At 70.3% G+C, this 55,215-nt stretch carries 58 protein-coding genes, 1 tRNA gene and 1 pseudogene (1 of these 60 running past the window's edge); 30 read left to right on the top strand and 30 right to left on the bottom strand.

All coding sequences use genetic code 11. The features are described from left to right. Positions 1-61: 61 nt before the first annotated feature. Together OG598_RS18220 and OG598_RS18215 are read right to left on the bottom strand one after the other, a co-directional pair. Positions 62-937, bottom strand: coding sequence for an alpha/beta fold hydrolase (locus OG598_RS18220; protein ID WP_328650297.1), 876 nt, complete (start codon positions 935-937; stop codon positions 62-64). Next, positions 934-1,896 carry a TIGR03557 family F420-dependent LLM class oxidoreductase gene (locus tag OG598_RS18215; RefSeq protein ID WP_328650296.1) on the bottom strand — a complete coding sequence of 321 codons (963 nt, stop codon included), beginning with the start codon at positions 1,894-1,896 and terminating at the stop codon, positions 934-936. Before OG598_RS18215 ends, OG598_RS18220 begins: the two co-directional genes overlap by 4 nt. Before the next feature lie 381 nt (positions 1,897-2,277). On the opposite strand from OG598_RS18215, the gene OG598_RS18210 reads away from it, so the two are divergent. Then, positions 2,278-3,639, top strand: a complete 1,362-nt coding sequence (locus OG598_RS18210) for a cellulase family glycosylhydrolase (RefSeq protein ID WP_328650295.1) — start codon at positions 2,278-2,280, stop codon at positions 3,637-3,639. A 55-nt stretch (positions 3,640-3,694) separates the two neighbouring features. Here OG598_RS18210 and OG598_RS18205 read toward each other — a convergent pair whose 3' ends face one another. From OG598_RS18205 to OG598_RS18175, 7 genes are all read right to left on the bottom strand, one after another. Then, positions 3,695-4,015 carry a DMT family transporter gene (locus OG598_RS18205; protein ID WP_328650294.1) on the bottom strand — a complete coding sequence of 107 codons (321 nt, stop codon included), beginning with the start codon at positions 4,013-4,015 and terminating at the stop codon, positions 3,695-3,697. Positions 4,016-4,803: 788 nt separating this feature from the next. Then, the gene (locus OG598_RS18200; RefSeq protein ID WP_328655363.1) at positions 4,804-6,066 is read right to left on the bottom strand and encodes an RNA polymerase sigma factor; all 1,263 of its coding nucleotides are present in this window, start codon (positions 6,064-6,066) and stop codon (positions 4,804-4,806) included. A gap of 3 nt (positions 6,067-6,069) precedes the next feature. Continuing rightward, positions 6,070-6,471 (bottom strand): YciI family protein, encoded by a 402-nt coding sequence (locus OG598_RS18195; RefSeq protein ID WP_328650293.1) that lies wholly within the window; start codon positions 6,469-6,471, stop codon positions 6,070-6,072. Positions 6,472-6,575: 104 nt separating this feature from the next. After that, the gene (locus tag OG598_RS18190; protein WP_328650292.1) at positions 6,576-8,711 is read right to left on the bottom strand and encodes an alpha-galactosidase; all 2,136 of its coding nucleotides are present in this window, start codon (positions 8,709-8,711) and stop codon (positions 6,576-6,578) included. Beyond that, positions 8,708-9,622: a carbohydrate ABC transporter permease gene (locus OG598_RS18185; RefSeq protein ID WP_328650291.1), complete on the bottom strand. Its 915-nt coding sequence runs from the start codon at positions 9,620-9,622 to the stop codon at positions 8,708-8,710. Before OG598_RS18185 ends, OG598_RS18190 begins: the two co-directional genes overlap by 4 nt. Then, on the bottom strand, positions 9,619-10,575 hold the full coding sequence (locus OG598_RS18180; protein WP_328650290.1) for a carbohydrate ABC transporter permease: 957 nt from the start codon (positions 10,573-10,575) through the stop codon (positions 9,619-9,621). The genes OG598_RS18185 and OG598_RS18180 overlap by 4 nt, the downstream gene beginning before the upstream one ends. A gap of 21 nt (positions 10,576-10,596) precedes the next feature. Then, entirely contained in the window at positions 10,597-11,925 is a 1,329-nt protein-coding gene (locus OG598_RS18175) for an ABC transporter substrate-binding protein (RefSeq protein ID WP_328650289.1), read from the bottom strand. Between the two features lie 283 nt (positions 11,926-12,208). Here OG598_RS18175 and OG598_RS18170 point away from each other — a divergent pair, with 283 nt between their 5' ends. From OG598_RS18170 to OG598_RS18160, 3 genes are read left to right on the top strand one after another with little or no spacing between them, the layout of a single operon-like run. Continuing rightward, positions 12,209-14,200 carry a beta-galactosidase gene (locus OG598_RS18170; protein WP_328650288.1) on the top strand — a complete coding sequence of 664 codons (1,992 nt, stop codon included), beginning with the start codon at positions 12,209-12,211 and terminating at the stop codon, positions 14,198-14,200. 37 nt (positions 14,201-14,237) lie between these two features. Beyond that, positions 14,238-15,014 carry a DeoR/GlpR family DNA-binding transcription regulator gene (locus OG598_RS18165; protein ID WP_328650287.1) on the top strand — a complete coding sequence of 259 codons (777 nt, stop codon included), beginning with the start codon at positions 14,238-14,240 and terminating at the stop codon, positions 15,012-15,014. 38 nt (positions 15,015-15,052) lie between these two features. Further along, the gene (locus OG598_RS18160; RefSeq protein ID WP_328650286.1) at positions 15,053-15,541 is read left to right on the top strand and encodes a hypothetical protein; all 489 of its coding nucleotides are present in this window, start codon (positions 15,053-15,055) and stop codon (positions 15,539-15,541) included. Between the two features lie 93 nt (positions 15,542-15,634). On the opposite strand, the gene OG598_RS18155 is transcribed toward OG598_RS18160, so the two are convergent. After that, positions 15,635-15,883: a hypothetical protein gene (locus tag OG598_RS18155; RefSeq protein ID WP_328650285.1), complete on the bottom strand. Its 249-nt coding sequence runs from the start codon at positions 15,881-15,883 to the stop codon at positions 15,635-15,637. Between the two features lie 74 nt (positions 15,884-15,957). Then, positions 15,958-16,230, bottom strand: a complete 273-nt coding sequence (locus OG598_RS18150; protein WP_328650284.1) for a DivIVA domain-containing protein — start codon at positions 16,228-16,230, stop codon at positions 15,958-15,960. Between the two features lie 329 nt (positions 16,231-16,559). Between OG598_RS18150 and OG598_RS18145 the strand changes: the two genes are divergently transcribed. The 3 genes from OG598_RS18145 (at position 16,560) to OG598_RS18135 (ending at position 19,143) form a co-directional block, all read left to right on the top strand. Then, positions 16,560-17,423, top strand: a complete 864-nt coding sequence (locus OG598_RS18145) for a helix-turn-helix domain-containing protein (protein WP_328650283.1) — start codon at positions 16,560-16,562, stop codon at positions 17,421-17,423. Next, positions 17,420-17,632 (top strand): DUF397 domain-containing protein, encoded by a 213-nt coding sequence (locus OG598_RS18140; protein ID WP_328650282.1) that lies wholly within the window; start codon positions 17,420-17,422, stop codon positions 17,630-17,632. The genes OG598_RS18145 and OG598_RS18140 overlap by 4 nt, the downstream gene beginning before the upstream one ends. Before the next feature lie 563 nt (positions 17,633-18,195). Further along, positions 18,196-19,143, top strand: coding sequence for a sporulation protein (locus OG598_RS18135; RefSeq protein ID WP_328650281.1), 948 nt, complete (start codon positions 18,196-18,198; stop codon positions 19,141-19,143). Between the two features lie 67 nt (positions 19,144-19,210). Here the strand turns inward: OG598_RS18135 and OG598_RS18130 are convergent, their stop codons facing one another. Both OG598_RS18130 and OG598_RS18125 read right to left on the bottom strand, forming a co-directional pair. Beyond that, a complete protein-coding gene (locus OG598_RS18130) occupies positions 19,211-19,588 on the bottom strand; it encodes a hypothetical protein (RefSeq protein ID WP_112603907.1) in 378 nt (125 codons plus the stop codon). Positions 19,589-19,767: 179 nt separating this feature from the next. After that, positions 19,768-21,810 carry a glycerophosphodiester phosphodiesterase family protein gene (locus OG598_RS18125; protein WP_328650280.1) on the bottom strand — a complete coding sequence of 681 codons (2,043 nt, stop codon included), beginning with the start codon at positions 21,808-21,810 and terminating at the stop codon, positions 19,768-19,770. A gap of 191 nt (positions 21,811-22,001) precedes the next feature. Between OG598_RS18125 and OG598_RS18120 the strand changes: the two genes are divergently transcribed. Further along, positions 22,002-22,421, top strand: a complete 420-nt coding sequence (locus OG598_RS18120; RefSeq protein ID WP_328650279.1) for a hypothetical protein — start codon at positions 22,002-22,004, stop codon at positions 22,419-22,421. Positions 22,422-22,525: 104 nt separating this feature from the next. Here OG598_RS18120 and OG598_RS18115 read toward each other — a convergent pair whose 3' ends face one another. Continuing rightward, on the bottom strand, positions 22,526-24,826 hold the full coding sequence (locus OG598_RS18115; protein ID WP_328650278.1) for a HelD family protein: 2,301 nt from the start codon (positions 24,824-24,826) through the stop codon (positions 22,526-22,528). Between the two features lie 146 nt (positions 24,827-24,972). On the opposite strand from OG598_RS18115, the gene OG598_RS18110 reads away from it, so the two are divergent. After that, entirely contained in the window at positions 24,973-25,599 is a 627-nt protein-coding gene (locus OG598_RS18110; protein WP_328650277.1) for an SGNH/GDSL hydrolase family protein, read from the top strand. A 68-nt stretch (positions 25,600-25,667) separates the two neighbouring features. On the opposite strand, the gene OG598_RS18105 is transcribed toward OG598_RS18110, so the two are convergent. Further along, positions 25,668-26,798 (bottom strand): LolA family protein, encoded by a 1,131-nt coding sequence (locus OG598_RS18105; RefSeq protein WP_328650276.1) that lies wholly within the window; start codon positions 26,796-26,798, stop codon positions 25,668-25,670. A gap of 95 nt (positions 26,799-26,893) precedes the next feature. Here OG598_RS18105 and OG598_RS18100 point away from each other — a divergent pair, with 95 nt between their 5' ends. Both OG598_RS18100 and OG598_RS18095 read left to right on the top strand, forming a co-directional pair. Further along, positions 26,894-27,550 carry a response regulator transcription factor gene (locus OG598_RS18100; RefSeq protein WP_328650275.1) on the top strand — a complete coding sequence of 219 codons (657 nt, stop codon included), beginning with the start codon at positions 26,894-26,896 and terminating at the stop codon, positions 27,548-27,550. A 74-nt stretch (positions 27,551-27,624) separates the two neighbouring features. Then, positions 27,625-28,995 (top strand): ATP-binding protein, encoded by a 1,371-nt coding sequence (locus tag OG598_RS18095; RefSeq protein ID WP_328655362.1) that lies wholly within the window; start codon positions 27,625-27,627, stop codon positions 28,993-28,995. A gap of 29 nt (positions 28,996-29,024) precedes the next feature. On the opposite strand, the gene OG598_RS18090 is transcribed toward OG598_RS18095, so the two are convergent. Then, positions 29,025-30,653 (bottom strand): tetratricopeptide repeat protein, encoded by a 1,629-nt coding sequence (locus OG598_RS18090; protein WP_328650274.1) that lies wholly within the window; start codon positions 30,651-30,653, stop codon positions 29,025-29,027. Positions 30,654-30,710: 57 nt separating this feature from the next. Next, the gene (locus OG598_RS18085; protein WP_030333595.1) at positions 30,711-31,172 is read right to left on the bottom strand and encodes a MarR family winged helix-turn-helix transcriptional regulator; all 462 of its coding nucleotides are present in this window, start codon (positions 31,170-31,172) and stop codon (positions 30,711-30,713) included. A 49-nt stretch (positions 31,173-31,221) separates the two neighbouring features. Here OG598_RS18085 and OG598_RS18080 point away from each other — a divergent pair, with 49 nt between their 5' ends. Next, complete coding sequence (locus OG598_RS18080; protein ID WP_112601582.1) at positions 31,222-31,743, top strand: VOC family protein; 522 nt, start codon at positions 31,222-31,224, stop codon at positions 31,741-31,743. Between the two features lie 24 nt (positions 31,744-31,767). Continuing rightward, positions 31,768-32,652, top strand: a complete 885-nt coding sequence (locus OG598_RS18075) for a hypothetical protein (RefSeq protein ID WP_328650273.1) — start codon at positions 31,768-31,770, stop codon at positions 32,650-32,652. 70 nt (positions 32,653-32,722) lie between these two features. Here OG598_RS18075 and OG598_RS18070 read toward each other — a convergent pair whose 3' ends face one another. After that, positions 32,723-32,902: a DUF4236 domain-containing protein gene (locus OG598_RS18070; RefSeq protein ID WP_030333600.1), complete on the bottom strand. Its 180-nt coding sequence runs from the start codon at positions 32,900-32,902 to the stop codon at positions 32,723-32,725. A 248-nt stretch (positions 32,903-33,150) separates the two neighbouring features. On the opposite strand from OG598_RS18070, the gene OG598_RS33560 reads away from it, so the two are divergent. The 7 genes from OG598_RS33560 to OG598_RS18040 all read left to right on the top strand — a co-directional run bounded on the left by OG598_RS33560 (position 33,151) and on the right by OG598_RS18040 (position 38,603). Continuing rightward, complete coding sequence (locus OG598_RS33560; protein ID WP_349881247.1) at positions 33,151-33,228, top strand: putative leader peptide; 78 nt, start codon at positions 33,151-33,153, stop codon at positions 33,226-33,228. A gap of 131 nt (positions 33,229-33,359) precedes the next feature. Next, positions 33,360-34,391 (top strand): ABC transporter substrate-binding protein, encoded by a 1,032-nt coding sequence (locus OG598_RS18065; protein ID WP_328650272.1) that lies wholly within the window; start codon positions 33,360-33,362, stop codon positions 34,389-34,391. Beyond that, positions 34,388-35,233, top strand: coding sequence for an ABC transporter ATP-binding protein (locus OG598_RS18060; RefSeq protein ID WP_328650271.1), 846 nt, complete (start codon positions 34,388-34,390; stop codon positions 35,231-35,233). Before OG598_RS18065 ends, OG598_RS18060 begins: the two co-directional genes overlap by 4 nt. After that, entirely contained in the window at positions 35,226-36,092 is an 867-nt protein-coding gene (locus OG598_RS18055) for an ABC transporter permease (protein WP_328650270.1), read from the top strand. The genes OG598_RS18060 and OG598_RS18055 overlap by 8 nt, the downstream gene beginning before the upstream one ends. A gap of 11 nt (positions 36,093-36,103) precedes the next feature. Then, a complete protein-coding gene (locus OG598_RS18050) occupies positions 36,104-37,438 on the top strand; it encodes an LLM class flavin-dependent oxidoreductase (protein ID WP_328650269.1) in 1,335 nt (444 codons plus the stop codon). After that, entirely contained in the window at positions 37,435-37,995 is a 561-nt protein-coding gene (locus OG598_RS18045; protein ID WP_328650268.1) for a flavin reductase family protein, read from the top strand. Before OG598_RS18050 ends, OG598_RS18045 begins: the two co-directional genes overlap by 4 nt. Beyond that, positions 37,992-38,603: a malonic semialdehyde reductase gene (locus OG598_RS18040; protein ID WP_328650267.1), complete on the top strand. Its 612-nt coding sequence runs from the start codon at positions 37,992-37,994 to the stop codon at positions 38,601-38,603. Before OG598_RS18045 ends, OG598_RS18040 begins: the two co-directional genes overlap by 4 nt. Before the next feature lie 12 nt (positions 38,604-38,615). Here the strand turns inward: OG598_RS18040 and OG598_RS18035 are convergent, their stop codons facing one another. Next, a complete protein-coding gene (locus OG598_RS18035) occupies positions 38,616-39,071 on the bottom strand; it encodes an RrF2 family transcriptional regulator (RefSeq protein ID WP_030333674.1) in 456 nt (151 codons plus the stop codon). 7 nt (positions 39,072-39,078) lie between these two features. Beyond that, positions 39,079-40,071, bottom strand: coding sequence for a helix-turn-helix transcriptional regulator (locus OG598_RS18030; RefSeq protein ID WP_328650266.1), 993 nt, complete (start codon positions 40,069-40,071; stop codon positions 39,079-39,081). Between the two features lie 203 nt (positions 40,072-40,274). Here OG598_RS18030 and OG598_RS18025 point away from each other — a divergent pair, with 203 nt between their 5' ends. Further along, positions 40,275-41,051: a glucose 1-dehydrogenase gene (locus tag OG598_RS18025; RefSeq protein WP_091402122.1), complete on the top strand. Its 777-nt coding sequence runs from the start codon at positions 40,275-40,277 to the stop codon at positions 41,049-41,051. Between the two features lie 115 nt (positions 41,052-41,166). On the opposite strand, the gene OG598_RS18020 is transcribed toward OG598_RS18025, so the two are convergent. Then, a complete protein-coding gene (locus OG598_RS18020; RefSeq protein WP_007457244.1) occupies positions 41,167-41,598 on the bottom strand; it encodes an SsgA family sporulation/cell division regulator in 432 nt (143 codons plus the stop codon). A gap of 294 nt (positions 41,599-41,892) precedes the next feature. On the opposite strand from OG598_RS18020, the gene OG598_RS18015 reads away from it, so the two are divergent. Both OG598_RS18015 and OG598_RS18010 read left to right on the top strand, forming a co-directional pair. Next, complete coding sequence (locus OG598_RS18015) at positions 41,893-42,543, top strand: PGPGW domain-containing protein (protein ID WP_442931512.1); 651 nt, start codon at positions 41,893-41,895, stop codon at positions 42,541-42,543. A 50-nt stretch (positions 42,544-42,593) separates the two neighbouring features. Then, positions 42,594-42,665 (top strand) — tRNA-Val (locus OG598_RS18010). A gap of 88 nt (positions 42,666-42,753) precedes the next feature. Here OG598_RS18010 and OG598_RS18005 read toward each other — a convergent pair. The 6 genes and pseudogenes from OG598_RS18005 to OG598_RS17980 form a co-directional block, all read right to left on the bottom strand. Then, positions 42,754-42,906, bottom strand: a pseudogene (locus OG598_RS18005) (site-specific integrase); the annotation flags it as partial. Between the two features lie 285 nt (positions 42,907-43,191). Further along, a complete protein-coding gene (locus OG598_RS18000) occupies positions 43,192-43,449 on the bottom strand; it encodes a hypothetical protein (protein ID WP_328650264.1) in 258 nt (85 codons plus the stop codon). 22 nt (positions 43,450-43,471) lie between these two features. Beyond that, entirely contained in the window at positions 43,472-44,098 is a 627-nt protein-coding gene (locus OG598_RS17995; protein WP_328650263.1) for a hypothetical protein, read from the bottom strand. Positions 44,099-44,108: 10 nt separating this feature from the next. After that, positions 44,109-44,834, bottom strand: coding sequence for a WXG100 family type VII secretion target (locus OG598_RS17990; protein WP_030488528.1), 726 nt, complete (start codon positions 44,832-44,834; stop codon positions 44,109-44,111). 19 nt (positions 44,835-44,853) lie between these two features. Then, positions 44,854-45,168: a type VII secretion target gene (locus OG598_RS17985; RefSeq protein WP_091400878.1), complete on the bottom strand. Its 315-nt coding sequence runs from the start codon at positions 45,166-45,168 to the stop codon at positions 44,854-44,856. After that, positions 45,168-45,560 (bottom strand): YbaB/EbfC family nucleoid-associated protein, encoded by a 393-nt coding sequence (locus tag OG598_RS17980; RefSeq protein WP_328650262.1) that lies wholly within the window; start codon positions 45,558-45,560, stop codon positions 45,168-45,170. Before OG598_RS17980 ends, OG598_RS17985 begins: the two co-directional genes overlap by 1 nt. A 560-nt stretch (positions 45,561-46,120) precedes the next feature. On the opposite strand from OG598_RS17980, the gene OG598_RS17975 reads away from it, so the two are divergent. From OG598_RS17975 to OG598_RS17965, 3 genes are all read left to right on the top strand, one after another. Further along, positions 46,121-46,252, top strand: a complete 132-nt coding sequence (locus OG598_RS17975; RefSeq protein WP_328650261.1) for a hypothetical protein — start codon at positions 46,121-46,123, stop codon at positions 46,250-46,252. A 947-nt stretch (positions 46,253-47,199) separates the two neighbouring features. Then, complete coding sequence (locus OG598_RS17970; RefSeq protein ID WP_328650260.1) at positions 47,200-48,411, top strand: transcriptional regulator; 1,212 nt, start codon at positions 47,200-47,202, stop codon at positions 48,409-48,411. Between the two features lie 386 nt (positions 48,412-48,797). Beyond that, positions 48,798-49,085 carry a hypothetical protein gene (locus OG598_RS17965; protein ID WP_328655361.1) on the top strand — a complete coding sequence of 96 codons (288 nt, stop codon included), beginning with the start codon at positions 48,798-48,800 and terminating at the stop codon, positions 49,083-49,085. An 84-nt stretch (positions 49,086-49,169) separates the two neighbouring features. Here the strand turns inward: OG598_RS17965 and OG598_RS17960 are convergent, their stop codons facing one another. Beyond that, positions 49,170-49,598 carry a DUF4279 domain-containing protein gene (locus OG598_RS17960; RefSeq protein WP_328650259.1) on the bottom strand — a complete coding sequence of 143 codons (429 nt, stop codon included), beginning with the start codon at positions 49,596-49,598 and terminating at the stop codon, positions 49,170-49,172. A gap of 129 nt (positions 49,599-49,727) precedes the next feature. On the opposite strand from OG598_RS17960, the gene OG598_RS17955 reads away from it, so the two are divergent. Together OG598_RS17955 and OG598_RS17950 are read left to right on the top strand one after the other, a co-directional pair. Beyond that, positions 49,728-50,021 (top strand): hypothetical protein, encoded by a 294-nt coding sequence (locus tag OG598_RS17955; protein WP_328650258.1) that lies wholly within the window; start codon positions 49,728-49,730, stop codon positions 50,019-50,021. 138 nt (positions 50,022-50,159) lie between these two features. Next, positions 50,160-50,567: a nitroreductase family deazaflavin-dependent oxidoreductase gene (locus OG598_RS17950; protein WP_328650257.1), complete on the top strand. Its 408-nt coding sequence runs from the start codon at positions 50,160-50,162 to the stop codon at positions 50,565-50,567. 80 nt (positions 50,568-50,647) lie between these two features. On the opposite strand, the gene OG598_RS17945 is transcribed toward OG598_RS17950, so the two are convergent. Together OG598_RS17945 and OG598_RS17940 are read right to left on the bottom strand one after the other, a co-directional pair. Continuing rightward, positions 50,648-51,475, bottom strand: a complete 828-nt coding sequence (locus tag OG598_RS17945) for an SAM-dependent methyltransferase (RefSeq protein ID WP_328650256.1) — start codon at positions 51,473-51,475, stop codon at positions 50,648-50,650. 203 nt (positions 51,476-51,678) lie between these two features. Continuing rightward, on the bottom strand, positions 51,679-53,448 hold the full coding sequence (locus OG598_RS17940; protein ID WP_328650255.1) for a DUF1996 domain-containing protein: 1,770 nt from the start codon (positions 53,446-53,448) through the stop codon (positions 51,679-51,681). A gap of 194 nt (positions 53,449-53,642) precedes the next feature. On the opposite strand from OG598_RS17940, the gene OG598_RS17935 reads away from it, so the two are divergent. Next, on the top strand, positions 53,643-54,827 hold the full coding sequence (locus tag OG598_RS17935) for a cellulose binding domain-containing protein (protein WP_328650254.1): 1,185 nt from the start codon (positions 53,643-53,645) through the stop codon (positions 54,825-54,827). Between the two features lies 1 nt (position 54,828). Further along, positions 54,829-55,215: the 5' portion of a glycoside hydrolase family 53 protein gene (locus OG598_RS17930; protein WP_328650253.1), read on the top strand. It continues 756 nt past the right edge of the window; only the first 387 of its 1,143 coding nucleotides appear in the window; it begins with the start codon at positions 54,829-54,831; its stop codon lies off the right edge, out of view.

Raw genomic sequence — 55,215 nt, 5'->3', positions numbered from 1 at the left:
AGGAGGCAGCCGAGGCCCCCGCCGAGCGGGCGGATCTCCGTGTTGCCGAAGCGCATGACGTTCACCTGTCCGTGAGTGCGGGTTGAGGGGCGAGCAGGTGCCGGATCGCGTCCGCGACGGCAGTCGGGGCTGTCGTGACCACGTTGTGAGCGGCGCCGGGAACGACCACCAGCGCCGCATCCGGCACCAGTCGCGTCGCCTCGTCCCGCCACCGTTGCGGCACGACCGGATCGCGGTCGCCGGTGAGGACGACGGTCGGCGCGCCGACCCGGACGAGGTCCGCCTCGATGGCGTTGCGCACCGAGTGCGACAGGGTGGCGAGGACCCGCCAGGGCCGGGCGTTCCACACGTCCCGCGCCAGGATCGGGGCCTGTAGCGGCGCCTCGCGCAGGCTGTCCACCAGCCAACGACCGAACTGGTCCCGTCGGGACCGGGCCGCCGGGTCGCTGGTAGGCCCGGCCAACACCAGCGCGCGTACCGCGTCGGGGTGGGTCGCGGCGACCGCGGCGGCCACCTCAGCGCCGAACGAGTGCCCCAGCAGGCAGACCGGCGGCACCTGGTACGCGGCCAGCCAGGCGGCCAGGTGGTCGGCGTGCCGGCGAACGTCGTACGCGCCCCGGGGGTGTTCGGTGAGCCCGAAGCCGGGCAGGTCCGGCACGTACACCTGATGGGTGGCGGCGAGCGCGACGGCCAGCGGGGTGAGATACCGGTGCGAGACCGCCAGGCCGTGCACGAGCACCACTGGCGGCGCGCCGGTCCCCGGGTCGGCGCTGCGGCGGGTGTGGGTGCGCAGTCCGTCGACGACCCGCCACTCGCTGGTCAGCCCGCCGGCCGCCCGGGGCGCGGCCATGGCGAGCCGTAGCTCGGCCGGCCCGAACCGGCCGACGGCGTCGCGGCGGGTCGACCCGGGCGGCCGGGGTGCCGCACCTCGGTTCACAGCTCGCGCAGCCGGGGCAGCAGTTGCTCCTGCGCCCAGTCCAGGAACATCGGCTGGCTCTCCCCGCCCACCTGGATGATCGCCACGTGGGTGAAGCCGGCGTCGACGAACTTGCGGAACGCCTCGACGTGCGCGTCCACGTCCGGGCCGCAGGAGATGCCCTCGGCGACATCCTCCTCCCGGACGAACTGGGTGGCGGCAGCGAAGGACTCCGGGCCGGGCAGGTCGGCGTTGACCTTCCAACCCATTCCGAACCAGCGGAACTGGTCGTGCACGATCTTGCGGCACTCCGCCTCGTCGGGGCCGTAGCAGATGGCCACCTGGCCGTAGCGGGGTTGGCCGGCGCCGCCGGCGTCGTCGTACATCTCGATGATGTGCCGGTCGGGTTCGGTGGAGATGAGGCCGTTGCCGTACTCGGCGGCCAGCGTCGCGGACTGTCGACCGGACGCGGCGATGGCCATCGGGACCGGCCGTTCCGGGCGGTCCCAGACGTAGGCGTCGGGCACGTCGAAGTGGTTGCCGGAGAAGGTCAGCGTCTCCCCGTTGAGCAACGGCCGGATGATCTGCAACGCCTCCTCGAACATCTCGTGCCGCTGCTGGACGTGCGGCCAGCCGCCGACCACGTGCTCGTTCAGGTTCTCCCCGGCGCCCAGGCCGAGGGTGAAACGGCCGTCCGAGAGCGCCCCGATGGTGCTGGCCTTCTGCGCGACCACGGCCGGGTGGTAGCGGCGGATCGGGCAGGTCACGAAGGACATCAGCTCCGCGCGGGAGGTGGCGTGGGCGACCGCGCCGAGCACGGACCAGGCGTACGGGGAGTGGCCCTGGGAGTCCAGCCAGGGGTAGTAGTGGTCGGACGTCACCAGTTGGTCGAAACCAGCCGCCTCGGCGCGTACCGCATGGTCCACCAGCTGCTTGGGCCCGGCCTGCTCGCTCATCAGGGTGTAGCCGACGCTGACCATCCTGGTATCCCCTCTCGCTGACGGATCGTTCCCGGGATACCCCGGTGCACGGCGGTCAACCCTCCCGTCCGGTTCGGCTGCCGCAGTGCTTGTGCTTGACGGATCCCGGCCGCCTGCCTACCGTCGCTCTTAACCGGTTAAGAGCCGGGTGTGGCGCACATCCTGTGGTGGGGATGACCGCCCCGTGACGGCCTGCGTTCGCGTGGGCCGTTGCGGCTGTCCGGGCTGCGGGCCCGTCAACTGAACCGGTTGCGAGGACCAGTCCATCGTCCTACGCTGATGCCTGCGCCGGGAGCCGGGCGCGGCTGCCGGGCTGCAGCCGCCTTCCCCTGTCACGTCCCCACCCCTGTCGGGCATCGGGGGTCCTCCCTGAGGAAGGCCATGAAGACTCGACTCTCCGCCGCCGGCGCGACACTGCTCGCGTTGCTCGTCACAGTGCTGGCGTTCGGCCAGCCGGCACACGCCGCGGCTGGTTTCTCCGTCGCTGACGGCAAGTTGTACGACGCCAACGGCACCGAATTCGTCATGCGCGGCGTCAACCACGCGCACACCTGGTACCCGCAGCAGACCAGCTCCTTCGCCGACGTCAAGGCGCTCGGCGCGAACACCGTGCGGGTGGTGCTCTCCAGCGGCGACCGGTGGACCCGCAACACCAACGCCGACGTCGCCAACGTCATCTCGCTCTGCAAGGCCAACCGCCTGATCTGCGTGCTGGAGGTGCACGACACCACCGGGTACGGCGAGCAGAGCGGCGCGATCACCCTCGACCGCGCCGTCGACTACTGGCTCAGCCTCGCCGACGTCCTCGCCGGCCAGGAGAGGTACGTCATCGTCAACATCGGCAACGAGCCGTACGGCAACCAGAACTACGCCTCGTGGGCCACCGACAACGCCAATGCGATCAAGCGCCTGCGGGCCGGCGGGTTGACCCACACGATCATGGTGGACGCGCCGAACTGGGGGCAGGACTGGTCGTTCACCATGCGCGACAACGCCGCGTCGGTCTTCGCCGCCGACCCGGCCCGCAACACCGTGTTCTCCATCCACATGTACGGGGTGTTCGACACCGCCGCGGAGATCAGCGACTACCTGGGCCGGTTCCGCACCGCCGGGCTGCCCATCGTGGTCGGTGAGTTCGGCTTCAACCACTCCGACGGCAACCCGGACGAGGACGCCATCCTCGCGTACAGCCAGGCCAACGGGATCGGCTGGCTGGGCTGGTCGTGGAGCGGCAACGGCGGCGGCGTCGAGTATCTCGACCTGGCCACCAACTTCAATCCGGCGAGCCTGACCGACTGGGGTCAGCGCCTCTTCAACGGAGTCAACGGCATCCGGCAGACCGCCCGCGAGGCCAGCGTCTTCGGCGGCACCCCACCCCCGACGACGCCTCCGCCGACCACCCCACCCCCGACGACGCCCCCGCCGACGACGCCCCCGCCGAACGGTGCCTGCACGGCGACGTACACGGTGACCAACCAGTGGCAGGGCGGCTTCCAGGGTGAGGTACGGGTGACCGCCGGCGCGAGGGCGATCACCGGTTGGACCGCCGGATGGGCCTTCGCCAACGGCCAGCGCGTCACCCAGTCCTGGAATGTGGCCCTCACCAGCAGCGGAACCACTGTGACAGCCCGCAACACGGACTACAACGGACGGCTGGCCGCCGGGGCCAGCGCCAGCTTCGGCTTCCTCGGCAGTTGGACCGGCACCAACAGCCCGCCGGTGGTGAGCTGCACGGCGAGCTGACCGTCGGACCGGTGGCCGGGTCCGCGCCGGACCCGGCCACCGGAAACCGTACTGGTCAGTGCTCCCCGGCCAGGTTCACGATGACCACCCCGGCGACGATCAGTGCGATGCCGGTGAGCTTGGCGAGCCCCACCGACTCACCCAGGAACACCGCCCCGATCGCCACGATGGCCGCGGTGCCCAGACCCGACCAGAGGGCGTACGCCACCCCCACCGGTATCTCCTTGACGGCTTGGGCCAGCAGGAGGAACGCCAGCGCGTATCCGCCGAGGCACGCCACCGTAGGCCAGAGCCGACTGAACCCGGCGGTGCTCTTGATCAGGCTGGTCGCCACCACCTCGGCGATGATGGCGATCCCCAGCAGCACGTACGCCATGCGTCCCCTCAGCCCTTCGTGGTCGATGAGCCCGTCGCCAGCCAGGCTAGTGCCAGCAATGTCACCGCCCGCCCGACCTGTCGACGTCCGGCCGACCCGCGGACGTCCGGCCGATCCGTGGGCAGCCGGCGACTCCTTCGCGTGGCGTCCGTGCGGCCCGTGGAGTGGCGTCCGTGCGGCCTCGACATCTGTCACAGAACACCTTTGGAGCTGATGTCACAAACGAATCGGTTGTGGCGACGGAGCAGGCTTCGGCACCGAATTAGACCCATTGACGAAACAGACCTCGCCAACGGATTGACCCGGTGCCCGGTGCCCGGTGCCGCGCAGCGCGGTGCAGGCGCGGTTGAGTCCGCTGCCCTGCGCCCTGCGCCCGGCGCCCTGCGCCCTGCGCCCGGCGCCCGGCGCCCTGCGCCCGGCGCCCTGCGCCCTGCGCCCTGCGCCCAGCCCGGTGGATGAATCGTTTACGGCATCAGCTCCAAAGCCAGCCCGGCACACCCCACCAACCCAGCACCCGCCCGCGCCGCTGTTGCGGGCCGCGCCGCTGTTGCGGGCCGCGCCGCTGTTGCGGGCCGCGCCGCTGTTGCGGGCCGCGCCGCTGTTGCGGGCCGCGCCGCCGCTGCCGGGCCGCGCCGCTGTTCCTCGCGCTGTCGCCCCCGGGCGAGAGGCTCGCAGGGTAGATCTTGGACACTTTCCGTTCCGCGCTGACGGAAAGTGTCCAAGATTGCCCGCTGCGGCGGGTGAAGCTGCCGGGGGTCGCGCCGCGGGGAACCAGTTGATCTCTGTCGTCACGGGAGATCTACGGACTGGGCGGCCAGCCGGGCAGCTCGCATGGTCAGGTAGAGCTGTTCGGGTCGGCTGCTCGTGCGGGCGGCGGCGATCCGATAGTCGACGATCGCCTGGGCCTCGTCACCGGCCATCTCGTGCAGGTGGGCGCGGGCGGCGGCCAGCCGGTGGTGTCCGGCCAACTGCGGGTCGTGGGTCAACGCGTCGAGGGCGGCCAGGCCGGCGGCCGGTCCGTGGACCATGGCCGTCGCCACGGCCCGGTTGAGGGCCACCACCGGGCTGCCGGCCAAGCGTTCCAGCACCTCGTACAGCGCCAGGATCTGCGGCCAGTCGGTCTGCTCGGTGCTCGACGCCTCGTCGTGCAGGGCGGCGATGGCGGCCTGCACCTGGTACGGACCGACCGGCCCGCGCGGCAGGGCCCGGGTGACCAGTGCGACGCCCTCGGCGATCGCCGTCGCGTCCCAGCGGCTGCGGTCCTGATCGGCCAGTGAGATCAGCTCGCCGGAGGGTCCGGTCCGCGCCGGGCCGCGTGCCTCGGTGAGGAGCATCAACGCCAGCAGCCCGGCCGATTCGCTGTCGTTCGGCAGCAGCGTGTGCAGCGCGCGGGTCAGCCGGATCGCCTCCGCCGCGAGGTCGACGCGGCGCAGGTCCGGGCCGGTGGTGCTGGTGTGCCCCTCGGTGAAGACCAGGTAGAGCACCTGTCGTACGGCGACCAACCGGTCCGCCCGCTCCGCCGGCTCGGGCATCCGGAACGGCAGCCCGGATGCCCGGATGCGCTGCTTTGCCCGGCTGATCCGTTGCGCCATCGTCGCCTCGGGCACCAGGAACGCGCGGGCGATCTCGGCGGTGCTCAACCCACCGACGGCCCGCAGTGTCAGCGCCACCGCCGACGTCGGCGCGAGCGCCGGATGGCAGCAGAGGAAGAGCAGGACCAGCGTGTCGTCCCGCTCGGCGGTCAACTCCTCGTCCGGGGCCGGCGTGTACCGCTGGTCGTCCGGATCCCGGCGGGCGACCAGGTCCTCCCGGCGGCGTCGGGCCTGCTCACCGCGGACCAGCTCGATCATCCGCCGGTAGCCGACCTGGATCAGCCAGCCACGGGGGTTCGCCGGTAGCCCCTCGGTCGGCCACTGGGTGGCGGCGGCCAGCAGCGCCTCCTGCACCGCGTCCTCCGCAGTGGCGAAGTCACCGAAGCGGCGGCTCAGCACGCCGAGGACCTGCGGCGCCAACTCGCGCAGCAGGTCCTCGATGCGGGGATCGGTGTTCAGCCCTCACAGCTCCTGTGACGGGGCGGACATCACCGGGTGCACCTCGATCGGCATGTTCAGCGGCCGGCCGCCGGGGCCGGGCGCCGTGGAGATGTGCGCGGCCAGCTCCACGGCCCGCTGCGGGCTCTCGCAGTCGACGATCCAGAAGCCCGCCAGGAACTCCTTCGTCTCGGCGAACGGTCCCTCGGTGACTACCGGCGCCCCACTCTCACCGGCGCGGACGATCCGGGCCTGCTGCGGGCCGCCGAGACCCTGCGCGTCGACCCACTCGCCGGCGGCGGTGAGCTTGGCGTTGACCTCGCCCATGAAGGCGATGTGCGCCCGGACCTCGTCCTGGGTCCACGTGTCGATGCTCGGGAAGTCGGTCCCGGTGGCGCTGAACTGCATCAGCAGCATGTACTTCATGGTTGGCTCCTCATGCCTGCGCACCGTCGTCGGTGCTCTCACAGTGAGGTAGAAGCAGGCCCCGCCGTTCTCGACACCCCGGCCGAAGATTCTCCAAAATCTTTTCAGTCGACGGCGTCGACCTCCAGCACCAGGCTCTGCTCCGGGTGCAGGGCGGGCAGTTGCACACCCACCCGGGCCAGCGCCGCCCCGCTGAGGGTGAGACCACCCGCCAGCCAGGTGGGCGGGGACAGGTCGATGCTCGCCGGGGCCGGCACGCCCGACACCTGTCGTACCCGGTACCGCCGGCCCGGGTCGAGGCCGGGCAGTCGCACCGCGCCGGGCACCTGCGTCACCGAGGTGGTCAGCCGGGCCACCGCGTACACCGCTCGGTTGTTGTCGTGATCGATCACGCCGTGCGCCCAGACGGCCGGGTCCGGGTGATCGACCCGGACCACCCGACCAGCGTGCAGCAGCGGGCGCAGCCGCTTGTGCAGCGCCACCCAGGCGGCCAGCTCGGTCTGCTCGGCGGCGCTGATCGACGCGATGTCCCACTCGATGCCGTGGTGGCCGAAGAGCGCTGTCGCCGCCCGGAAACCCAGGTCGTGTACGCGGTTGGTGGTGTGCGAGCGTTCCGGGCCGACGTGGGTGCCGATCAGCTCCGGTGGTAGCAGCAGCCCCGTCCAGCGCTGGATGCTGAGCCGCTCCAGGGCGTCGTTGCAGTCGCTGGCCCAGACCCGGTCGGTGCGCGCCAGGATGGCCAGGTCCACCCGGGCCCCGCCGGACGAGCAGCTCTCGATCTCCACGCCCGGGTGCCGATCGCGCAACTCGTCGAAGAGCCGGTAGACCGCCATTGTCTGCCCGTGCACCCCGGGGCGGCCATGGTGCCCGGCCTCGGTGAGGTCGCGGTTCTGGTCCCACTTGAGGTACCGGATGCCGGGGTGGTCGGTGAGCAGCGTGTCGAGACGTTCCAGCACGTGGTCGTACGCCTCGGGGCGGCCCAGGTCGAGCACCTGCTGGTGACGCCAGGCCGGCGGTAGCCGCCCCGGTACGGCGAGCACCCAGTCGGGGTGCGCGCGGAACAGGTCCGAGTCGGGGTTCACCATCTCCGGCTCGACCCAGAGGCCGAACTGGAGGCCCCGGCCGGTGACGTGCTCGATCAGCGGTTGCAGGCCGTCCGGCCAGACACCCTCGTCGACGTACCAGTCGCCGAGCCCGGCGGTGTCGTCGCGCCGGCCGCGGAACCAGCCGTCGTCGAGCACGAACCGCTCCACGCCGATCTGCGCGGCCCGGTCGGCGAGCGCCCGCAGCCGGTCCAGGTCGTGGTCGAAGTAGACCGCCTCCCAGACGTTGAGGGTCACCGGGCGGGGGGAGCGCGGGTGCCCGGGGCGGGCCCGGAGGTGGGTGTGCAGCACGTCGCTGAGCCCGTCCAGCCCGGCGTCGGACCAGACCGCGTAGAGCAGGGGAGTCTCGTACGACTCGCCGGGGCCGAGCCGGACCTCGCCGGGGGCCAGCAGCTCGCCGCCACCGAGGGTGGATTCGCCGGTGGGTCGACGTTCGGCGAACGTGACGTGATCGCCGCTCCAGGCGGTGTGCACCGCCCAGACCTCGCCGTGGCCGAAACCGAACCCGGTGGTGCCGGCCACCAGCAGCAGCGTGGCGTCGTGCCCGGTACGGCCGTGCCGGCCCTCGCGGACCCAGGCGCCGTGCTGCCACGGGTGCCGCTGCGGGGATCGTTCCCGACACCATCGGCCGGTCAGGTCGAGCAGCTCGGTGGCGACCGCCGGCACCGGCAGCACCGGCGTCAGCTCCCGCAGCTCGTACGCGCTGTCGCCGTCGTTGCGCAGCCGGTGCCGAACGGTCAGCAGGCCGTACGGGTCGAGCGTGATCTCGATGGTCACCGTCAGCCCGGCGGCCAGGTCCGACGCCCGCACTGTCACCCGCGCCGGTCCGTCGGCGGGCTGGTCGACGTCGAGACCGTCCAGCCGGAAGGAGGTGGACCAGTCGGCCCCGTCGCGGTGCCCGGCCAGGCCCGGCCGTCCACTCCAGCCGGCGCTCGCCTCCGGCAGCACTGACAACACTGTCGGCTCGTCGAAGCTGCTCGGCACCACCGGCGGCACTGTCGCGTCGGTGAGCTGGCGCAGGCCGTCGTCGTCGAGGTCGCCGACGTCGCCGCCCCAGTGCACGACCCGGGGCAGCCCCGGGCCGCGCGCGTCGAGCACCAGGCTGGTCCGCGCGCGGCGCAGGTGCAGGATCGTCATCCTTTGGAGGCTCCCAAGGTCAGGCCCCGAACGAAGTGCCGCTGGAGCATAAAGAAGATCACCAGGGTGGGGATCGCGACGAGCACGCTGCCCGCCGAGACCAGGTTGTTGTCGGTGAAGAACTCACCGCGCAGGTTGTTGAGCGAGCTGGTCACCGGGAACTTGTCGCCGGTACGCATGAGGACGGTGGCCCAGAAGAACTCGTTGTAGATCCAGGTCACCTCCAGCGTCGCCAGCGCGGCCAGGGCCGGCCGGCACAGCGGCATGGTGACCTGCCAGTACTGCCGCCAGATGCTCGCCCCGTCGACCATCGCCGCCTCGTACAGGTCACGGGGCAGCGCCTTCATGTAGTTGCTGAGCACGAAGACACAGAAACCGCACTGGAAGGCCACGTTGATCAGGATCAGGCCCCAGTAGCTGTCGTAGAGCAGCTCCGAGTCACTCATGAACTCCGGCAGCGGCACCTCGGTGAAGAGCCGGAACAGCGGGATGAGCAGCGCCTGCTGGGGCAGCAGGTTGGCCGCTGTGAAGATCCCGAGCAGGACGAGGTTGAGCTTCCAACTGAACCGGGCGATGACGAACGCCACGCAGGAGGCGAGGAAGAGGGTCAGCAGCACCGCCGGCACTGTGATGTACACCGAGTTGAGGAAGTGTTGCCCGAACTCCGCCGTCTTCCACGCCGTGACGTAGTTGTCGAAGGTCCAGCCGCCGAACGAGACGTAGCCGTTCGCGGCGGTGTAGTCGTACGAGCGCAGCGAGGTCAGCACCGCCCAGGCGATCGGGAAGAGCCAGGCCAGTGAGACGACGATGAGAAAGCCGTGCAGCAGGATCCGTAACGGGGTCAGCTTGCGGCGGCGCTGCGGCGCGTCGGCCCCGCCCTCGGTACGCCGGGTGACGGTCGCGGTGCTCATTCCCGGTTCTCCCTCATCACGGTCGCCAGGTAGATGGTGATGAAGACCAGCGAGACGACCAGCATGATCGTTGCCAGTGCCGAGCCGAAGCCGATCCGGCTCGCCTCACCCACCACGTTCTGGGTGACCAGCGCGGAGATCAGCTCCAACCCGTTGCGGCCCTTGTTGACCACCCAGACCAGGTCGAACGCGCGCAGCGACTCGATCACGGTCACCACCAGCACGATGATGTTGATGGGCCGCATGACCGGGAACACGACCCGGAAGAACGTCCGGCTCTCCGAGGCGCCGTCGACCGCCGCGGCCTCGCGCAGCGACGGATCGACGCCCTTCAGACCGGCCAGGTAGAGCAGCATGATGTACCCGACGTGTCGCCACCCGGAGGCGACCATCACCGCCCAGATGTTGACGTTCGAGTCGCCGTACCAGTCGATGCTGCTGCCGAAGACGGCGTTGATCAGCCCCTGGTCCCGCGAGTAGAGCAGCTGCCAGACGAAGCCGATCAGCGCCAGCGAGAGCACCACTGGCAGGTAGAGCGCGGTCTGGTAGAAGCGGCTGCCGCGCAACTCCTTGTCCAACAGGACGGCCAGGAACATGCCGAACGGGGTGGCGACCACGAACAGCGCCGCCAGCCAGAGCAGGTTGTGCTGGATCGCCGGCACGAACGGCGGGTAGATGTTCACCACGTCGCTGTAGTTGCGGGCGCCGACGAACTCGATCTCGTTGAAGGGGCCGATGCCGTCCCAGTTGGTGCCGGAGAGCAGCACTGTGGCCGCCGCCGGCAACCAGACGAACCCGGTGACGAGCAGCAGCGGGACGAGCACCATCAGCGTGATGACCACGCGGTCGGTGCGGGACAGGAGCCGTAGCCGCCGGCGACGACCACCAGTGGAGGTGGTCGTGGCCGGCGGCGGCACGGCGCGATCCGCTTGGATCAGGGGCAGGTCGGACACGATGTCCTCCCCCTTCCGCCGTCAGTCAGTGAAGATCGACTTTTTCTGGTTCTCGATGGACGAGGTCAGGCCGCCGATGTCCTTGGGGTTCTTGATGAACTGCTGGAGCGCCGGGATGATCACCGTCGAGGCGAAGTCCGGCCGGGTGTCCCGGTCGAGGAACTGGGCGATCTCGGTGGCCGACCCGACCAGCTCGGCGGCCTTCTTCTGCAGCGCGGTGTAGCCGCCGACGTCCGCGCCACTGTTGGCGACGAGGACGGCCGGGTCGTTCTTGAGGTTGATGTCCGCGGCGGCCTTGCCACCGAAGTACTCCAGCAGCTTGCGCGCGTTGTCCTCGTTCTTGGGCTTGCGGGCCATCATGTAGCCGTCGATCGGGGCGTCGAGCGCCTTCGCGCCGATGGCCGGGTCGATCTCGGGGAAGGTGAAGAAGTCGAGGTCGCTCTGCTCCTCGTTGCTGAACTGCTGACCGACGAAGAGGCCGAGCAGGTACATGCCGCTCTTCTTCTGCTGCAACGACTGCGCGGCCTCCTGCCAGGTGCGGCCGAGGCTGTCCGGCTGGTGCAGGGGGAGCAGGCCGGCCCAGGTGTCGAAGACCTTCTTGACCTTGTCGGAGGTCCAGGCCTCCTTGCCGGCCATCAGGTCGACGTGGAACTGGTAGCCGTTGATGCGCAGGTTGAGGATGTCGAAGGTGCCCATCGCCGGCCAGCCGTCCTTGTCGGCGAAGGCGATGGGGATGAGGCCGTCCCTCTTCATCTGCGCGCCGAGCGCGGTGAACTGGTCCATGGTGGTGGGCACCTGGTAGCCGTGCTGCTGCCACACCGACTTGCGGTAGAACACCGCCCACGGGTAGTACGTCGCCGGTACGAAGTACTGTTTGCCGTCGTCGCCGGTGGATGCCTTCTTGAAGGCGTCGGAGTAGCCGGAGAGCTTGCTCCACACGTCACTGATGTCGCTGGCCAGGCCCTTCTGCGCGAAGAAGCGCATCCGGTAGCCGGCGAACCAGGTGAACACGTCGTCCGGCTTGCCCTGTAGGTAATTGTTGATGTTCTCCTGGAACGTGTTGTGGTCGACCGTATTGACCGCTACCTGCACGCCGGATGAGGTCTTGAAGCCGTCGGTGACCTTGACCAGGACGTCCTTCGGCTTCGGGTCGGACTGGTTCGAGCCGAGTGACACGTCCTTGCTGGACCCCCCGGAGCCGGAGTCGTCGCCGCAGCCAGCGAGCAGGCCGGTGCCGAGCAGCGCGCCAGTACCGGCCGCGCCGGCCAGCAACGATCGTCGGTTGATGCCGGCGACTGAGGGCGGTACGAGCCGAGCCAGGTACTCGGCTTGGGTTTGGGGACGGGACATCTGTGCCTCCTGCGGATGAGAAGGAGCTACGCCCAAGGGCCTCAGGGGTGGTGAAGGCAGGTCCAGCGCCGTGATCACACATTGAGATCCACCGAGAATCCACATTGGCGAACACGAACGGCCATTGGGGCCTCAAGCTACCCTGCGGTCGGGCGCTGTCAAGAGGGCAGTTCGCCTCTGATAACCCAGTCGTGACACGGCCGTTACCTGGTAAACGTTGGAAAGAAGCTCGATGTTGGAACCTGTTGACTTCGGTGGACCGGCGGGTGCACCCTCAGCTGTCATGCGGCGATGGCAGGGTGACAGCATCTATTTCGGCGGCGACTACAACCCCGAGCAGTGGCCCGAGGAAACCTGGTCCGAGGACGTCGACCTGATGCGCCAGGCCGGGGTCAACCTGGTCTCCGTCGGCATCTTCTCCTGGGCGTTGCTGGAGCCCACCCCGGGGCGGTTCGAGTTCGGCTGGCTGGACCGGGTGCTGGACCTGCTGCACGACGGTGGCATCCAGGTCGACCTGGCCACCGCCACGGCCAGCCCACCGCCGTGGTTGGCCCGTGCGCACCCGGAGACGCTGCCCCGCCGGGCCGACGGCGCGATCCTCTGGCCGGGGGGACGGCAGGCGTACTGCCCCAGCTCACCGGTGTTCCGCGAGCGGTCGCTGGAGCTGGTACGCGCGGTCGCCGGCCGGTACGCCGAGCACCCCGCCGTGGTCATGTGGCACGTCTCCAACGAGCTGGGCTGCCACAACGTGCACTGCTACTGCGATGTCAGCGCCGAGGCGTTCCGCGGTTGGCTGCGCGAGCGCTACGGCGACCTGGACCGGCTCAACGACGCCTGGGGCACCGCGTTCTGGAGTCAGCGCTACGGCGACTGGGCCGAGATCAACCCGCCGCGTACGGTGACGGCCTTCGCCAACCCCACGCAGCAGTTGGACTTCCTGCGGTTCTCCTCCGACGAGCAGCGCGCCCAACTACGGGCGGAGCGCGAGGTGCTGCAGACGCTGGTCCGGCAGCCGATCACCACCAACTTCATGATCGGCTTCGGCGTCAAGCACATGGACTACCACTCCTGGGCGTCCGACGTGGACCTCGTCTCCAACGACCACTACCTGACCGCCGCCGACCCGCAGGCGCACCTCGGGCTGGCGTTCGCAGCCGACCACACCCGGGGCGTCGCCGGCGGCGACCCGTGGTTGCTGATGGAGCACTCCACCAGCGCTGTCAACTGGCAGCCGCGCAACGTGGCGAAGCTTCCCGGGCAACTGCGCCGCAACAGCCTCGCGCACGTCGCCCGCGGCGCCGACGGGGTGCTCTTCTTCCAGTGGCGCGCCTCCCGGGCCGGCGCCGAGAAGTTCCACTCCGCGCTGGTCCCGCACGCCGGGCCGGACACCAAGGTGTTCCGCGAGGTCTGCCAGCTCGGCGCGGACCTCAAGGCACTGGCCGAGGTGCGCGGCAGTCGGGTGGACGCCGACGTGGCGATCCTGTTCGACTGGGAGGCGTGGTGGGGTGTCGAGTTGGATTCGCACCCCAGCGTCGACGTCACCTACACCGACCGGCTGAACGCCCTGTACGGCTCGCTCTGGCGGGCCGGCGTGACCGCCGACATCGTCCACCCGTCGACCGACCTCAGCGGCTACCGGCTGGTCCTGGTGCCGACCCTCTACCTGGTCCGGGACGGCGACGTCGCCGCGCTGCACCGCTACGTGGAGGCCGGTGGCACGGCGGCGGTCACCTACTTCAGTGGCATCGTCGACGCCAACGACCACATCCGACTGGGCGGCTACCCGGGCGCGTTCCGGGAGTTGCTCGGCGTCCGGACCGAGGAGTTCTTCCCGCTGCGCGAGGGCGAGCAGGTCCAATTGGACGACGGCAGCACCGCCGACGTGTGGACCGAGTGGGTGCACCCCGACGGCGCCGAGGTGCTCGCCTCGTACACCGATGGGCCCTTGCCGGGCGTGCCGGCGCTGACCCGCCACCGGGTGGGCGACGGCGCCGCCTGGTATGTCGGCACCCGGCTGGACGAGCCGGCCACCGACCGACTGGTGGCCCGGCTACTCGCCGAGGCCGACGTCCGCCCGGCGGTGTCGGCGCCGTCCGGGGTGGAGGTGGTCCGCCGCCGCGACGGCGACCGGACCTGGCTGTTCGCGATCAACCACACCGACACCGAGGTACGCCTGCCGGCGCACGGCGTCGAGCTGTTGACCGGAGGACAATGCGCCGGTGAGCTGGCACTGCCGGCCGGTGAGGTGGCGGTGGTCCGTGAGGATCGGACCTGATTCTGACGACGGTCACGGCGCGAAGGAGGTTCCCCACATGCTCGCCCAGCAGCGGCAGACCGCCATCCTCGATCTGATCCGCCAACGCGGCGGGGTGCGGGTGAGTCACCTGGTCAGTCGGTTCGGCGTGTCCGACATGACGATCCGACGCGACCTGGAGGTGTTGGCCGAGCGCGGCCTGGTCGACAAGGTGCACGGCGGCGCGACCCTCGCCGGGCCCGGCTCGGCCGAGGAACCCGGCTTCGCCGCGAAGTCGATCCGCCAGCAGGCGGAGAAACGGGCCATCGCCGAGCGGGCCGCGACGATGGTGGAGCCGGGGATGGCCATCGCGCTCTCCGCCGGCACCACCACCGCCGCGCTGGCCACGCTGCTCTCCGACGTACGCGGGCTGACAGTGGTGACCAACTCGATCCCGGTGGCCGACGCGCTCTACCAGAACCCGCGCGCCGACCAGACCGTCGTGTTGACCGGTGGCATCCGTACCCCGTCGGACGCGTTGACCGGGCCGGTGGCCGAGGCGGCGATCAGCGCGCTCAACGTCGACCTGCTGTTCCTCGGTGTGCACGGCCTCAGCCCACGCACCGGGTTCACCACGCCCAACCTGCTGGAGGCCGGCGTCAACCGCTGCCTCATCGGCGCGGCCCGCAGGCTCGTGGTGCTCGCCGACCACACCAAGTGGGAGACGATCGGCATCGCCACCATCGCCCCGTTGGAGGCCGCCGATGTGCTGATCAGCGACCGTGGGCTGCCGACCGAGGCGCGCACGACGATCGGCGAGCAGGTCGGCGAGCTGGTGATCGTGGAACCCGATTGAGGGCGCGGACCATGCGCCTCGAGTGAGAGGAGCACGGTATGCACGCGGTCAAGGTGCGATGGGCGGCGATCGTCGTCGTGGGCCTGACCCTCGTCGGGGTGCTGAGTTGGGTGGCCGGTTCCTGGCCCACCGACCAGACCCGGGCGACCGTCGATCACTGCTACGTGACCCACGATCGGCTGGAGGCCATGCACAGCCGCTGTGTCGGCAACTGGACCCGCGGCGGACGCGGGCGGCAGGGGCCGATCCACGGCGTCGACGTCCAGGAGTCCTGGAAGGTCATCGACGACGAGCCCAACAGCGCGTACGAGTGGGAGGTGGCCGTCCCGGCCTCGGCTCGACAGCCACGCGTACTCGCCGACACCCGGCAGGCATGGACGTTGTCGCCGCGTGCCCTGCCCTGGGGTCTGGTCCCCGCCGGGCTCGTGGCGCTGCTGGCCGCGCTCGCCTGGTTGATCACCGCGACGGTCAGGGCGCCGAGGTCGGCGCATGGCGTGCCGGCCGAGTCGAGCGCCACGCCCGCCTGACAGCACGCATGCCGCACGGGCTGCCTGACCTGGGCCCTAGTGGTCGTTCAGCATGAACAGGAGCGTGTGATGCTCCAGGTCCAGGAACACGATCTATGGATCGTCGTCGGGCAGGCAGGCGCCGACGTGGTCGGCCTCCCGCGCGCATCGACGGCGATCGGGCATGATCCGGTCGCAGAAAACCCAATGTCGTACGTGCTGCGCGTCCTCGGCCGACACGGTGGTGCCGCCGACGTCGACCTGCGGCGTGGAGGCCAGGGAACGGGCGAGTGCCCGCGCCAGGTCCAGTGCCTCGGCCAGGTCGGTGATCGCCACCGGCAGGTGGATCACATAGCGAGGCATCTCCGTGTACGCCTCGACGGCGAAGCGCGGCAACGGCGTGAAAAGCCCCCTGTACTGGTGCTCCCATCCCGGGCTCACGGCTGACGCCGCTCGGACCAGGCGCTCTGCCAATCGCGCAGCGCGCGCTTGACACGAGCGTTCTCCTCGCTGAGCCGAGCCACATCGTGGTGCAGCGTCGCCAGGTCGAGAGCGACGCGGTGCAGGAACCGCCGTACCTCCCCGGGGTCCAGGCCTCGTCGGCCGAAACCGACCACGGTGAACTGCCGGTCGCGGACCTGGCTCGGGTGCAGCCGAGCCAGCCGAGCGCCGCCATGGAGCGTGCCGTCGTAGAGAGTGCCTCGGGTCATTCATCACCTCGCGCGTCGTCGACAGATGGGCGGGTCAAGGTCGCGAAGGCGCCCTTTGCCGTGGTAGTTATTCGTCAAGTCGGTTCGGAGCCGGGATTCGCACATCCCGACGCTCTAGTTGAGACCCGACGAGAGCCGGTATGCGCCTGCCACTCGCGAGGCCGACTCTCGTCACCTTCTCGGCTGTTGGCACAGCCGCGGTTGCCGTGTTTGCACCGGGCGTCCCCGGGGGCCGGCGATCACCCTCACCCGTAGGCCACGTTTCCAGTCGCTCGGAACTGGAGCAATGGTTCCAACGCGGGCGTCGCCAACGAATTGAGAGGTGGACCATGCCGCACAAGCCGTTCATCCGGACCCTGCGTGCGCAATGGCTGGGTCAGCGATTGCGGACCCTGCGGGAGGAACGGGGGATGACCTTGAAGTTGGTCGCCGAGCATCTGCAACGCGACATGTCCGCGCTTGGTCGGTACGAACGCGCGGACTGGCCGATCCGCAAGGGTGATGTGATCGCGCTGCTGGATCTCTACGGATTTCACCACGCGGCCGAGCGGGCTCGCCTGCTGGCGCTTGCCGAGGAGGTCTGGCGCACCGACCGGTGGGATGAGGACTACGGCGACGTCGTGGACGCGTCCTTCATCGAATATCCCTGGCTGGAAGGTCGCGCGGAGCAGGTCTGCTGCTTTCACCTCACCCTGGTGCCGGGGCTGCTGCAGACCCGTGAATACGCCGAGGCCGTGATTCGCAATGCGGCACAACCGGGGGTAACCGAAGCGACGATCAATCGCTGGGTCGCGCTTCGGATGACCCGCCAAGAGGTGCTGAGGCGACGCCGCCCACTCATGATTTCTACGGTGATCGACGAAGCTGCGCTCCGTAGGATGGTCGGCGGGCCGGAGGTGTGGCGCCGGCAGCTACAGCACCTCTCGCAGGCGCAGCGACTGGGCAACGTGGCAATCAGAGTCATGCCGTTCGGCCTGGCCCTGCACCAAGGGCTCGACGGTACGTTCTGGATATTCCGTCTGCCGGAGCCGTATCCTGCGGTTGCCTACGTGGAGTCCTTGGGAGGGCGGCTCTACCTGGAGTCGCCGAAGGCTGAGCGCTTCGTTCGCGCCTATGGTCGTCTGTTGGATTCTGCGCTCAGCGAGAGCGAGTCAACGAAGTTGATCACGAGCATCGCGGAGGATTTGTCATGAGCGAGAACATGTTTGACGTTGCTTGGCACATCAGCAGCAGAAGTGACAGCAACGGTGGTAGCTGTGTCGAGGCGGGGCCCGTCCTGGATGGTTCCGGCCGAGTGGCGGTGCGCGACAGCAAGGATCGTGCGGCAGCGACCCTCGTCTACCCGGCAGGCGGCTGGGTGGCCTTCGTCAACGGGGTGAAGGACGGCGCTTTCGCGCCCTGACGCGTGATCCACTCGGGTTGCAGGAAGTCGGGGTGTCACCGCGACCAGGACACCCCGACTTCCGTGAACCCGAGTCGATCACCTCCGCTGGTGCCACCTCTCGGCGTGCGGCAATACGGCAGCGCGGAAGTTCGGCGGTGCGGTCTGGGCTGCGTTCGGCGGCCCGCGTCGCCGTCGACGCTCTGACCAGTCGCCAGGCTGGTGAGCTGTGCAGCGGAAGGTCGAACGCCTGATTCGTTTGCGACATCAGCTCCAAAGGCTCGTCGACGGACATCCGCCCTTCCGCTGACGCTGAACGGATGGCGGGCATCGGGCGGCCGAGGTGGTGTCGCGGACGTGGGTTCGCTGATCGACTCGGGTTCCTGTAAACCGGGGCATCCCGGCGACCAGGACACCCCGACTTCCGTGAACCCGAGTCGATCAAGCGGCGCCGAGTCACGCGCCGACGCGAGCGGCGTCGGCGTGGGCGCTTCACAGCCACCTCACAGGGGTGCTGGATAAGGTGCCGTTCGAGTCAACGTCCGACTCCAGCCTGGAGCGGTCGGCGTCGCACAGGAGTTCCGATGGTCTTCAAGAAGATGTTGAGCGCGTTCGGTGTGGGCGGTCCCAGCGTGGACACCGTGCTGACCAACCCCAACACCCGGCCCGGCCTGACCCTCGACGGGCAGGTCAACCTCGTCGGTGGCGACGCTGAGGCAGCCATCGAGCAGGTGGTGATCGGCCTGGTCACCCGGGTCGAGGTCGAGGGGCACGACACCGAGTACGCGGGAACGATGGAGTTCCACCGCATGGCGGTGAGCGGTTCGCTCGTACTCGCCCCGAAGCAGCAGCTCTCGATCCCGTTCCAGCTGCCGGTGCCGTGGGAGACCCCCATCACCGACGTGTACGGCCAGCGCCTGCACGGTATGACGATGGGTCTGCGTACCGAGTTGGCGATCGCCCGCGCTGTCGACAAGAGCGACCTGGACCAGGTGGCGGTGCACCCGCTGCCGGTGCACGAGCGGATCCTGGAGGCGTTCCAGCGGCTCGGCTTCCGGTTCAAGCACGCCGACCTGGAGCGTGGTCACATCCGGGGCGTGCAGCAGACGCTGCCGTTCTACCAGGAGATCGAGTTCTTCGCCTCCCCGCAGTACGCGAGCACCATCCGGGAGGTCGAGCTGACCTTCGTGACCAGCCAGCGCGGTGTGGAGGTCATCCTGGAGTGCGACAAGCGCGGCGGGTTCCTCAGCGCCGGGCACGACGCGTTCGGTCGCTACCAGGTGTCGCACGCCGACGTTGACCGGGTGGACTGGGCGCAGGTCGTCGACGGTTGGCTGCGCGAGACCACATCCCGCTACGGCAGTCTGCGCTCCCAGTACGGCCCGAGCCACGGTCACGGGCACAGCCGCGGGCACGGCATGGGCGGCATGGTGGCTGGCGCCGCGCTGGGTGTCGCCGGCGGCATGATCGCCGGCGAGATGATCGAGGAATCGTTCGAGGGTGACTTCGGCGACTTCGGTGGCGACGAGTAGCCGCTACGAACAGACACCACAGTGGCCTCCGGGAGGATCTCCCGGAGGCCACTGTGCACTGTGAACGTCAGTGTCGGGCCTTGCGCTCCTCGCCGCTGCGCCAGTTGCTGCCGGCCTTCGAGAGGCCACGGCTACCGAGGTAGCCAAGCGTCAGCAGGGTGATCAGGAACCAGGCGTTGTCTGCCCGGAAGATGTCCACCCCGGCGGAGTTCTGACCGACGACCTGCGACGCGCCCAGTACGGCGGCCACCGCGATCAGGTAGATCCAGAACTCGGTGGTCTTGAACGCCTGCTTGGTCTCCGTACCGGGTGCCTGCATGTCGTTGCGGCGCCCGTCATGCATGACCGGCATCTGCTGGGTCTGCATGTCCCGCATCTGAGCGGGATTCTGCGGGTCGTTCATGGGCCGGTTCATCGGCCGGGTGGAAGCAGCCTGCGTGCTCATCTGGTCCTCCTCAGGATGCGATGAGTCGTACCTGCATTCCCTCGCCCCGCTACCGCGTTTCGGCCACGGCACGGTTCGCTTTCGTGGCGGGGACAACCCCCGACTACCCGAGGCCCCCGAGCAGGTAACACCGATCGCCGGCCGGAAAAAGTCCGGCCGGCGATCGGGTGGTCGACGGGTCAGCGCAGGCCGTTGCGGATCACCACGCTCACCAGAAGGTCCGGGTCGTCGGTGATGATGCCGTCGACGCCCAGGTCGATGACCCGCTGCATGACCGTCGCGTCATCCACGGTGTACGGGATCACCTTCAGGTCGTACTGCGTCTGCAGGGTCCGAACGTCCGGTCCGTGGAAGTATGCCGGGTTCTCCCGCAGGTACCAGTCGGTCGAGGCGACGGTGCCCTGCTTCGGGTCGTGCACCTGCCAGTTGGCGGAGACCGTGCCAGCGCCCGCGGCCCGGGTGAGCTTGCCCAGGTCCTGGTACTTCCACCAGTCCAGTCCACCGGTCCATGGGCTCTTCACCGACGGGTTGCCGTAGACCGCCTCCAGCGAGCACTCGTCGGCGAGGGTCGCGCACTCGGCCGGGCCGTACTGCCAGACCAGGCCGACAGTGCCGATCCGCCGGTCGAGCTGCCGGGCGTACGTGATGGTGCGCCAGTCGAACGACTGGATGGTGGCCCGGCTGGTGAAGCCGGCCCGCTGGATCGCGTCGACGAGCTTGCGGGTGAAGCTGCGGTACGGCTCGGTGTCGTTCACCACCGGGCTGATCTTCGTCTCGATGTTCATTCCGATGTCGGTGCGACCGCTCGCCTTCACCAGGGCGAAAACCTCGTCCAGGGTCGGGATCCGGGCACCGGGCGCGGGCACCTGGGCGGGCAGCTCGGGCAGCGTCTTCGTGCCGCAGTCCACGGTCTTGAGCTGCGCCAGTGTCAACTCGTGCACCGTCTTGCCCACGTACGGGAACTTCCGGTCTCCCGGGCGCACCGGGGCGGTGTCGACGCAGTGCGACCCGTTGACGGTGCGGTCGTGCAGCACCACGAGCTTGCCGTCGGCTGTCACGTTGGTGTCCAGCTCAAGGGTGGAGATGGCCCGGTTGGACAGCGCGTTCGCGAACGCCGGCAGGGTGTTCTCCGGTCGGGTGGCCCGGCCGCCCCGGTGCGCCTGGATGTCGAACGGCGCGGTGTACGCCTTCGGCAGCCGGTAACCACGCTGCGCCAGCAGGCCGCGCAACCGGTCCGGGTAGTCGGTGATCATGCCGTCCACGCCGTCGTCGATCAGCTTGGTCATGGTCGGCACGTCGTCGACCGTCCACGGGATCACCTTGATCCCGTAGCGGTGCGCCTGGGCGACCATCTCCTTCGTGACGTACGGCTTGTAGCCCGGGTCGGTGACAGTGCCGTTCTGCGGGGACCCGTGCACCGGCGAGAAGGCGCTGGCGCCGAAGCTGCGGATCGCCTTGATCGGGTCTCCGCCGAAGTCGTCGATGTCCAGCCCGCCCAGCCACGGCGATGCTCCCGGCTGACCGGTCTGGAGGAAGTCGTAGTTGGTCAGGGCGACCAGCGGCAGTTTCGGCTCGACCTGACGCATGCGCATCAGCGCGCCCCAGTCGAAGCTCTGGATGGTGACCTGCTTCAGCATCCCGGCGGCGCGGATCTCGGCCGCGGTGACCCGGACGAACTGCTCGCGGGGGGCGGTCTCGGTCGGCGCGCCCGCCTCGACCTTGGTCTCGACGTTGAGCTTCACGTCCTTCGCCCGGTAGCGGTTGACCAGCGCGAAGACCTCACGCAGCAGCGGCATCCGGGCACCGGGGACGGCGAGCTGGCCGGGCTTGTCCGACAGCGTCTTCGAGCCGCAGTCGAGCGAGCGCACCTGGGCCAGGCTGAGCGTGTTGATGTACTTCCCGACGTACGGGAACTCCGGGTCGCCGGGCGTCACCGGGGTGGTGTCGACGCACTTGGTGCCGGTGACCTTGCGGTCGTGGGTGACGACGGCCTGACCGTCCTCAGTGATCTGCACGTCCAGTTCGAGGGTGCTCACCCCGAGCTGGAGGGCGTTGCCGAAGGAGGCGAGGGTGTTCTCCACCCGCAGCCCGAGGCCGCCCCGGTGGGCCTGCACGTCGAATGTCCGGTCCGGTCGTGGCGTCGCCTGGGCGGGCACCGCGAGCCCGGTCGTCACCGTCGCGGCCACCAGGGCCGCGACGGCGGTACGGCGTACTGTGCGCACGCTGTCATCCCCTCCTGCCGGCGGGCATTTCCCACCGGTCGCGGGACAGCATGGACATCTCGGGCTTCGGGCAGGCGACCAGCGGGCGGCGTGACGGTGAACCGACGTGGACGACCTCCCGGTCACGCCGGGTTTGGTCGGCCGGTGGCCGGGCACGCAGTCAGTTCCACAGCTTCTGCGAGGTGATGGACGTGCGTGAGGACGACATGCGGCAGGATGCCGCCCGCGAGGCCGAGGATCGGATCGCCGGTGGCGTGTACGGCAAGGGCGCCCTCGACGAGGTGACTGTGCCCCGCACCGATGTGGAGAGTCAGATCCAGCGCGATGACCCGTTCGATCCGGCGAAGGAACGGATCGACCCACAGGTGCTGCGCGACGGCGGCCCCGTCGGCGGGCAGGGCGCGGTGACCACCACCGGTGGCACCGCCGGGCCGGCGAGCGTACGCCGGGTGGCCCGACAGCCGGAGCGACACCCGGGCACTGTAGCGCCGACCACCACCGGTGATGCCACCACCGGCGGCCTCAGCACCCCGATGGGTGGCGGCACCAGCGACCAGTCCACGTCGGCAACGGGCCCGGCAAAGTCCGTCAGAGACAAATCCACCGACTAACCACCCACCCACCCACCCACCCACCCACCCGCCCCCCTGGCGGCGTGATCATGAGGTTGACGTGGACTGTGATCTTCAACAGCCACGTCAACCTCATGATCGATTCAGCGAGTGGGGGTGGGGCGGAGGACGCCCAGGCGTTGGGTGGCGCGGGTCAGGGCTACGTACAGGTCGCTGCGCCCGCGGGGGGACTCGGCCACCATCCGGTCCGGGTCGACCACCAGCACCGAGTCGAACTCCAAACCCTTGGCCTGCGCGACCGTCAACACCACCACCCGGCTCTCCAGCTCCGGATGCTCGCCGACGGCGGCCTCCGGCAGGGCGGCGGTCACCGCCGCACCCAACTCACCCACCCGACCGGCCGGCACGAGCACCCCGAGCCGCCCCTCGGTCAGGCCGGCCGCCTCCCGGGTGGCCTCGGCGACCAACTCCGCCGCCAACCGACCGTCGGGCACCGTCCGGTCCCACGGCGGTACGCCGCTCTCCCGCACCGAGCGCGGCGGCCGCAGTGCCGGGTCGATCTCGGCCAGCACCTCGGCGGCGACCGCCATGATCTCGGCGGGAGTGCGGTAGCTGACAGTCAGCTCGGTGAGCCGCCACCGCTGCTCGACGTACGGGGCGAGGGCATCCGCCCAGGACGGCGTGCCGCTCAGCGCGCCCGTCTGTGCCACATCCCCGACGATCGTCATGGACCGGCTCGGGCAGCGGCGCATCAGCAGCCGCCAGGCCATCGGCGAGAGCTCCTGCGCCTCGTCCACGATCACGTGGCCGAACGCCCAGGTGCGGTCGGCGGCGGCCCGCTGCGCGGTGGTCAGCCGGTCGGCCTCCTCCTGCCGCTCCAACAGCCGATCCGCGTCGATCAGGTCGGTCACGCCGAGGATCTCACCGCCCTCGGCCTCGTCCTCGACGTCGATCGAGCGGGAACCCCGGGCGATCTCCAGCACGCCCTCGGCGTACTCCCGTTCCATCAGCCGGATGCGGTCCCGCCGGGCGGCGGCGGCGCGCTCGTCCTCGCCGAGCAGTTCGGCGGCCTCGTCCAACAGCGGGACGTCGGCCGGCGTCCAGCCACCGGGCTCGCGGCGCAGCAGCGCCCGCTCGTCCTCGCTGAGCATCGGCGCGGCGGCGGCGATCCGGTCCGGGTCGGCGTACAGGTCGGCGAGCAGCCGCTGCGGGGTGAGCACCGGCCACAGCCGATCCAGGGCGGCCTGAATCTCCGTCTCCTCGCGCAGCTCGCGGCGGATCTCGGCCCGGTCCGCCTCGTCGAGCAGGTTGTCCCCGCCCAGCGGGTCGGCGCCGATCCGCTCGGCCACCTGGTCGGCGAGAGCGTGCACGATCTCCACGTCGAACAGCGCGCGGGACAGGTTGTGCGGTCGGTCGACGCGGCGTACCCGGTCCCGGGCGGCGCGCACGATCTCCGGGTCGAGGGTCAGCGTCTCGCGCTCCACCTCGATCTCCAGCGGCTCGTCCGGCACCCACTGCCGGTCCCGTACGGCCAGCGCCAACACCTCGGCCAACACCGCCCGGCCCTTGAGCGCGGCGGTCTCGGCCGGCTCGGTCCGTTGGGCGCTCACCCCGGGAAAGAGATCACCCTGGGTACGTAGCAGCACGCCGGTCTCGGCCAGGGTCGGCAGCACCTGGGAGATGTAGCGCAGGAAGGTCGCGTTCGGGCCGACCAGCAGCACGCCGCGGCTGGAGAGTTCCCGGCGGTGCGTGTAGAGCAGGTACGCCGCCCGGTGCAGCGCGACAGCGGTCTTGCCGGTGCCGGGGCCGCCCTGGACCACCATCACACCCGGGAGTTCCGCGCGGATGACCTCGTCCTGCTCGGCCTGGATGGTCTCGACGATGTCGCGCATCCGGCCGGTACGGCCCGCGTTGAGCGCGGCGAGCAGCGACGCCTCACCGGTCAGCTCCTCGTGGGCGCCGGGGGAGGCGGTGTCGATGTCGAGCACCTCGTCGTTGAGCCCGGTCACCTTGCGCTGCCGGGTACGCAGGTGCCGGCGACGGCGTACGCCCTGCGGGTTCGCGGCGGTGGCGAGGTAGAACGGACGGGCGGCGGGTGCCCGCCAGTCCATCAGCAGGGGGTCGTAGTCACCACTGGTGTCGAAGATGCCGATCCGGCCGATGTAGCGGCGGGAGTCGTCGTCGCCGTCGAGACGGCCGAAGCAGAGCCCGTTCTCCACGGCGGAGAACTGTTCGACCTGATCGGCGTACATCGCTACCGAGCTGTCGCGCTGGGAGCGGTCCTGGAGGGTGCCGCCGGTGTTGTGCAGCTCGGCGGTGAGCCGGTGGGCGGCCTGTTCACGCAGTTGGTCCAGCCGGTTGTAGAGCATCGAGACGTACTCCTGCTCGCGACCGATCTCGTCGTCGAGCGGCAATTCGCCGGAACCGCCGGAGTGCCTTGACAAGCCGTCTCCCTAAAGATTAGAATCCTTTGCAGGAACGGCTTTTAGCCGTTCTTTTTTGTGCCTTCGAACTGTTGAAGATAGCGCGTTCCGCCGGTTCTCACCAAGCCGGGCGGTCCGGCGCGCCGGTGATCGCGAGGTGGCGGCGGATGATCCTGCGGACCGGGCAACGGGTGGTCTTCATCGGGGACAGCATCACCGATTGTGGTCGACGCGACGTCGCCGCGCCCTACGGCAGCGGATATGTGAGTCTCGTACGCGCCCTGGTTGACGCCCGGCACCCGGAGTTGGAGCTGGAGTGGGTCAACCGGGGTGTGGGCGGCGACACGGTGCGGGACCTGGCCGCCCGCTGGGACGACGACGCCATCGCCGAGCGCCCCGACTGGCTCGCGGTGATGATCGGGATCAACGACATCTGGCGGCACTACGGTGACCGGCCGGATGAGGCCGTCGGCATCGAGGAGTACGAGCGCACCCTGCGTGACCTGCTCCGTCGGGCGGTCGACGCGACCGGCTGCCGACTGATCCTCGGTGACCCGTTCTTCATCGAGCCCGACCGGAGCGTCCCGCAACGCGCCGACACCGACCGGTACGCAGCGGTCGTGGCGGGGCTGGCCGCCGAGTTCGACGCGGTGCACGTGCCCAACCAGGCGGCGTTCGACCGGGTGCTGGCGGTGAGTCCGGCGACGCGCTGGGCCGACGACCGGGTCCACCCGTACCTGCCCGGCCACGCGGTCCTCGCCGACGCGTACCTCAGCGCCCTCGGCGTCTCCTGACCTCGGCCTGACCCACAGCGAAGCGCCGGGCCGACCGTCAGGTCGACCCGGCGCGAACACCGCGGAGATCAGCCGCCCGCGGCCTCGTAGAGCCGCTCCGGCGTCACCGCTCCGGCGAGCACCCGGCCATCGTCGGTGAGCAGCACGCTGAACAGCTTGCTGGTGAGGAGCCGACCGCTGCCCCAGTCACCACTGACCGCCTCCAGCCCGCCGAGCAGCTTCGACATGTCCATGTCCGACCCGGCGTCGGCCGGGGGAGTGGCCGGCTTCGCGGCGGGCTTCCCGCCGACATCGGCCCCGTCGAGGCGGCCGATGAGCACTGTCGTCCAGCCGTCGCCCACCGCGCGGACCTGCGGGTCACCCGCCGGCTCGACGTGACCGGGCTTGTTGCCCGTCGGGCGCTCGGCCTTCTCCTCGTCGACAGTCACGCCGGGCGGCGGGTTGAAGCGGAACTGGTCGGCGTCCGGGCGGCGGTAGTCGACCTGGGTGAAGGCCACCTCGAACGCCGGCCGGTCGCTGCCCTTCGCGAGCACCTCGAAGCGCAGCGGCACGTGCTGCTTGGCGTCGATGGCGATCCGCAGCTGGTGCACCAGGGAGTCCTGGTCGCGCGGCTGGAGCACCAACTCGTACGCGTCCCGGCCGGCGACGGTGGCCGACCGGCCCACGCTGACCTCGGTGCTCGGGTCGATCGCGTCCAACGCCAGGTCGGCGGCCTGCTGCGGGGTGGCCGGCAGGCTCGCCGCCGGTTCGGGGGCGGGCTTCCAGGCTCCGGCGTCGCCGCCCAGCGTGCGGTGGGTGGCGGTGTTGCTGCGGCTCTGCCACGTCCACAGGTCCCGACCGTTGCGGATGATGTCCTGCTCGCCCAGCGTGTCCATCAGCGCGACCCGCTGCTGATCCGGCCCGGAATACCAGACCCGCAGGGTGTGGGTGCCGCTCAGCAGGGTGGTCAGCTCGTTGCCGGGAACCAGCCCGACGAGGGGCGGCAGGCCGAGGTCGGCGCGTTGCACGACGGTCCCGGACAACCCTTCCAGCCGGGATGTCTGCAGGTCGACCAGGAGCTGAGCGGCGGTTCGGGGCGGCAGGCTCGGCTCGGCCTCGGCGGCGAGCGTGCCGATCGCCGCGCCTCCGCCGATGACGGCGACGGCCGCGGTGGCCGGAACCAGCCAACGAAGGACGGGACGGCTTCTCAGGACGGACATGGTGGCACCTCCTGCGGCCATCCTGCCTCGTCAGTGCTGTGAACGCGCTGAGGACGTCGAACCGCGCCGATTGACCCGGGTGGCACTCTTGAGCGGTGCGGGTGCTGGTGGTGGAGGACGAGGCCCGGTTGGCGGCCGCCCTGCAACGCGGTCTCCAGGCGGAGGGGTTCGCTGTGGACGTGGCGGCAACCGGCCCGGCGGGCCTGGACGCGGCCCGGTACGGCGGGTACGACGCGATGATCCTCGACGTGATGCTGCCCGGCCTCTCCGGGTACGAGGTGGTCCGGCGGCTGCGCGCGGAGCAGCACTGGTTGCCGGTGCTGATGCTCTCCGCCAAGGACGGCGAGTACGACCAGGCCGACGGCCTCGACTGCGGCGCCGACGACTACCTGACCAAACCCTTCTCGTACGTGGTGCTGCTGGCCCGGCTTCGGGCCCTGCTGCGTCGGGGCGCGCCGGAGCGGCCGACCGTGCTGGCGGTCGGTGACCTGCGGCTGGACCCGGCCCGCCGGCGGGTGACCCGGGCGGACGCCGAGGTGGCGCTGACCGCGCGGGAGTTCGCGTTGCTGGACTACCTGATGCGCCGGCCGGGCCAGGTCATCTCCAAGGTCGAGTTGTTGGACCACGTCTGGGACGCGAGCCTGGAGACCGCGCCGAACGCCGTCGAGGTGTACGTCGGCTACCTGCGCCGCAAGCTCGGCCGGGACCGGCTGGAGACGGTCCGGGGTGCCGGCTACCGGCTGGCGACGTGACCGCCGACGGTCCGGCCGCCACCCGTCGGGCCAGGCGTGGCCGGATGCCGGTCCTCGGGCTGCGCGGGCGACTCATGGCGATCGGTGTGGTCGGTCTCACCATCGGGCTGGCGCTGGGCGGGGTGGTGTTGCTCGGCGCGCTCGGCTTCGTGCTCCAACGCACCGTCGACACCGAGGCGTTCCGCACGGCCGACGCGGTCGCGCTGCTCGCCGCCGAGGACGCGCTGCCCGACCCGCTGCCGGTGGCCGGGGGGCAGGTCCGCGTGCAGGTCGTCGACGGGCAGGGACGGATCCGGGCGGCCTCGATCGACGCCGACCGTCTGGTGCCGATGGTCCGCCCGGAGCGGCTGACCCGCGACGGTCGGCAGCGGCTGGAGGTGCCGGCCGAGCGGGTCGGGCTCGTCGGCCCGGTCCGGGTGGTCGCCGTACCCGCCGGCACCGCGGCCGACCCGCTCACGGTGCTGGTCGCCCGCTCGATGGCCGACGTGCGGCACAGCACCCATGTGGTCCGGACCATCCTGCTGGTGGCGTTCCCGTTGCTGGTGGCCGTGCTGGCCGGGGTGGCGTGGCGGGTGGTGGGCGCGACCCTGCGGCCGGTCGAGGCGTTACGTCGAGGCGCCGAGGAGATCACCGGGAGGGCCGGCGCCGGCCGGCTGCCGGTGCCCGCGTCGGCCGACGAGATCCACCGTCTGGCGGTCACCCTCAACGGCATGCTGGGCCGGCTGGAGTCCGCCCGCGTCCGGCAGCGGGCCTTCGTCTCCGACGCCGCACACGAGCTGCGCAGCCCGTTGACCAACATCCGGACCGAACTGGAGGTGGCCCAGCGCCTCGCCGACCGGACGGACTGGAAGGCGGTGACCGCCAACCTGCTCGCCGACACCGAGCGGTTGAGCCGCCTGGTCGACGATCTCCTGCTGCTGGCCCGCCTGGACGAGACTCCGCCGGCCCGGGGGACCGGCCCGGTGGAACTGGGCGCGTTGCTGACCGAGGTCGCCGCCCGCTACCCGTCACCGCCGGTGCGGGTGACGCCGCCGGCGGGCCCGCTCTGGACGATCGGCACCGTCGAGGAGCTGCGGCGCGTGCTGGCCAACCTTGTCGACAACGCGGTACGCCACGCGCACGGCAGTGTCGTGCTCGCTGCCGAGGCGACGTCGACGGAGGGCTCCCCGGTCGGGCCTGGCGTCGGGGCGTACCACCTGGTGACGGTGACCGACGACGGCCCAGGGGTCGCGGTGGCGGACCGGGAGCGGGTCTTCGACCGGTTCACCCGGCTGGATGACGGACGGGCCCGCGACGACGGGGGAGCCGGCCTCGGGCTGGCCATCGTCCGGGAGTTGGTCCGACGCGCGGGCGGCGGCATCACCCTGACCGACGCACCGGAGCAGCGAGGACTGCGGGTGTGCCTGCTCCTGCCGGCGTTGCCGGCCGAGGACGGCCAGAGGTAGACGGTCCGTGACGGCGACTTCCCCGAGGGTCAGCGGCGGCTGGTGCAGACCTGCTTGGAACGGGCCACGGTGTCGGTGGACCAGGCGACGGCGACTGTGAAGCAGAAGTCGTTGGTGCGGTTGAGCGCATAGATCACGAAGCTGGTGGTGCCGGCGGGCAGCGTCGCGAAGATGTTGTGGGCCTGCCCGGTGCGGCCGCCCGCGATGACCACCGGGCCCTCGCCGCCGGGCGGATAGGTCCAGTTCAGCGCGATGCTGTCCCGGGTGTCGCGCAGGGTCACCGCGCTGGGTGGGGTGCCGGGCGGGGCCACGGCGGCAGCCGACGTGGGTGCCGTGCCGCCCGGGGCGGGCGCGGTGCCGGCCGGCGCGCCGGCGGTGGGGGAGGCGCTGGCCGGCGGCGGGGTCGGTTCGTCGTCGCCGTCGACCCGGGCCACCCCGGCGATCACCGCTGCCGCGCCGAGGAGCACCACGACCACGCCGGCCACCAGCACCGGCACCAGCCGGTTGCGCTGCTCCGGCGGCGCGCGGTGCACGGGCACCGGCAGCAGCCGCGACGGCGTGTACGGCTCGACCTGCGCGTACGGGTCGGGTCGCGCGAATGAATCTGGCCGGGCGTACGGGTCGGACTGTTGGTGCGGGTCGGGCGACGCGTACGGGTCGGTGGGTCGGTACAGCCGGTACACCCCGGGCCGCTCCTCGGTACCGCCGGCCAGCCCGACCACCGACGGGGGTACCGGAGGGTCGGTGGGCTGGGGCGACGGCTCGTCCGCCGCCTCGGTCGACCATCTGCTGCCCGTCGACCCGACCGCCTCGTCGGAGGGCAGCCGAGGGTTCGGCACCGCCCCGGCGTGGTGGGTTGCGGCTGCCTGCGGGTGGTAGCCGGATTCGGCCGGCCCGTCGCCGTGCGGTGGGACGCGGGCGGCCGGCACGACCGGCGTGTCCCGGGCCGTGGGCGGGTTGTCGGCGCAGGCGTGGTCGGGACTGGCCGCCGCCCGGGCCAGGGCCGCCACCTGGGTGGCCAGCGGATCGTCGGCGGGCAGGTGCTGTCGGCACAGCTCGCGGGCGAGCGCCAGGTTGTCATGCGCCTCGGCGAACTGCCCGCAGTCGCGCTGCATCGCCCCGAGCCGCGCCAGCATCTTGATGCCGCTGGGGTGCCCGTCGCCGTACACCTCGCGGTGCAGCTCCCAGGCGTCCTGGAGGCGGTCGCGGGCCACCGTGCACTGGCCGCGCGCGTATTCGACGGTGGCAAGGTCGGCGTGCGCGGCGAGCACCCGCAGTGACTCCGGGCCGTCCTGTGCGGTCAGCTCGATGATGACTTCCTGGTAGAGCCGCGCCGCCCGGGAGTGGCTGCCGACCCGGTGCAGCACCGCGGCCAGGGTCGCCGCTGCGGCCACCGTGCGCGGGTCGGCGCGGCCGTGCAGGCGGGTGGTGGCCGCGTACGCGAAGGCGGCCCAACCGCGGGCCGAGTGCGGCTCGCCGAGGGCGATCAGCACCCGCGCCTGGAGGCTGGCCGCCTCGGCCAACTCGGGGGTGGCGTTGGCCGGGCGGGGGTCGGCGTCGGTGAGCGCGTCGGACAGCAGTTGCTGCGCACCGGCAAGATCGCCGGAGGACACGAGGTGGTGCGCCTGATCAGTCAGTTCACCGAAGCCGGAAGACACGCCCCATCGTGCTCATCCGACGACGGTAAGTACAAGACCCGCGCCGGTGTCGATTGGTCAGGATCCGGTCAGGTGCTCGGCCAGGGTCTCGCTGATCCGGCGTAGCTGGTCGACCTGGGCGGGGCTCAACGCGTCGAACAGGTGTCGGCGTACCCCCTCGACGTGGCCGGGTGCGGCGGCCGCGAGGGTGGCGAAACCCTCGTCGGTGAGCAGCGCGATCTGCCCCCGCCGGTCGGTGGGGCAGTCCTCGCGGCGCACCCAGCCGGCGGCCTCCAGCCGGGCCACTGCGTGCGAGAGCCGGCTGCGCGACGACCCCGCGGCCTGCGCCAACTGGCTCATGCGCAGTTGCCGACCGGGGGCCTCGGAGAGCTGGACCAGGATCTCGTAGTACGCGTGCGGCATGCCCGCGTCGCGTTGCAGCTCACGGTCGAGAGTGTCCATCAGCACCCGGGAGGCGGTGAGGTACGCGCGCCACGTGCGCTGCTCGTCGGGGTCCAACCAGCGGGTCATGACGGCCATCATACTCCGAATGGTTGAAGGTTCAACTAAACCGCGCTAGTCTCGGGTCATGGGTATCCACCGGCTCAACCACGCGGTCCTCTACGTCAGTGACCTCGCCCGCAGCGTCGCGTTCTACAGCGACGTGCTGGGCTTCCGCCCGGTGGCGATGACCCCGGACGGCTTCCGGGGCGCCACCTTCCTCCAGGCCCCCGACTCCACCAACGACCACGACCTCGGCCTCTTCGAGATCGGCGCGGGCGCCGGACGGTCGACCGCCGGTCGCTCCACCGTCGGCCTCTACCACCTCGCCTGGGAGGTGGACACGCTCGACGAGCTGGCCGCCACCGCCGAGCGGCTCGCCGCAGCCGGCGCGCTGGCCGGCACCTCCGACCACGGCACGACCAAGAGCCTCTACGGCAAGGACCCGGACGGCCTGGAGTTCGAGGTGGTCTGGCTGATCCCGGCCGACCTGCTCGACGACACCGCGCTGGCCGCCCGCAAGCAGATCGGTCGGCTCGACCTGGACGCCGAGCGGCAGCGTTACGGCGGGCAGACCCGGGGCGGGGTGGGGATCTCCGTCCCGGCCTGACCGGCCGTACGGTAGAACGGACCGATGCCGACCGACCGGACCACTGATTTCCTCCGCGAGCTGCTGGTCCGCCAGTTGACGACCTGGCTGCCCGCGGCCCTGCACCGCTCCCGGCGGGCCACCATAGCCCTCGCGGGCGCCGACGCGGGCAGCGCGGAGGCCGCGCTGCGCCTGGTCGCCACGCACGGCGACCAGGTGCGCGGCCGGCAGGTGACGGTGCTGGTGCTGGCCGACGCCGCCGCCGACCTGCCGGCCCGACTCGGCCCGATCGAGGCGGAGCTGCCCGCCGAGGTCACAGTGCACCTGCTGCCCGGCGAGCCGTACCGGCTGCCGGTCGCGGTGAAGGCCGCCGGGGCGGCCGGCGCGCCGCTGTTCTCCTTCGTGGATCTGCCCGGCGCGGTGACGCCGAAGCTGCTCACGGCCGCGACCAACGGCCGGACCGGAGAGTTGCTGCTGCACACCGCCGACAGTGCCCGAGACGTGCTCGTCTCCGCCGGCTTCCCCCTGGTCGCCGAGGTGGCACCGGTGCTGTCCGGCGGCGAGGCCGCCGGGGTGGTCGCGTTCGGCAGCCGCTCCGACCGGAGCCTGGAGGCGGTCCGTGACGCGCTCTGGGCGCTCGGCGCGGACCTCGGCGTGCGCTACCGCGACCCGCTCGACCCGACCGGCACCACTGTCGACGTGGTCGGCGAACCCGACCTCGAACCGTTGGCCCACGAACTGCTGGCCGAGTTGCGGGCCGGCGGGCCACGGCCGGTGACCGAGCTGCGCCGGCACACCCTCACCGCGACCGTCTACCGTGCCGCCGACGCCAACCAGGCGCTCGTCGAGCTTGTCGACGCCGGCGCCGTGCGACGCGATCGCGAGTCCGGGCGGCTCGCCGGCGACGAGATCATCACCCTGGCGCGCTGAGCGCCCCACCCCGCAGACGCCGAGCGGGGTGCCGGTGAATCACCGGCACCCCGCTCGACTCCCGGGATGCTTACGACCGGGACTTGTCCTGCTTCCAGCTCAGCGGACCCGGCAGGTCGACCCGGTGCGCACGGGCCTTGGAGTTCCAGGACCAGCGACCGATCTTGATGCTCCACGAGGAGAAGCCGTTCTCGGTGAAGTTCAGGATGATCGGACCGTACTTCTTGCGCTTGCGAAACATGAGGCCCATCGGAGGTCTCCCCTCGTCACCGTTCCCTGCCGTGTCGAGATCGAACATGCCCGAACCGACAACTTTTGAAACCCTCTCGCTGTCCGCCCTGGACGGTCGCCCATCGAGCACCGCAATCTCTATCCAACAGATAGGTGTTGCGGCGTGGTAAACGCTGGTCGGGGCGCTTCGTAACATCGGCAGCGATAGAAGTCTCATCTTCTGGAAGGGCGTTGACCGCTCGTTCCGATCCCGGGCAGCATGGGGTCATGTCGCAGCGGGATGAGCTTCTCCTCACCGCTCGTGTGCACGTCGACCTGGTCCGGCACGCGAGCGCGCTCTGTTGAGCTGACCGGTCCATCCGGCTCGGCTCCAGCGCCGCACTCCCACCGCCCGCCCGCTCAACGCGGAGCAGCGTGCCCGCACGCCCTCATCCGGGCGTCCCCGCTCCCATCGTGGACAGATCAGGAGACTCCTCATGTCCCCACCCCGTCGTGCCGTTCTGCGTACCCTCGCCGCCGCTGCCGCGCTGCTCGTGCTCACCGCCACCGCCGGCTGCGGCGGTGACGCGGCAGCCGACGGCGCCCAGGCCGGCGAGCTGCGCTACCAGGGATCGGTCGGCCAGGTCACCCTCCCCGAACTCGCCGCCGACCTCGGTTACCTCGGCGACGTCAAGCTCACGTGGATCGGCAACGTCACCGGTGGTCCGCAGGACATCCAGGCCACTGCCACCGGGCAGAGCGACTTCGGCGGCGCGTTCAACGGCGCCATCGTCAAGCTCGCCACCGCCAACGCCCCGATCACCGCAGTGGTCAGCTACTACGGCTCGGACGCGCAGACCTTCCAGGGCTACTACGTGCTCGACGACAGCCCGATCCGCAGCGCTCGCGACCTGATCGGCAAGAAGGTCGGCATGAACACCCTCGGCGCACACGCCGAGGCCGTACTCAAGACCTGGCTCGCCCGCGGCGGTCTCACCCCCGCCGAGATCAAGCAGGTCGAGCTGGTCGCCCTGCCACCGGTCAACACCGAGCAGTCGCTGCGGCAGCGGCAGATCGACGTCGCGGTGCTCGGCGGGGTGATCCGGGACAAGGCGGTCGCCAGCGGCGGCATCCGCACGATCTTCACCGACTACGAACTGCTCGGCGCCTTCAGCGGCGGCACCTACGTCTTCCGCGACGACTTCATCAAGCGCAACCCGGAGACCGTCAAGGCGTTCGTCACCGGGGTCGGCAAGGCCATCGAGTGGGCCCGCACCCAACCCCGGGAGACGGTTGTCGCCCGAATGCGGGACATCATCGGCAAGCGCGGCCGCAACGAGGACCCGTCCCTGGTCGCGTACTGGAAGAGCAGTGGGGTCGCCGGCCGTGGCGGCGTGATCGGCGAGCAGGAGTTCGGCACCTGGATCGACTGGCTCGCCGCCGAGGGCGAGCTCAAGGGCGACCGTCCGAAGCCCGGCGACATCTACACCAACCGGTTCAACCCCTTCGTGGACGGGGGGACCGCGTGAGCACCGACAAGATCCTCTTTGATCGGGTGAGCAAGACCTTCCCGGTCCGCGCCGGCCGGCGCGGCGGCGCCGGCGCGGTCACCGCGCTGGACGCGGTCACCCTCGGGGTACGCCCCGGCGAGTTCCTGGTCGTCGTCGGCCCCAGCGGCTGCGGCAAGTCCACGTTGCTCGACCTGCTCGGCGGGCTCACCGAGCCGACCGCGGGGCGGGTGCTCGTCGACGGTCGGCCGGTCACCGGTCCCGGCCTGGACCGGGGCATCGTCTTCCAGCAGTACGCGCTGCTGCCCTGGCGCACCGCCGCCGGCAACGTGGCGTTCGGCCTGGAGGCCAAGGGGGTGCCCCGCTCCGATCGCGCCGCGCTGATCGAGCACCACCTCGACCTGGTGGGCCTGCGCGGGTTCGCCGACCGCTACCCGCACGAGCTGTCCGGCGGGATGAAGCAGCGGGTGGCCATCGCCCGCAGCCTCGCGTACGACCCGGACGTGCTGCTGATGGACGAGCCGTTCGCCGCCCTGGACGCTCAGACCCGCGACTCGTTGCAGGACGAGCTGGTGCGGATCTGGGCCCGTACCGGCAAGACGATCGTGTTCATCACCCACGGCATCGACGAGGCCGTCTACCTGGGTCAGCGGGTGGCGGTGCTGACGTCCCGGCCCGGGCGGCTCAAACAGGTCATCGACATCGACCTCGGCGACCGGGACGCGGTCGAGGACGTCCGCTCCACCGACGCGTTCCGCCACCACCGCCACCAGATCTGGACCCTGCTGCGTGACGAGGTGCGGGCCGCCCAGGCGGCCGAGGGCACCGGCGTCCGCCACACCGAGGAGGCCCGCGTTGGTTGACATCGCCGAACGTCCCGCCCGACTCGTCGGCCCACCCACAGCGCCCCACGCTGCGGCCGACAGTGCCGTTCCCGGTCGCGCCGGGCGGCTGCTCGGCATCGGCGCGAAGGTGCTGCACCGCACCGTCGCCATCGCCGCGCTGGCCGCGATCTGGGAGGGCGCACCCCGGCTCGGGCTGGTCGACCGGGTCTTCCTGCCGCCGCTGTCGGAGGTGCTGGTGGCCTGGTGGGAGTTGCTGCGCAGCGGGCAGCTCGCCGAGCACGTGGGCGCGAGCCTCACCCGGTCGTTGGCCGGGCTCGGCCTGGCGGTCCTCACCGCCATCCCGCTCGGGTTGCTGATCGGCTGGTACCGGCCGCTCGCCGAGCTGCTCAGCCCGCTGCTGGAGGTGTTCCGCAACACCGCCGCGCTGGCCCTGCTGCCGGTGTTCGTGCTCATCCTCGGCCTGGGGGAGACCTCCAAGATCGCCCTGGTGCTGTACGCGTGCTCCTGGCCGATCCTGCTGAACACCATCGCCGGGGTGAAGGGTGTCGACCCGCTGCTGATCCGGTCGGCCCGCTCGATGGGGCTCAACCACCTGCGGCTGTTCCAGAAGGTGATCCTGCCGGCCGCGGTGCCGACCATCTTCACCGGCGTCCGGCTGGCCGGGGCGTACTCGATCCTGGTGCTGGTCGCGGCCGAGATGGTCGGCGCGAAGGCCGGGCTCGGCTACCTCATCAACTACGCGCAGTACAACTTCGCGATCGCCGACATGTACTCCGGGATCATCACGATCTCCGCCATCGGCCTGGTCGTCAACCAGCTCCTCGTCGCCCTCGAACGTCGCTTCTCCACCTGGCGCGTCGACGTCTCTGCCGGATAGGACGGACTCCAATGACCCGTACCCTGCACCTCAACGCGTTCCTGATGGGCGTCGGCCACCACGAGGCCGCCTGGCGGCACCCCCGCACCGACCCGCGTCGGGTCACCGACGTCCGGCACTTCCAGGAGCTGGCCCGGATCGCCGAGCGCGGCACCCTCGACTCGCTCTTCCTCGCCGACGGTCTCTCGGTCGGGCCGAACCCCCGGCACAACATCCAGGCCGTCTTCGAGCCGCTGACCCTGCTCGCGTCGCTCGCCGCGGTGACCGAACACATCGGTCTCATCGCGACGGTCTCCACCACCTACAACGAGCCGTTCCACGTCGCCCGCAAGTTCGCCTCCCTGGACCACCTCAGCGGCGGTCGGGCCGGTTGGAACATCGTCACCTCCGCCCAGGAGCGGGAGGCGGTCAACTTCAACCGGGACAGCCACCCCGAACACGCCGACCGGTACCGGCGGGCCGCCGAATTCGTCGACGTGGCGATCAAGCTCTGGGACAGCTGGGAGGACGACGCGCTGGTGTTCGACACGACGGCCGGGGTGTTCGCCGACACCGACCGGGTGCACGAGGTGGCGCACCGCGGGCCGGAGTTCCAGGTCCGTGGCCCGCTGAACATCCCCCGGGGGCCGCAGGGCCGACCGCTGCTGGTGCAGGCCGGCTCGTCGCCGGACGGGATCGCCTTCGCCGCCCGCTACGCCGAGGCGGTCTTCACCGCGCAGCAGACCCTCGCCGACGGGCAGAGCTTCTACGCCGAGCTGCGCCGGCAGGTCACCGCCGCCGGCCGCGACCCGGACCTGGTGAAGGTCCTGCCCGGCATCGCGCCGGTGATCGGCGGCACCGAGGCCGAGGCGCTGGCGCTCGCCGCCGAGCTGGAGGAGCTGATCGTCCCCGACTACGCAGTGGCCCAGCTCTCCGGGATGCTCGGCATCGACCTGACCGGCCTGCCGCTGGACGGGCCGCTGCCGGAGCTGCCGGCCGCCGGCACCGTGCAGGCCCACCAGAGCCGCTACCAACTCGTCACCGAGCTGGCCCGCCGGGAGCAGCTCACCATCCGCCAGCTCATCGGCCGACTCGGCGGCGGCCGGGGTCACCGGGTCGTCGCCGGTACGCCGGAGCAGATCGCCGACCAGATCGAGCTGTGGTTCACCCAGGGCGCCGCCGACGGGTTCAACATCATGCCGCCGCACCTGCCCGGCGGGCTCGCCGACTTCGTCGACCACGTGGTGCCGGTGTTGCGCTCCCGTGGGCTGTTCCGCACCGAGTACACCGGTCGGACGCTGCGCGAGCACTACGGCCTGCCCCGACCGGCCAGCGCGTACGCCGCGTCGGCCCTGGTGCCGGCATGACCACCGTGGAGCGCCCCTCGACGGACATCGCCGAGCTGCGACCGGTCAACGCGGACCTGTTCCGCGCTCTGCTGCGGCGCCAGGCCAGCAGCGTCACGGTGGTCACCGCTGTCGCCCGCGCCACCGACCCCGCCTGCCTGGGTGGGATCGGCGCGCCCATCCGGGCGGGCTTCACAGCGACCTCCTTCACGTCGGTGTCGCTGGACCCACCGCTGGTCTCGTTCTGCCTCGGGGTGGCGTCGTCGAGTTGGCCGGTGCTCGCCCGCGCCGAGCACGTCGCCGTGCACCTGCTGGGCGCCGGGCAGCGGGAGGCCGCCACTGTCTTCGCGACCAGCGGCATCGACCGGTTCGCCGCGTACCCGGACTGGACGTCGGGACCGTTCGGGGTGCCGCTGCTCGACGGGGTGCTGGCCCGGCTGCTCTGCCGGGTGGTGCACCGGGTCCCCGCCGGCGACCACACGCTGGTGATCGCCGAGCCGCTGGCGCTCGGCGACGGTGGCGACGGCGCGCCGCTGGTCCACCACCGGGGCGGCTACACCACGGCCGTCTCGCCGTGAGCGCGGTCACCACGGCCGATCTGCTCGCGTTGGACCGGGCCGCCCAGGACCTGCTGTTCCGGGCGGCCCGCACGGCCAACACGTTCACCGACGAGCCGGTCACCGACGCCCAGGTCGCGGCCATCCACGACCTGATCCGGTACGGGCCGACCGCGTACAACGGTCAGCCGCTGCGGGTGCTGCTGCTCCGTTCGGCGGCGGCGCGGGCGCGGCTGCTGCCGTACGTCTCGTCGAGCAACAGGGCGAAGACGGCCAGTGCGCCACTGGTGGCGGTGCTCGCCGCCGACGTGGACTTCCACGAGCGGCTGCCCGAGTTGTACCCGCACCGGCCGCAGGCCCGCGACTGGCTGAGCGACAGTCCGTCCCGCGTCGAGCAGGCCCGGTTCAGCGCGACCCTCCAGATCGGTTACCTGCTGGTGGGTGTACGCGCCGCCGGGTTGGCAGCCGGTCCGATGGCCGGGTTCGACGCGGCAGGGGTGACCCGGGAGTTCTTCCCCGACGGCCGGCACGAGGCGCTGCTGCTACTCAACCTGGGTCACCCGGGCCCGGACGCCTGGGAGCGGCGGCTGCCCCGGCTCAGCACCGAGGAGGTGGTGCGGACGCTGTGAGCCGACCCGAGGTCAGCGCGGCTCCCACGCGTCGGGCAGCGCGGTGAGCTTGCGGACGTGCGCGGGCAGTCGACCGCTGACGATCTCGGCGAGGCTCACCTCGTCGACGACCCGCCGCACGGCGGCACGCACGGCCACCCACAGGCCGGGCAGGTTCTCCGCCGAGCCTTCGTACCGGGTCTCCTCGGGGCGCAGCCCGCGTACCCCGGCCAGTGGGCCTTCGACGGCGCGCAGCACCGCGCCGACTGTCACCTCGCGTGGTGGGCGCGCGAGGGTGTAGCCGCCCTCGGCGCCGCGCTGCGCGCGGACGATGCCGGCCCGGCGCAGATCCGCCAGGACCGCCTCCAGGAACTTGCGGGGCATGTCCTGCTCCGCGGCGATGGCCTGGGTGGACAGCAGCGAGGGGTACGCGGTGGCGAGGCTCAACGCCGCCCGTACCGCGTAGTCGCCGCGCGCGGAGATCTGCACAGTGCCATCATGCCCGCCCGGTGCCGCCTGGCCCTCCGGCGGGCGGCCCGGGTCTCGTGGCGTGCCCACCGTTGGCGGGTTCGCCCGGGGTGCCGGGGCGGAACCAACCGCCGTTGACGCCCGTCGACTCGGCCGGCGGTCGGGGTCGGACCACCCGGCCGGCCACCGGTTGGTCCCGGGCGGCCCGGAACGCGCCCGGGCTGACCCCGACCTCGCGGGTGAAGAAGCGGCCGAAGTTCGTGGGTTCGGAGAAGCCGAGCCGTCGGCCGATCTGGGCGATCGGCTGATCCGTCGCGGCCAGTAACCGGCCGGCCTGCAACGCGACCCGCTCGTCGATGACCTGTTTGGCGCTGCGACCGGTGACGGCCAGGCAGGCCCGGGTCAGGGTCCGCACCGAGCAGCCGAGCTCGGCCGCATAGTCCTCCACCCGCCGGGTGTGCGGGTAGCCGTGTTCCACCTCGCGGCGGAAACGGTGGAACGTCTCGTCCTCGGGTCGGGACGGCGACCGGTCGTCGTGGGCCACGGCAAGCCGCAGCAGCAGCACCGCCAGTTGATGCCGGAGCAGCGCCCGGGCGGTGGGGCCGTCGGGGTGGCGCCGACAGTCCACCGCCAACTGGCTCACCTCGCTGATCACCGCGTCCTCGTCCTCACCGGCCAACTGCCGCCAGGTCGCTGTCGTGGTCAGGTCGACGTCGAAGCCGCGCAGCGCCTCCGCATCCCAGGCGACCACTGTGGCGTCGAACTGGTTGCCGGCGCAGCGCAGCACCTGGCCGGGGCGGACCCGCAGCAGCGTGCCGGGCCGGCACGGCAGCAGATGAAAGTCGAGTTCCGCGTCGCCGTGCCCACGCGTGGTGAGAATCAACAGCTCCCGCTCGACGATCACCGGCCGACGCCAGCCCGGGGCACCGGCAAGATCGGCCAGCGCGAACGTGGTTATCTCGTCGGTGACGGGAGACGCCGTTCCGATCGATGGCGCGGGGGAGGAATCGGTGGAGACCATCGCCTGCGACGGTAGCCCGAACCGCAGGTCACCGCATCCCGATCGACGTTCGCAGCGGGAATCCGCGGCAAGCTGCGGGCTTGTCCCGGTCCCGGCGGCCGGGCTACGTTACCCGGCGGTAGCGCCGTCGGTCCGCGGTCGACCCGGTATCCGCCGGTCACCCGACCGGCCGACGGCACCCGCCGACTCGCGATGGGATGGGCATGACGCAGCTGTTCTCGGTCGAAGGTAAGACGGTTCTGGTCACCGGCGGCTCGCGGGGGATCGGGCTGATGATCGCCCAGGGCTTCGTCCGGGCCGGCGCGCACGTGATCATCTCGTCGCGCAAGGCGGACGTCTGCGAGGCGGTCGCCACCACCCTGTCCGCCGAGGGCCGCTGCGAGGCCATCCCCGCCGACCTCGGCGACGACGCCGGCGCCGAGACGTTGGCCGCTGCCGTGCGCGAGCGCTTCGGCCGCCTCGACGTGCTGGTCAACAACGCCGGCGCGACCTGGGGCGCACCGCTGGAGGACTACCCCGAGGCCGCGTTCGACAAGCTCTGGGCGGTGAACGTCAAGGCCGTCTTCCGGCTCACCACAGCGCTGCTGCCGGCGCTGCGCGCCGCCGCCAGCGCCGACGACCCGGCCCGCGTGATCAACATCGGGTCGATCGACGGCATCCGGGTGCCGATGATGGAGGTGTACGCGTACTCGGCCACCAAGGCGGCCGTGCACATGCTCACCCGCAGCCTCGCCCACCAACTCGCCGGTGAGCAGATCACCGTCAACGCGATCGCGCCCGGCCCGTTCGAGAGCAAGATGATGGCGTTCGCGCTCGACGACCCGGCGAGCCGCGCCGCCATCGAGCAGCAGGTGCCGCTGGGCCGCATCGGGCGCCCCGAGGACATGGCCGGCACCGCCATCTACCTCTCGTCGCGCGCCGGCGCGTACCTCACCGGCGCTGTCATTCCCGTCGACGGCGGCATCACCACGCACGGCTGAGCACCGGCCGACCCGGGGCGGACTGTCCGCGTACATCCCTGGGTGTGTGCCGGGGCCGCGCGGACTCGGCAGATCCGCGCGGCCCCGGTGTGGCCGGTGTTGCAGGTTCGGGCGGTCAGCGACCGGCGAGCAGCCGGTTCACCGCCGTGTCGACGTCCAGGTGCTCGGCCTCACGGCCGCGCGGGACGACGACGTAGGTCCGTCGAAGGAAACGCACCAGGACGCTGCGCGGCACCTCGAAGAGGGCGTTGCCGTCCGGTGACGAGAGGGCCAGCGCGACGAAGTCGCCGCGCGGTGTGGCCCAGGGCCAGACCCGAACGTCCCCGATGCCGGCCGGCTCGTCCAGGCCGGTGACCAGAAGTTCGCGAGCGAACGACCAACTCACCGCCTCGCCCCCTGCCGATTCGGCATGGAACAGGACATGGACCGCATACGGGTCAGCAGGGTCGTAACGCAGACTGGCACGCACCGGCAAGGCGGTGGCGTCAGGTGCGACGAGCCTTAGCGACGTCTCGACCTCTACGGTCGTCGGTCGGATGACACTCATGGACGTTCTCCCCCCGGCACCGCTGCGGAACGCGCGTGTCCCGCTTTTCCCATACTCAGGTGCTACTCCTGGCTACGCTCCGCCATACGCTGACTTCACCCAGTGGTGGGAAGGGGGACGGAAAGGCCGCGTGAATGTGAGCATTCATGTAGGATTTCCGGTTCTGCCCAGTGCGTGATCCCGCCCGGTATCGGGTGGCTCAGTCGTCGACTTACTCCGGTAACGTCCAGTCGGCCGTTGCAGTGACGGGCCCGAGCGACACTGGGGGGTGAAATGGTGACGAAGCAATCCTCAGTGGATCCGGCGGCGGCACCCGGCCCGCCGAACGGCGCGGTCCGAGCAGCCGAAAAGCGGGGGTACGGAGTGCCGATGGAGCAGCCCGAACGGGCCGGTCGGCCGGCGTCCGACGCCGGTCGTCCCGGCGGTGATGGCGGCAGCCGTGGTGGCGGCGGCGCCGTTGGTCGTGGCGGCGGCACCGGTGTTGGTGGCGGTGGCGACGCCGACGCTGGCCGTGGTGGCGGAATCGCCGTGCAGGAGCGGCCGCGTCGACCCCGCTGGCGTGAGCGAATCTCGCTGACCCTCGACCTCATCCGCGCCAACCCCACCGGCCGGATCGCACTCAAGATCTTCATCGCGATCGCCGGGGCACTGGTGGTGACCATCGGCATCGCCCTCATCCCGCTCCCCGGGCCGGGCTGGCTGCTGGTGATCGCCGGCCTGGGCATCTGGGCCGTCGAGTACCACTGGGCGCGCCGGCTGCTCGGCTTCACCCGCCGCCACGTCCACGGATGGACACGCTGGGTAACGAAACAGTCGCTGCTGGTGCGAATCGTGCTCGGGTCCGTCGGCCTGGCCTTCGTGGCCACGGTGGTCTGGCTGTCCCTCAAGTACAGCCTCGGCATCGACGTGGTGGCCGAGGCGATGCACTACCTCGCGACCCACTGACCCCGGATTTCCGGTCCGGTTCCACGATCGGGTAGAGTCAGTGGCGCTGAGGGCGATTAGCTCAGTGGGAGAGCGCTTCGTTCACACCGAAGAGGTCGCTGGTTCGATACCAGCATCGCCCACTCTCAGTTCGCACAGGTCAGAGGCCGCTTCCCGAATTCGGGAGGTGGCCTTTCTGCTGTCGTACAGCAGCTAAGTACAGCAACAGCGTCAGTGGCCTAGTGAATCGCCAAGGCGTTTGAGGGCGTCTCTGGTCGCCTTGTTGGATACCTGGGTATAGATCTCCATCGTCACGGAGAAGCGGGCGTGCCTCAGCACCTGCATGGCGACTCTGGGGTGGACGTCGAGGTCAGCGGGCGCAGTCCGGCGTAGGCGTTCGGTTGGCCGTCAAGGCTGCCTTGACGGTGGTCGGCCGTCGTGGCGCCGCTGGCGGTGTCGGTGGTCATGGGCCTGCCGAGGTGCCAGCAGGCGTCGATGAGGCGTCACGTCGATTCCAAGCCAGCGCCGCCCTAGCTTTTCGGCGGCGTCGACAGTGGTCCCGCAACCGGCCCGGCTTCCCCGACCGCTTCGACAACATCGAACAGGCCCGAACCTTCTGCTGGTCGACACGGTGCAGGGGTTCGAGGGACCCGATCTACGCTTCCGCCGTCAGTCCGAGGTCCGGATCTGCTCCAGGCGCGTCAGAGGCTCCTGGAGGTACTCCATGAGCTCCCGCAGCGCGTCCTTCTCCGCCCTGGTGATCACAACGCCCTCCTCCCACACGGCGCCGACGAGCGTCGTGATCGCCAGGTCCCAGGCCCCGGCGCCGGCGGCGTCCCGGACGATCGGCAGGTACTTCGGGCTGATCTTGGGTGCGAGCTGGTCGATGATCCGGAGGGTGCGCCGGATGTAATCGGTGACTTCCATGGGTCTCCTGTGGGTGCGGTGGTTAGGGCAGCGGGTTGGTGCGGACGCCCTCGCCGCTGGTGGGGTGGCCGCCGGAGATGCTGCCGTCCTTGTCCAGGGTAACTTTGCAGGTGATGCCGTCGCGAGTGCCGATGACGACCCAGCCGTCGCCGCCGGGACGCGCCTGAGGGCGGCTGTCGGGGTTGGCGGCGATGCTCTTGAACCAGCCCTCGACCTGCTCCTTGGTGGTGCCGGGCGGGAAGAGCGTCTTGCCGGGCTCGGTGGAGGAGGGCTTGTGGTCGCCATTGCCCTTGCCGTCGCCGTCCCAGATCTTGTCCATCGCCCCGTCGCCCATCTGACCGAAGCGGTCCATGTCGTACCTGGCGTCGGCGAACTCGGGGTCGTCCCAGGGGTTGGTCCTCTTGGGCGCCTCGGGCTCGGATGGGTCGGCGTCCTTCGGGCGGCCCTCCTCGGCGCGCTTGATGCCGTGCTGCTGGGCTGGTCCCACGCGCTTGGGCATCATTGCGGGGTTGAACTTGGGACGCTTGGGGCCATCGCCGTCACCGCCGTGCGGTGGGGTGGGGCCTGGGGGCCGCTTGTGGAGACCCGCCACAGCGAGCAGGACCACCAGGACGGCGGTCGTCCGCAGAGCCGCCATGAGTTGTCGCATCGAGGGCCGCCTAGACGTCGAGGAGTGCGCGAAGGGCGGAGAGGCTGGCGATCAGGCCCATCAGCCAGCCGAAGATGCGGCCGGTCCAGCGGACGACGGCGACCGCGAGCTGGGAGGCGACAAGTGGTGTGGCGAAGCCGAGAGAGAAGACCACCTCGGCCAGCCACACCACGACCTTGGCGATGCAGTCGGCGATGAAGGCGCGCACGACCTCCCGCACTATCTGCACCACGGTTCCCGCGCCACGGGTCGCGGCACCCATGCCGGCGGCCGTGCCCGCGAAGATCCCGGCGACGTCGATGTTGATGGTGAGGATGTCGCGGTAGGCGTCGGCGGCGGCGCCCTGCCATCCGTCGAGGTCGCCGACCAGCCGCGCCTTGAGGTCCTCGGCGATGGAGAACAACTCACTTGCCATGTTGTCCCAGGTCATGGCGTGCGTCTCGATGGTCTCGGGATCACCGGCGAGCCAGTCGAGTGCCTGCTTCAGTGGCTCGACCTGCTCGATGGCCCACTCGATGCCCATCGACAGGAGCGTGCTGAACGGGTCGATGGCGATGGCCGCCCCGTCGAGAGCGGCGCCCAAGCCCGCGATTGAGCCGTCGATCCAGCTGCCGGAGTCGATGGCGTCCTTGATGCCCATGTAGTCGTCGGCAAGCGGCAGGCCGGTCCAGCCGTCGCGGTGCGCGGCGCTGGTCGAAGGGATGTCGGAGGTCGTGGCGACCAGTGGGTTGCTCATGAGAGGACGCCGGGCCGGCTCAGGTCGCGGAGTGGAAGGAGTTGAAGCCGTCGGTGGTCGACTCCTCGGTCCGCTCGTAGGCGTCGGCTGTCTTTTTGATTCCCGCGGCGAGCAACGCGATGTTCTCGGCGAGCATCCCCACGCCCTTGTCCTGGTCCCGGTGGCGTCCCTCCAGGATGGGCGGTAAGAACTGGCAGAGCTGCCCGTACGCCTCGTCGGCCTGGAAGATGGTGCCGCTCGCGGCCTTGACGGCGGCGAAGCGGTCGTGAATGGCCAACATGGCCGTGGCGTGCGCGCGCAGGGCCTCGACGTCGACCTCGAATCCCCCGTGCATCAGTAACGCCCCTCTTCGTCCTCGGTGTCGCCGGTCCGGAATCCGGCCAGCAGGGCCCGGCCGGTCGCCGAGTCGGCGCCGACCGTCTCCCGCACGACCTCGGCGGCGGCCTCGGCGAGCTTCACCCGCGCGTTGCGATAGGCGCCCATGATCGCCTGCTGCGTCTGCTCCAGACTCACGCGCTGCACACGCGCGGAGAGCCGGACGTCGGCCATCGCCCCCGTGGAGTCGACGGTGACCTCGACGATCCCGTGGGCGTCGCTGGCCGTGACCCGCAGCGCGCGCAAGCCGGCAGCGGCGGCCTGCGTGTCGGCGGCCCGGCGCGAGGCATTGGCCTGCCATGCCTCAAGGCGTTCCCGCGCATCCTCGGCGTCCAACAGCGGATTACCCATCGCGCCTCCGTTTCGGTTGCCGAGCAGCGGATTCGGAGGCGTCAGTGTAGCCGCGGCCCGCCACACCAGGATTGCCGAGCGAATGCGGCGTGATCTGGTCAATCTGGATCTCAGCGACGTGGGTGCTGATGATCGCCTTCTTCGGGCCTGCTCGACCTGGCGGCGGTGTTCGGCCCAGGGAGCGCCCACCACCTGGGCGGTCAGGTGTGATGAGCCCGGTCAGCGCCTCCCGGAGGTCCGCAAGCGCAGCTTTCCTGCGTGTCACCCGCGCCGTGCGCTCCCAGACTGGCCGCAATCGCGCGTGAGCACACCACACGCCATCTTCGTGGCGGTGGCCTGTGCGTTCAGTGTGGCCGGTCGAGTCGTTGCGCGAACCGTCGGGTGTGGGTCCGCTGGTGTGCCACGCCCCATCGAGGGTTCGAATCCCCGCCGGTCCGCTCGCAGTCTCCCAAGCACAGCCCTGTGACGATCGGGACGGACGCCAGCGGACTGTCCCGGATGCTGGGGGGCTGCTCTAGCAGCTCAGTGACTCGCCCCCAGCCAGGGCGAGCATGGTGAACGTGACGGATGTGCTGAAGGTCCACGACCTTCGCCGCGTGTGCGGCGTGCTGCTGGACGGCCACCAGACCACAGCCCAGCACAATCAGGCTGCGACAGCGATCCTCACGGTCAGCCCAGGATCGCTCGGATGACCGCGGTGTTCCCGTCCAGTTCCAGCAGGTGTACGACCCACCCTCCCGGTTTGGGCTCGGCTCCGGGTTGGTCGCATCCGACTCGCCCGCCGCCGTCGGCGCGTATCGCCACAGTGCACCCGGGGGCTGCCATGAAGCCGCCACCGCCGCCCCTGCCATTGGCGTCGGTCAGTCGCACCCTGACACCACCATTCTCCATGGAGGACGACACCGTCCATCTGCCGAGTGGAAATGTGACCGATCCGGAGAAGGACACTTTGCAGTCGCCGTCGGCACACGCCGTGTACTTGGTGCCGCCCCCGCTCGGCGTCCCCGTCCTCTGTGCCGCTTTCGGCTCCTGTGCCGCTTCGGCCTTCCGTGACTCGTCCGCAGTGGGGGCGGAAGATGCGGAAGGTTCGGCGTTACGGGGACTTGGAAGGGAAGCAGCGCGGGAGGCGGTCGCGGTAGCGACGGTGTCAGGGCTCGACCACGTGGCATCGGAGGACGATTCCGCCTTGGAGTTGCAGCCGGCTACGGCCAAGACCAGCAGTAACGCCCCGATCGCTGTGCGTTTGGCGGAGGGAAGTCGGCAATGCTGCATGCGCGGAGTCTAGTGGCCGGGCTTTGCCGAAGCCCTGCCTCCCGACTGGTGCGAGATCGGGTCTCATGAGCTGCATGAACGACCAACTGGGGACAACCGATGCAAGCCGTCATGGACGTCTGTGGACGTCAGCGTGATGGCGGTTCCGCATTCCGTCCGAAATCCTGATCCATCCGAAGCGACGGACGCGGACGGAATCCGTCGGACGAGGTGCCCGGAAGTTGCAAGCGAGAAGTCCAGGGACTGGTGTCGGCGCGTGGAAGGCAGCGCACGGCGTGTGGGGGTTCTAAGGCGGTAGGCAGGCCGGTAGCGTTGGCACGGCGGCCTGGGTGCCGACGGAGCGTCCCGCGCTACGAGGAGGTCCGGGATGGATTCCTTGCCGGAGTTGACTTTCGGGCAGCGGTTGAAGGTCTACCGGGAGCGGTCCGGGAAGACCCGTGCGGTGCTCGGGGGGTTGGTGGGGCGCAGCGCCGAGTGGGTCAAGGCAGTGGAGACCGATCGCATCCTGCCGCCGCGCATTCACATGCTGGATCGCATCGCGCGTGCCCTCAAGGTCGAAGTGTCTGCCCTGGTCGGGGAGTTGAGCGCCCGGTCTGCCGTGGTCAACGGGCCGGAGCATCCGGCGCTGGCGTCGGTTCGGGACGCCGTGAACCGCTTCGCAATCTCCGACGAGGCATCCCCGGAGTCGTTGACGAGCCTGAGGGAGCGGCTCGCGGTGGCATGGCGGGCACGCCATCAGGCGTCGGATCACCGTACGGTGTTGGGTGGGTTGCTGCCGGGGCTGCTGCGGGACGTGCAGCGCGCCGCGTTGGCGTACGAGAGTGATGAGCGTCGGCAGGCTCAGGCACTGTTGGCGGAGACGTTCGGGCTGACGCAGATGTTCCTTGCCTACCAACCCGCTGCCGAGTTGTTGTGGCGGGTCGCGGACCGAGCGATGGTGGCAGCGCAGGAGTCCGGCGACCCGGAGGCGGTGGCGTGCGCGGGATGGTTCCTGTGCCAGGTGCATCGGGATGCCGGTGACTGGGACACCGCGATGGCGATGACCCTGGACCTCCTGTCGGCGCTGGAGCCGCGCACGGCCGACGGGACTACGAACCTGGTGGCGCTCTGGGGCGCGCTGAACTTCGAGGCTGCCTACACCGCTGCCCGTGCTGGTGAGGAAGGCCGGGCCTGGCGGTACTGGGATCGCGCGGACCAGGTGGCGCAGCGCCTGCCGCAGGGCTTCTATCAGCCGCAGACGTCGTTCTCGCGGATCATCATGGGCGCCCACGCGGTGACCGTGGCAGTGGAGTTGCAGAAGTCCGGTGAGGCGGTGCGACAGGCACGCCGTCATGATTCCGCAGCGATCCCGTCGAGGCCGCGCCGGGCACGCCATCTCATCGAGGTCGCGCGGGCGCACTACGGCAAGGACGACAAGGAAGCTGCCGTGATGACCCTCCGGCAGGCGTACGAGTCGGCCCCGGAGACGATCCGCTTCAACGGGTACGCCCGTCAGATCACCTTGGATCTGCTCGACGGCCCACGTTCCACTCGTGAGGACGCCCGTGACCTCGCGATCAAGGTCGGGCTTCTCTCTTGATCCAGGGGTAGAAACCTTACCCATTCCGCTCCGCGACCCACCGTAGCTTCTTGCTCACGGGATACGGCGGGCGGTGCGGGTATCGCCTGGTCGCCGCGTCCCTCAACGTCGAGGGCAGGAAGCCGTCCTCTGCTCGAACGAGGGAGGGTCCGTGCGGCGCGTCTCGTATGACGAGTACCTCTCGGCCACCGCGCTGACTCTCGCCCGCAGGCATCGGCCGGTGTGGTCGTGGCGACTTTGGCGGCATGTCTGCCGCTGCGGAGCCGACCTGCCGTGCCGTGCTCGGCACCGAATTCCGATCAGCCGTGGCCACTGGCCACAGGAAGGTGAGCAATGAGCGGCGGGCAGGCACGGGCGATCACCGCTCGCTTCCTGGCGGGTGTGCGGTGAGCGTCCACGGCCCGGTCATGCCGATCTGGAGCTGCGGTGGCTGTGGCCTGCCCTGGCCCTGCCAGACCAGGAAGCGCGAGCTGCGGGCGGAGTATGCGGATGCTCCGGTGTCGCTGGCTCTCTATCTGGGGTCCTACCTCGTCCAGGCAACCGAGGACATGCCTTGGACATCGGCAGGGGTGCTGCACCGGCGGTTCCTCGGATGGACCAGGGAAACCGAGCTATCGAAGCCGGCAGTGCAGCAGCCAAGTACAGCAACCGTGCCGGTCGAACCGAACCGGTAACCCGTCGACAGACGGCCTGACCTCGCATCAAGCCTCGTCGGACCGGCTTGCCGAGAGTTCACACGGGAGCGCGCTAGCAACGCTTCAGTCATCTCCGTATTCGTCCACGTCCAGATCGACCCCGGTGTGGTGAAGGAACTTCAGGGCTCGGCGATCGAGGTGCCAGCCGAGTCGTTGATGCTGGTCGCCATCTTCGTCATTGAAGTAGCGCACCACCTGGAGTGTCGAGGTGAAGCCCTCCTCCTCCGACTCGTCGATCACTCTCACGAGGGCCGCGATCCGATCAGCGATAGGCTCAAGGCGGTCGATGAGGCGGTCAATCTGCTCATCGACCGTCAAGCCGCTGTCACGACACACAACCCTCCACGAGTGGACGGCCGGCACCGGAGGGTTCTCCCTCTTGCTCCCCTTGACGCTAATCTCGTCTGGCTCCGTGCCTAACCGCGTCGCCATCTCGCGTGCAGGGAGATGATCCGAACGCAACGAGAAGTACACGTACTGATGTACCCGCATGGCCCGATCATGGCAGCGCACCAGCGCAACAAACCAGCTTCACCCTCGCGATGCACATTCGCCGTGATGGCGAGATGGTTCGTCGCTCGGCGCTTCCCCTGGGAGCCGAGAAAGCATCTAGGAGGAATCGTGCCGAACGCGCTGGACTTTCTAGCGGGCCCGGTCTGCCTCGCACTTGGCGTGGTGCTCACGCTGCAAGCAGTTCGGCGCTTGCGGGCAGAAAGACGGCACGGCCAGCGGCCGCCTCGCAGAGAGCTTCTCAGTGGACGAGAGTTGCTATGGGAGGGTCTCGCGGTCGCCCTGCTCGGGACCGCCAACCTGCTCGATAGACCGTGGACTCTTCTGGCCATTCCAGCGATGGTCGTGATCGTGGTGCTCGCGGTGCGCATCTTCATGCGCTTGATCCAGGAACATCGGTCCTAGCGCTCGAAGCGACCCTCGCCCACGTCCGAGACTCTACGTCGGCGCACTCGGCGACTGCGGCCCGCGCAAGCAAGCAGTAGGCGCCGGGGACTGTCAGAATCGTGATGACAGAACCGGTGCGCGGACGCGGGGAGAAGCATGAGCGACTTCAACGACAAGATCATCGCGGAGTTTCGCGAGAACGGTGGCCAGGTCGGCGGTCAGTTCGCTGGCGCCCCGCTGCTGCTGTTGCACACGGTCGGCGCCAAGAGCGGCCAGCCTCGCGTGAGCCCGATGATGTATCAGAAGGTGGACGGCGGCTATGCCGTGTTCGCCTCCAAGGGCGGTGCGCCCAGCAATCCCGACTGGTACTACAACCTGCTCGCTGACCCGAAGGCCCAAGCGGAGATCGGTACGGACAAGGTCGAGCTGGTCGCCAGAGTTGCCGCCGGGGACGAGCGGGAACGGATCTGGAGCGCGCAGAAGGCCGCGTATCCAGGCTTCGCCGACTACGAGCGGAAGACCACCCGCGAGATCCCGGTCGTCGTACTGGAACCTGCGCCGTAGGCAGCGACGGCACAACTGATTGATGCGTGGATCCGTCGGCGGGCGCGCGCCCGCCGACGGACCTCAACGCAAGACGCCGCCTACGGTTTGCGGGCGAGGAGCCCGACGAAGGTGTGATAGGTGTCGGTCTGCACCGTGGCCGGTGCGTCCGGCTCTGGACGCCACTCGGCCAGCGGCACCAGCCCCGGCTCCAGCACCGTCAGCCCATCGGCGAACGAGAGGATCTCCTCGTCGGTACGCCAGCGGCCGGTGCCCAGCGACTCGTTGAAGACCCGCTCGACCTCGCGGGCCTTGCGGGAGCCCTCCGGGTCTCGCTCGCCCGGGTCGCGGAAGTGCGAGATCGCCACGTAGCTGCCGGAGGGCAGCGCGTCGATCAACGCGGCCGCCACCGCCTTCGGGTCCTCGTCGTCGCCGAGGTGGTGCAGGATCGCGAAGAGCAGCAACCCGATCGGCCGGTCGAAGTCGAGGAACCGGCGTACGTCCGGGTGGTTGAGGATCGCTTCTGGCTCACGGATGTCCGCCTGGATCACCGTCGCGGTGCCCTCCGCGGCGAGCAGGGCCCGCCCGTGCGACAGAACTATCGGGTCATTGTCCACATAGACAACCTGAGCCTTCGGGTTCTGCTCGGTGGCGACCTCGTGCACGTTGCCCTGGGTGGGCAGCCCCGATCCGATGTCGAGGAACTGGTCGATGCCGGCCTCGCTGACGAGGAAGCGAATCACCCGACGCAGGAAGGCCCGGTTGGCTTGGCCGGCTGCCGGCCCGTCGGGTGTGATCCGCAGGGCGTGCTCGGCGACCTTCCGGTCGGCCTCGAAGTTGTCCTTGCCGCCGAGGAAGAAGTCATAGACCCGGGCCACGCTGGGAATGTTGGGGTCGATACCGGGGGGTGCCGCCTTGTCGCGGGTCACAGGCGTCTCCATTCGATGGGGATTGGCGCAGGTCGAGGTCTGCGGCGGTGCCGGCGTTCCGGCGAGTGTAACGATCGGGAGGGTTGAATTTTGCCCCACTGGTATCGCTCCCAGTGAATCGTCCCCCCGGTATTGACGACACACCGGGGTCGCGGCCGGCAGCCGGCCGCGACCCGTCCCGCCCGAGCGACGCGGCCCCGGCGTCAGGAGCAGTTCTTGCCCTTGTTGATGCAGGTGGCGATGCGTTGCATCGTCTGGGCGGAGTTGACGTTGACGAAGTCGTTGTGGTCGGAGAAGGGGTTGTGGTTCTCCTCGGGGAAGGAGTCGAGGGCGTACTGGCCCTTGACCTGCACGTCGCGGGCGATGTCGTAGGCCACTGTGATCCGCAGTTGCGGGATCGCCCGGAAGCCCTGTGGGCAGGCGCCGGTGGCCTTGTCGGCGAACGCGACGTGGTTGCGGTGGTTGTCGCTGTCGACGTTCCTGCCGTCCCAGCAGCCGGGGAAGTCGTGGACGCGCTGCACCTGGCTGCCGGCGGGGCAGATCGGGTACTTGTCGGAGAGCCGGTCGGTGAAGCCCGAGCAGGTCCAGGTGGCACGGGCGTTGGCCGGGCCACGGCTGGTGGGCTTGGCGTCTCCGGTGAGGGCCCGGAGGAACTTCGGCATCGGCACGACCTTGCTGACGGGGTTGCCGCGGTACTCGATCAGCACCTGCGCCGGGCGGACGATGCCGCCGGTGTTGCCGGGCAGCTCAAGGTTGGGCCCCTGCGGGTCGGGGAGCGCGGCGGCGGTGGTGGGTGCGCTGCTTGGTGTCGCCGGGGTGGTCGAGGCCTGGTCCAGCGTGCAGCCGGCGAGCGCTTCGAGGCCCTGCGGGCGAGGGGCCTGCCGCCCGATCGCGGTGGCGATCCGGTCGAGCACGGCGACCCGCTTGGCGCGCAGCGGTCCGAGGATGGCGTTGTCGACGAAGGCCGGCCCGCCCTGGCCACGGCTGGTGACAAGGCGTTCGTTGGCCTCGGAGATCTGCCGGTCGAGGTCGTCGAGGTTGCGGTTCACCTCGGCAAGCGCCCGATCGGGTACGCCGGGCAACCGGTCCCGCAGGGCCGGGCACTGGATTCGCGGATTCGCGGCCTGGGCCGCCTCGACGCTCGACCGGTGGGCGCTGCCCGGCATCCGGGCGTGCATGTCGTCGTAGCTGACGTCACAGTCGACGAGCGAGACCAGGCCAGGCTGGTTGCCGCCGGCGGCGGTGATCGTGGTGCTGATCTGCTTGATCATCGCGGCGCGGCGGGCTCGCAGCGAGTCGATGACCTCCCGGTTGAAGGCCGCGTCGATGCGGCCCCGGCTGGCGGTCATCCGCTGGTTCGCGGCGGCCTGCTGGCGATCCAGCTCTGCCAACAGACGGTCGACGGTGCCGAGGGCCCCGGTGGGGACTGCCCGCAGCCGTTTGCCGACCGAGGGACAGACGACCATCGGCTGGGTCTGGGCGAGGGCCTGCTGGACCTGCTGGACCTGCTTGCCGCCGCGGACGGTCTTGTCGATGCGTACCACCGGCCAGAAGTAGGACGACTTGTCACCGTTGCGGCAGGTGGTGGCGGAGGCGTCCAGATCGGCGTCGGAGGAGTTCGCGGTGATGGCCAGGTTGCCGACGAAGTCGTGGACGTGTTCGGCGCCGTTGCGGATGCCGGGCTGGGCCACCGGATTGTCCGGGCTGAACTTGCCGTTGCCGTTCGTGCCGCAGTCGACGGTGAACCGGCCGGTCGACGCACCGGCGGCCGGCCTCGGGTTCTGCACGTTCGGCGGCACGTTCTCGATCGACACGAACTGGTCCAGACTGGTGGCGGCATCCGCGGTGCCCTTGCCGCCACCGGAGACGAAGGTGGCGGTGAGCGCGCCGGTGGCCGCCAGCACGAGCGCGGCCATGGCGAGCCGGGCCGGCCGGGTCTGGACCAGTGCGGTCCCGTTCTTTCTGCGGGTCATCGGAATCTCCTCAAAGCCGGAAACGGCTCCGGTGATGTGCTGTCTCCCCTCGGTACGGGCCGGCGGGCGGTCAACGGTCAGCGGTCACCGGGCACGTCATGGTTCGGTAAGAAGTCGGGCATGAGCCGGGCCGGTTGCCGGCCGAGGCGTGAGACACGTTGGCGATCATCGATTTGTTGCTGCATCGTCGACGTATGACAGGCGTTCGCTCGTCCTCGCTGCTCCGCCGTCTGCGGCCGGGTCTGCTGACCGCCGTCGTGCTGTCGACGGCGGTGCTCGGCACCGCTCTGAGCGTCGCACCGGCGGCCGACGCCGGCACCGTGACGCCCGCCGCGTACCCGCGGGTTGCCCCGGCGCCCGGCGGGGCCGCGGTGTCCGTCGCGGCGCCGGCCGGGACCACGCCGCCAAAGCCGTCCAGTACGCCGAGCACCTCGCCCGTCCTGCCGAGTGCGCCCACGAACCTGACCGCCAGCGAGGTCCGTACCGCGTCGGTCACCCTCACCTGGACGGCCGCCACGTCCGACTGCTGCGACATCGCCGGGTACGACATCACGTACTACCAGGAGTTCGGCGACATCGTCTTCAGCGCCAGCGTCGGGGCCGTCACCAGCACCACGATCACCGGCCACCTTGGGGCGGGCCAGCAGTACACGTTCCGATTGATCGCCCGGGACAGCCTCGGTCAACGCTCGAACTGGTCGAACGCGCTGACAGTGGTCACACCGGTGACGGACACCGGCCCGGACACCACCCCGCCGACCGCGCCGCAGAACCTGACCGTCGGCGAGGTGACCGCCTCGACCGGCACGTTGTCCTGGTCGCCGTCGACGGACGACGTCGGCGTGCTCGGGTACAACGTCTACCGGTTCGACGGCTGGTTCACCTCGCAACTGGTCGCCACAGTGCCGGGTACGACGTTCACGACGGACCTACCTGCTTCGACGCCGCTGCGGAACCTGTACTACGTGCGGGCCCGGGACGCGGTGGGCAACGTGTCGATCGCGTCGAACACCGTCACTCTGCCCACGACGACGACCACTCCGACGCCCCCGCCGCCCTCGACCTGCCGGGTGACCTACCGGAACCAGTCCGAATGGCAGGGCGGCTTCGTGGCCACGGCGACGGTCCACAACGTCGGGGCGGCCCCGATCGACGGCTGGGCCGTCACCTTCAGCTTCCCGGGAGACCAGCAGGTCACCTCGGGGTGGAACGCCACGATCGGCCAGACCGGGACCACAGTGACCGCTCGTAACGTCGACTGGAACCGCGTCCTCGCGCCCAACGGCTCCGCGACCTTCGGCGTCCAGGGGCGGTGGAGTGTCAGCGACACGCCGCCGACCGGCTTCTCGCTGAACGGCGCATCCTGCACGGTGGGCTGAGGTGGGCACACATTCGGTCACACCTGACCGCCGCCGCCAGAGGGCCCTGCTCGGGGCCGTCGCGACCGGCCTCCTCGTCGTCGCCACCACGCTCGCCGGTGCGCCCGCGCCTGTCTCCGCAGCGAACACGCTCACCATGCGGGGTGCCGACGTCTCCTCGTTGCAGCGCAGCCTGGATCTCGGTGCCAAGTACTACGACGCCGGCGGGGTCGCCCGCGACCCGCTGGACATCTTGAAGTCCGTCGGCGTCAACTACGTCCGGTTGCGCGTCTGGAACAACCCGATCAGCGGCTACAACAACAAGAGCGCGGTGTTGGGCCAGGCGAGGGCAGCCAGGGCGAAGGGCCTCAAGGTGCTCATCGACTTCCACTACTCCGACACCTGGGCC

Source organism: Micromonospora sp. NBC_00330, assembly GCF_036136635.1.
Lineage (GTDB): Bacteria > Actinomycetota > Actinomycetes > Mycobacteriales > Micromonosporaceae > Micromonospora > Micromonospora salmantinae.
This window is presented reverse-complemented; position numbering and strand designations above follow the sequence as displayed.

Coding starts and splice junctions, on each gene's coding strand:
- OG598_RS18215 (WP_328650296.1), bottom strand. CDS start 1,896: ATGGTCAGCGTCGGCTACACCCTGATGAGCGAGCAGGCCGGGCCCAAG.
- OG598_RS18210 (WP_328650295.1), top strand. CDS start 2,278: ATGAAGACTCGACTCTCCGCCGCCGGCGCGACACTGCTCGCGTTGCTC.
- OG598_RS18205 (WP_328650294.1), bottom strand. CDS start 4,015: ATGGCGTACGTGCTGCTGGGGATCGCCATCATCGCCGAGGTGGTGGCG.
- OG598_RS18195 (WP_328650293.1), bottom strand. CDS start 6,471: ATGAAGTACATGCTGCTGATGCAGTTCAGCGCCACCGGGACCGACTTC.
- OG598_RS18190 (WP_328650292.1), bottom strand. CDS start 8,711: ATGACGATCCTGCACCTGCGCCGCGCGCGGACCAGCCTGGTGCTCGAC.
- OG598_RS18185 (WP_328650291.1), bottom strand. CDS start 9,622: ATGAGCACCGCGACCGTCACCCGGCGTACCGAGGGCGGGGCCGACGCG.
- OG598_RS18175 (WP_328650289.1), bottom strand. CDS start 11,925: ATGTCCCGTCCCCAAACCCAAGCCGAGTACCTGGCTCGGCTCGTACCG.
- OG598_RS18170 (WP_328650288.1), top strand. CDS start 12,209: ATGCGGCGATGGCAGGGTGACAGCATCTATTTCGGCGGCGACTACAAC.
- OG598_RS18165 (WP_328650287.1), top strand. CDS start 14,238: ATGCTCGCCCAGCAGCGGCAGACCGCCATCCTCGATCTGATCCGCCAA.
- OG598_RS18160 (WP_328650286.1), top strand. CDS start 15,053: ATGCACGCGGTCAAGGTGCGATGGGCGGCGATCGTCGTCGTGGGCCTG.
- OG598_RS18155 (WP_328650285.1), bottom strand. CDS start 15,883: ATGCCTCGCTATGTGATCCACCTGCCGGTGGCGATCACCGACCTGGCC.
- OG598_RS18150 (WP_328650284.1), bottom strand. CDS start 16,230: ATGACCCGAGGCACTCTCTACGACGGCACGCTCCATGGCGGCGCTCGG.
- OG598_RS18145 (WP_328650283.1), top strand. CDS start 16,560: ATGCCGCACAAGCCGTTCATCCGGACCCTGCGTGCGCAATGGCTGGGT.
- OG598_RS18140 (WP_328650282.1), top strand. CDS start 17,420: ATGAGCGAGAACATGTTTGACGTTGCTTGGCACATCAGCAGCAGAAGT.
- OG598_RS18135 (WP_328650281.1), top strand. CDS start 18,196: ATGGTCTTCAAGAAGATGTTGAGCGCGTTCGGTGTGGGCGGTCCCAGC.
- OG598_RS18130 (WP_112603907.1), bottom strand. CDS start 19,588: ATGAGCACGCAGGCTGCTTCCACCCGGCCGATGAACCGGCCCATGAAC.
- OG598_RS18110 (WP_328650277.1), top strand. CDS start 24,973: ATGATCCTGCGGACCGGGCAACGGGTGGTCTTCATCGGGGACAGCATC.
- OG598_RS18105 (WP_328650276.1), bottom strand. CDS start 26,798: ATGTCCGTCCTGAGAAGCCGTCCCGTCCTTCGTTGGCTGGTTCCGGCC.
- OG598_RS18095 (WP_328655362.1), top strand. CDS start 27,625: ATGGCGATCGGTGTGGTCGGTCTCACCATCGGGCTGGCGCTGGGCGGG.
- OG598_RS18085 (WP_030333595.1), bottom strand. CDS start 31,172: ATGGCCGTCATGACCCGCTGGTTGGACCCCGACGAGCAGCGCACGTGG.
- OG598_RS18080 (WP_112601582.1), top strand. CDS start 31,222: ATGGGTATCCACCGGCTCAACCACGCGGTCCTCTACGTCAGTGACCTC.
- OG598_RS18075 (WP_328650273.1), top strand. CDS start 31,768: ATGCCGACCGACCGGACCACTGATTTCCTCCGCGAGCTGCTGGTCCGC.
- OG598_RS18070 (WP_030333600.1), bottom strand. CDS start 32,902: ATGGGCCTCATGTTTCGCAAGCGCAAGAAGTACGGTCCGATCATCCTG.
- OG598_RS33560 (WP_349881247.1), top strand. CDS start 33,151: ATGTCGCAGCGGGATGAGCTTCTCCTCACCGCTCGTGTGCACGTCGAC.
- OG598_RS18065 (WP_328650272.1), top strand. CDS start 33,360: ATGTCCCCACCCCGTCGTGCCGTTCTGCGTACCCTCGCCGCCGCTGCC.
- OG598_RS18050 (WP_328650269.1), top strand. CDS start 36,104: ATGACCCGTACCCTGCACCTCAACGCGTTCCTGATGGGCGTCGGCCAC.
- OG598_RS18045 (WP_328650268.1), top strand. CDS start 37,435: ATGACCACCGTGGAGCGCCCCTCGACGGACATCGCCGAGCTGCGACCG.
- OG598_RS18030 (WP_328650266.1), bottom strand. CDS start 40,071: ATGGTCTCCACCGATTCCTCCCCCGCGCCATCGATCGGAACGGCGTCT.
- OG598_RS18025 (WP_091402122.1), top strand. CDS start 40,275: ATGACGCAGCTGTTCTCGGTCGAAGGTAAGACGGTTCTGGTCACCGGC.
- OG598_RS18020 (WP_007457244.1), bottom strand. CDS start 41,598: ATGAGTGTCATCCGACCGACGACCGTAGAGGTCGAGACGTCGCTAAGG.
- OG598_RS18000 (WP_328650264.1), bottom strand. CDS start 43,449: ATGGAAGTCACCGATTACATCCGGCGCACCCTCCGGATCATCGACCAG.
- OG598_RS17995 (WP_328650263.1), bottom strand. CDS start 44,098: ATGCGACAACTCATGGCGGCTCTGCGGACGACCGCCGTCCTGGTGGTC.
- OG598_RS17990 (WP_030488528.1), bottom strand. CDS start 44,834: ATGAGCAACCCACTGGTCGCCACGACCTCCGACATCCCTTCGACCAGC.
- OG598_RS17985 (WP_091400878.1), bottom strand. CDS start 45,168: ATGCACGGGGGATTCGAGGTCGACGTCGAGGCCCTGCGCGCGCACGCC.
- OG598_RS17980 (WP_328650262.1), bottom strand. CDS start 45,560: ATGGGTAATCCGCTGTTGGACGCCGAGGATGCGCGGGAACGCCTTGAG.
- OG598_RS17970 (WP_328650260.1), top strand. CDS start 47,200: ATGGATTCCTTGCCGGAGTTGACTTTCGGGCAGCGGTTGAAGGTCTAC.
- OG598_RS17960 (WP_328650259.1), bottom strand. CDS start 49,598: ATGCGGGTACATCAGTACGTGTACTTCTCGTTGCGTTCGGATCATCTC.
- OG598_RS17950 (WP_328650257.1), top strand. CDS start 50,160: ATGAGCGACTTCAACGACAAGATCATCGCGGAGTTTCGCGAGAACGGT.
- OG598_RS17940 (WP_328650255.1), bottom strand. CDS start 53,448: ATGACCCGCAGAAAGAACGGGACCGCACTGGTCCAGACCCGGCCGGCC.
- OG598_RS17935 (WP_328650254.1), top strand. CDS start 53,643: ATGACAGGCGTTCGCTCGTCCTCGCTGCTCCGCCGTCTGCGGCCGGGT.